Origin of the sequence: uncultured Jatrophihabitans sp. (genome assembly GCF_964244045.1) — a bacterium.
In the GTDB taxonomy this organism is placed as follows: Bacteria; Actinomycetota; Actinomycetes; order Mycobacteriales; family Jatrophihabitantaceae; genus Jatrophihabitans.
Genome location: NZ_CAXTHK010000001.1, coordinates 1 through 50,110 on the forward strand (window position 1 = coordinate 1; position 50,110 = coordinate 50,110).

The window sequence follows — 50,110 nt, forward strand, 5'->3', positions numbered from 1 at the left end:
CACCGGTCACCACGATCAGGAACCCGACTTACACCACTCGGCGGGACTCTCCCCCGGCGCGCGGTGGCAGACCTTGTACGCGTTGCCGCGCGCCGCAGCCGAGGTGTTGATGTAGCTGCAACAGTGGCAGCCGCGATAGCCCCCCGGGGGGGCCGTCGCGCATAGGTAGCACCGCCGTGCCGCCCCCGTGGTCCTCGAGATAACCGATAGGCGCTCGACGAGTTCCAGGAAGTTGGGCGGCAGGTGTCAGTAATGAGCCCGTTTTTGCGCCTACTCCTATGAGGACCATCTCCGGTCCCGCCGATCCAAGGGAGTGCCATGTCGGAGAACAAGGCAGGGAGTTCACTGCCGCCAATGCTGACCGTCGTTCAAGCTGCCGAGATCCTGGGGATCGGCCGAACGTTGGCCTACGAATTGGTGCGCACCGACAAATGGCCGACCCCAGTACTTCGCGCCGGCCGACTCATCCGCATCCCGTCTGGACCCCTTATCGCGTTGGTGTCAACCGGCTCCGCCAACGGTGGACCGCATGCGGCCTGAAATGGGCAGCCACACCTTTCCGGGCCACCATTTTCCCTGCTCGCCCTGGCGCGATGTCCGCCGTACGCGCCGAATGCTGGTGCGAAGCATGCGGATGAGCCGTTCTATGCGCCCCTGCGAGGGGGTCGAACTTCCGGTGCCCGTGGGGCATGCTCACGTGCGACGGGTCCACGGTCACCGAGCCGCGATCGAGTTGATCAGCCGAGCTTCGTCACTGTCGGTGCGGGATCGCGTGGCGCATACCGTAATTGCGCTAGCGGTTCGTCGGTCGCCCAGGCGTTGAACGCCCGTAGGTACAGCACGACGTGTTCGCGGGTGTCCCGTCGACGTTGCACCACGCCGGCCTGCTTGCGGGCCATCGCGAACATTGCTTTGCGAAACATCAGCCTCGGGTCGGTCTTGTCGAGGCCGGCCCCGTCGATCACCCCGTCGTGCCACTCCCCCATCCGGGTCTTCTTCCGGACGTTGGCCTGGTCCACCAGGTAGGCCGCAGCGCCCGCAGCTGACTTGATCATCCCTGTCTCAGACGCCACCCGGTCGGCAAATGCGACGTAGTCGCGAAGCGCGGGGTTCGCTTCAAGGGTTTTCACGATCTGGTGGTTGGTCACGCCGGCCGCTCCGCCGGACCAGGACTGGTCCGGTCGGTTTTGGTACTGCCAGACGGTGCGCACCATTGCAGCCAGCAGGGTCGTCGACTTCTCCCCTTCGATCGCCAGCACGTCAGCTGCGTTCCGTTTCTTGCCCGTGTCGAGCACGTCGAAGGTGTCAGGCTCCACCTCGGTAAAGACTGTCATCTCCACCGTCAGATCCGCCTCCACCACCGCCGCCAAGCGATGCTGACCATCGACCAGGACGCCGCGAGTGTCGAACGCGATTCCTTGGTGAGTCACCAACCACTCGCCGCGATGCATCGCGTCTGCGAAAGACCGCACCGTCGACCGCGACAGCGGCCGGTTCGAGGTGTTGGAGGCCAACAACTCAGTCGCCCTCGTCGGCGATATCTTCTGAACTCTGCTTCGCACGCTGCAACTCCGTCTCGGCCGGCGCCGCGTCCGTTCGGCCACGTCGTCGGCCGTCAGTATTCCTGGTCTCCCGGCACGAACGGCCGAGAAGGGCCGCGGCGAAGGGGATCTCGGACACCTCGGCGAAGACGGCATCGGGTCGAGCAGAGCAAGATCGGGGGGTTCGGCCAAGGCCGCCGAAGTCCAAAATCCCGTAAACGTTGACCTCCAATAAGATCAACGAACAACGACGGTTGCCCACGAACCCCATATGTCCGGTTCTATTGCAACCAAGAATGCAACCAAAACGATCTTGGTTGGCCCGAAGATCGTCTCTGGCGTGACAGCAGATCCTGGAGAGGGCCTAGAAGGTCAGCCGGGCTTCACCTCACTCGCAGACGATCACTGGCCCGGGCGTCTGAAGGAAGGCCTATGGCTAGTTCGGCCCTGCCCAGCACAGCCTGCCTGCGGTGCGAGATATCCGTCTCGCTATGCGCGGTCCGGACCTGAGGCACGACGCATGCAGATGAAGCGTTCTGGCGCTGGAGCCGTCCATGATCAAGAGACCGACTTCAGCGATTAATTCGGTTTAGGTGATCTCTAGCGAAGCTGATGGCTGGGTGTTCGTCCAAGGACTCGTGCTCGGACATGCGCACCGATCTCACGCGTTGATCCTGGAAGTTTGGCTGTACCTGCTCCGCACGCATTGCCGTCAGGTTCGTATGGCCCCAGACATCGGGCTCAGGGAAATTCACACCGACGCCGCAAACGTATTGGCAGGTCACAACGCCGTCGTTGATCGTGGCCACGGCGAATTCGGCACTCTCGTGTTGATCAGAAATGTGGGAGTTGAAGCAGCGTTTGGGTCGTAGTCGGCACGTAGACGACCTTCGCGGTCGCCGTGCGGTAGTCCATCCGACGCGATGGCTCGCTGACCCCGTGCCGCCGACCCCCTAGATCGGTGAGCGATAGCTTTACCAGGGAGGTTCGTCGTCCACCATGGGGTCGGGTTCAGGCTCGTCCTCTGGCTCGCCGATCGACCACTTGTCCACCAGTGTCATGGTGCGGTTGTTGGGCTCGAATCGGTCATCAATCCGGTCGATCGCGACAACGAGTGGAATCTGCGCCGAGATCCCCGACAACACGCACGTGCCGGTTGGCAATATCGGAAGCGACTCGAACGAGACTCGGTCGAGGTAGGACACGGCCTTCTCAATGGCCATGATGTCGAGGTTGTTCACGAGACGGTGCAGGAAGTAGTTGTGCAACTGGGAGATGATCGTCTCGGAGATGTCGTGGGGCCGCTGGCTGGCGATCGTCAAAAAGACACCGAACTTGCGGCCCTCTTTGATGATCTCCTCGAAAGTCTCTAGCCGGTAGTCCTTCCACGCCTCGCTCTCGCGGGCCGACGATGACGACAGGATGTTATGCGCCTCGTCGACGATGATGTTGAGGTAGTCCGACGTGCCGGGCCGCGCCTTCTTGGCGTCGTACATCTGTCGGCAGATGAGCAGCGGGAGCACCTTCTTCATCTCCAGGCTGACATGCCGGAGCGAGATGACGGTGAGGGGTGACGCCAGCAATTCGTTGTCTGAAACCTCGATCAGGCGCTTGATCCGCGGCATGCGGGTCTCGAGTCGCTTGATGAGCGGGCCGAGATGCTCGCGGTTGGCGAAGCCGTTGAAGATGTCGGAGTAGTACTGCAGGACGATCTTGAACCGGATCCGATCTACATCCTGGAGGCCGTCCGGGGCGATCGGCATCGCAGCGAACTTGTCGTAGGTGAGGCTCCGGAAGAAGGTGTCGTTGCCGGGCTCGTTGGCGTAGACGTTCGAGACGCCAGATTGCTTGTAGTAGTAGGTGCGGTCGCGGCTGTGGTAGCCGAGGTTGGTCTGGATGTCGGTGATGTAGTCGCGAAGCTGTCGGGGCGATTTACTCCCGAGGCAGCTCTCGATTTCCTCGAGGAACTTGACGATCAGTCCCTTGTCGAGGGTGGCGTCGTTGCTCTTGATTGCGGCGTACACGATGCCGCCCATCGCCGCTTTGAGCTCTGTCTCGTTGGTAAGGCGCCGCTCCCAGTAGTCGCTTTGGAGGGCACGTTGCAGGAACGGGGCTTGGGTCTTCTCGGTGGCATCGAGCAGGACGGTCCAGAAGATGGGGTCTTCCATCACTGCCTGTGACACCGGGAGACGATCGCCGTTGTCGTCACGCGTGGACAGGACGTACTCGGTCTTGAGCGCGTCCTCGATGATGACGGATCCGCTGGGGGCGGCCGGGCCCGTGTCGGTTTGGTTGACGTACTCGCCGTTGAAGTCGATGAGGACCAGGCGAGCGCGTCTCCTGAACGTCGCCGAGTCTCGATAGGTGGCGAGCAGCTCGTGGTAAAGCTTGGCCAGGGTGTAGGACTTGCCGCTGCCGGTGTTGCCGAAGATGCCGACGTGGCTGGCGAATAGCGCGTTGACACCGATCCGGACGGGCTGGCCCTTCTCCATCGCCAACTTGCCGATGGTCAACGGTGCATCGCCCGCACCGACGAAGCTGTGGATGCGGTTGAACTCCTCGTCGGTGAGCAGGAAGCACTCGTTGTCGACGAGCGGCAGCTCGCGAACCCCGCGTTGGAAGGAATCCGCCGTGAAGAAGCCCACCAGGCTGACGGTGAGGACGCGTTCGACGCGGTCCTGTTGACTGCGGTAAGCGGTGTCGGAGTGAGCCTCAGCGACGGTCTCGCCGTCGACCTTGGCGATGATCTCGCTGAAGCCCTTGCTGATCTTCAGATATCCGCCAACGCCCACATTGCGCAGCACGTCGCCGCGGTAGAGCAGGTGCGAGCCGTTCTTGGCCTTATCGACGGAGATGCGAACTGTCCGGCCTTGGACGCCGACGACTCGGCCAACCTTGAACACGGAGTCGTCGGTCAGACTCCGGTCGTCAGTCATGGCCAGGTACCAGTGGCTCCCGCAACGCGACGTTGACCTCGACCGTCGCATCAGGTCGCCGGGGTGGGCGCGGCACCAGCGGTTCGAAGAAGCGACGGGTGATGGTTCGGAGGTCGTAGGACTCCTGGTCCTCGCCCTCAGCGGCCTGGGCGGGGCCGACGACCCGGATGTTGCCGTTGGTCGTCTGGTACCCAGCAAAGCGCCCTTCGATCTCGGAGATCGATGCCGGCTTGTAGGCGAAGATGAATATCTGCAGCGTGGGGTTCGTGCGAGCGGCCCGGACGAGCAGCTCACGGATGTGCTCGTCACGGCAGGAGAACCCGATGAGGAAGAGGACGCTGTTCTCCTTCTCGAGGTCATTCGAGAAGATGCGCAACAGGTCGTAGTAGTTCTGGTTGAGCACGGTCTGCTGGAACTTGGCCTTCGTCGGGTTCACGATCGGTAGGTCTTCATACCGGCGAAGGAAGGCCTCGATTCGATCAGCTCCGTCGGCGGCCGGCTCGGCCTCCAACAGGCTCTGCGCGGTCGTCTCTCCGGCCACAGGGAGTAAGAGATCATCGATCTCGGCGAGCATCGAGTCGAGCTCATCGATGATGGCGAGCGACGGCTCGAACAGGATGTCGGTACGCGCCTCATCGCCGTCAGGGTCGTGATCGGCGGTGATCCAGCCGACCGAGCCATGGAGCTTGAGCAGGTTGAAGGTCGGAATCTCGGACAGGTTGTCGTACTGCAGGCTGCGGCGCGACAGCACAGCGCCAAAGTTCGTGGTGCTGAAGCGCGGGTTGAACCGTCCGGAGAAGCCGTCGTTCAGTTCGAGCTGAAGCTTCTCGGCGGAGACCTCGATCGTCAGGTCGACGTTGGTGGTGAAAACATTGACCTGCTTGTTGATGATCGAGCTACGTCGACGCAGCAGTACGCGGTTGATCGTCTGCAGGAAGAGCGTGTAGCTCTCAAGCACCCGGGCAGCGCCCGCGTCTGCACCAATAAGTTGACGATTCCTGACCAAGACCGACTGGAAGAACGATGCGTAGATCGAGGCCCGAGCGCGAGTTCTCGCTGCCTCGCCCGCGGTCGAGTTGTCGATCTCGGCGAGGAGGTTCTCCGTATCGCCGAGAACGCTGAAGTACTCGCTCGACGCCCCGGCGCCGACCAAGAAGTTCAGGTGGGCGTCCTGCACGATGTCGCGCAGTTGATCGATTGAGAGGTCGTGATCGCCGCTCATCATCGGCGCGGCTCGAGGTACCCGTACGATCGGGACCGTTCTCTATCTACTAATACGCGGGATTTGCACATTTAGTTTCCCTATTATATAGATAACGTCGTTTCTCTAAAGCTGGCTGCAATCAGGGCCAGGCGTTTGTGTAGACATGACCCACTCCCTCGATCGCGGCCTGATCGTATGGCCTGGCCGACACCCGAATCGAGAAACGGCCCGCGCACCATCCCGGGCAACTGCCCGTGTGGGTCCGGGAGTCACGATCAAGCGCGCCGCGTCCACGCATCAGGCGAATCGCGCACCGGGCGGCCCTGTAATCGCGACCGCCGGTTGACAGACTGGGCGTTGTGGCGGGCTACGAGAGCGATCCGGGACGACGAGAGTTCGGCGAGTACGTCGATCTGCAGCGGACAGTCGTACCCGTGGTCAGCTGGGAAGACGAGCGGTTCTACCCGCAGGGGTCGGCGGTCTCGATCGGGATCGGCGGCTGGTTTATCACTGCCAAGCACATCCTCGAAGACCCGCAGCGTCGCAGTTCCCGCGAGTTGCGTGACGGGCGCGCCGGCCTGTTCATCATTTGGGAGTTCGACTAGCCGCTGCCGAACGGCGATGTCCAGGCAAAGCTCATACCGGTCCTCGCCATCGACGAACACCCCACCGCGGACCTTGCGCTAGTGAGTGTCCAAACGGAGATGGACGGCGAAACGATGAGCTTTCCTGCTAACAAGTTTGCGGCCCGAATGCCGGGCGAAGAGGAGAAGCTCCGCGGCTTCGGTTACCCCCGCTCGGGCATGAGCGGGAGTGCGCCGATCGCGACGGCGGCGATCATCGACTACGAGCGGCGCTTGGTCCAGTCGAGCGGTCCCGTCATCGAACGCCATCCGGTCCGCCGCGACTCGTCTGCGATCAATTTCCCTGCCGTAATGACGAATGCGCACGACGAGCACGGTATGTCGGGCGGCCCTGTCATCGATGCCGACGGCGTGATCATCGGGGTCATCTCCCGGGGAATGCCGCCTGACGATGACGGCGGCGACTGGGTCTCCTACGTGTCGTTGATCGGACCGGCACTCCAGCTGACCGGGCTACTTGGGTCGAGCGCCGGATCAGAAGAAGAGGTGAGACTCGGCCAGCTCGCGATGGAAGACAAGATCGGCTTTGAGCTGTACGACTCGTTCGAGGTGATCGGCGGCCCGGACGGAATTGAGGTCCGTTACACGCTTGGGGACGATTCGGCCGCCTGCTGACCTTCCGCGTCGGACTTCTGACCCAAGGTGGGCATCAATCCCTCGAAGCTGCCGAAGTCGAAGTTCAACTCGAGCAGCCCGTCCAGCACCATTGGCAACGCCTCGTTGTCGAGCGTCGGATCCTTCAGCTTGAACCGATGAGCGAGCGCGAGACTCGACCCGGTGTAGCCGGTGATGCGGCCATCCTCTCGCCGCCCGGGCGCGTCGATCCGCTCGATCAGATTGAACGCCTCAAGGCGACGATGGGCCTCGTAGGTGTCCTTGAGGATGCCGTAGTTGAACTCGCGGTCTTCGGCCACCACGAAAACGCCGCCGTTGGCGTGATGCCCCGGGTGTCGAGCCGCCTTCTGGCGAATCATGAAGTAGGTGGCGATCTCGGAGTCTTCGAGGCACCAGAGCCAGCCGTTGCAGAAGAACGCCGCCGGCACGCCGAACCACTGGTGAGGACCCGGCACGGAGAACGGCCGTGGTGTCGCCAGGCCGTCATCGCCACCCAGGTCGTTGAGCCGAATCCGCAACCGGCCGGTCCTCGTCGCGCTCGGGGTTACGAGCCGGGCCTGCTCGAGCCGTCCGAGGGCCGTCTGTAGCTGCGCCGCCCGGTTCCGTTCAGCCTTGCGGACCGTCACTCGGTCTCGGCCGGCCACAGCCGGGACGGCCAGGAGATCGAGCCACCCGAGCTGATTCTCGGACCGCTCGATGTCCCGGGTGATCTTCGATGGATCGGCTCCCGTGCGCAGATAAGCGTCGGCAACGATCGTCACCAGCAGCCGCAACGTCTGACCGCGCGGCGCGATCAGTCCCGAACATGGGGGGCGTTCCGCGCGAGACGGAACGCTCGAACGCTCCCGGTAGACGAATGTGTCCGGCAGGGCCACCGGGCCAGCCAAATCCCAGGTCTCCTGGATCCCGTTGCGCACGCGACGATCGAGACCGGGCTGGTCGTTCTCGTCTTCCAATCCGACCAACCGACGCTGTCGAACTGTGATCTCGCTCACAATCTGAGGCCCCTCGCCTGGCTTGATACGCCGCGCTTGATCCGCATAGAGCTGCGCTATGCGATATGAGGAGATGACGCGGCTCCATGCGGATCAAGCCCGCACATCACGAGCGTACCGGGCGGGTGGACAGGACGCCAACGAGGTCGGTCATATGGATGGCGACAGGCCGGACGAGGGGGTGTTGAACATGTTGATGATCGTGCTGGGGGTCGCGGTGGTCATTGCTATCGCGGTCGTGTTGGTCGTCGCGATGGCAATGCCGCCGTCGCGCCAGAACCACACGCAGTCGGTGCTGGGCATCATCCCGCGGACGGTGCTCGCGTGGCGGGGCATCGGGGGTCACGAGCCCGCGTTACCGGTCCCATCGCCCGACGAGGCGCCTGCCCCGTCCCCGCCGACCGGCGCGTAGAGAGCCGGCCCAGTGGTGAGCCCCGCCTCGCGGTGCACCGGCGAGTGACCTGACCGAGGTCGTCGGTCCCCTGATCTAGTCTCCGGATCATGGCTGAACTCGTCCTGCAGGCAAGCGATGGTCACGTCGCGCGGCTGGCACACGAGGCTGATCCGGTTCGCGCCATCGTCGAGCTAATTTGGAACGCGATCGACGCCGAGGCGTGGAACGTCGTCGTCCGGATTGAACGGGACGGGGCGTGGGAGGGCATCAACTCCATTCACGTCGAGGACGACGGCCACGGGATCAGTCGCGACGAGGTCGACACCGCGTTCGGCCACATCGGTGACTCCTGGAAGGCGTTCGCCGAGAAGTCCAAGAACGACGTCCGCGGGCTGCACGGCAGCCTCGGCGAGGGCCGGATTCGTGCCTCCGCCCTCGGCGCGCGGGTCAGTTGGGAGAGCCGCAGCTGCGACACGGCCGGTCAGTGGTTCGAGATCAAGATCAACGGACGCCGCTCCAACCGGAACGTGTTCAGCTGGAACGCCGTCCCGCTGGACGACGGACCGAGCCGCACCAGGTTCGCGGCCTACAACGACGAGCAGCGTCAGTTACGTCCGTTGGAAGCGAACGCCGCGATGCCAACTCTGCGCTCCCACTTCGCCCCGATCCTGCTCACCGAGCCGGCACTCGCGATCACCTACGACGGGGGCTCGCTCGATCCGGCCGAGGAGATCGCGGCCGATACCTCCCTCACCCTCCCGATCGCGGTAGGTGGCGAGCTCGGCGAATTCCAACTACGGATCATCGAATGGCGGCAAGGAAAGCACCGCGTTATCTACTACGGCACCGACGGTCAGCATTTCGCCTTCGAGGAGCCTGGCTCGGAGGTCGAGGGACATTTCCCGTTCTCGGCCTACGTCTCGTGGGCGGGCTTGCAGGACAAGGTGTCATTGCTGCCCCTGGGTGACATGGCACCATCGCCGGTCGGCGATCTGTGGCAGGCCGCTCGGCAGGCGATCAGAGATCACTTCGCAGCCCGGCTTCGGGAGCGCCGACGAGATCGTGTACGCGAGTACAAGGAAGCTGGCGTCTACCCCTACACAGACGAGCCGACCTCCGAGCCCGAGCAAGCCGAGCGGGCAGTGTTCGACGTCGTGTCCGGAGCCCTCGGATCGCACATCGCCCGCAAGGACAAGGTCGCGGCCCGACTGACACTCACGCTGATCCGCGACGCGATCCGGCACGACCCGGTGAAGTTGGCTGTAGCGCTCGGGGAGGTCACCGCTCTCAAGCCCGACGATCTTGATGCGTTTACCGCTCTGCTCGGAGAAACCACGCTCCCGGCCATCATCAAGTCGGCCAACATCATCTCAAGCCGAAACAAGTTCCTGGTCGCACTGAATCACCTCATCTTCGACCCCGTTGACTCCGATGTCGTCGGCGAGCGGGACCACCTACATCGGATTCTGGAGGGCGAACTCTGGATCTTCGGTGAGGGCTACAACATGATGAATAGCGAGAAGGGCCTTACCGAGGTGCTTCGGACGCACCTGAGGCTCGAAGGTCTGCCCGAGAAGGACGCCGTGCCCGTCAAGCGATGGGACGGCAAGTCTGGTCGCGTCGACCTACACCTCGCCGCGCGGGCGCAGCAGTTTGATCGGGTGCGGCATCTCATCGTTGAACTGAAAGCTCCCGACGTGCCGATTGGCCGTCGAGAGCTCGATCAGGTTGAGGACTACGCGAACGCCCTCGCGACCAATCCGCAGTTCGCCGGCTCGACGGCTCAGTGGGACATCATCCTGGTGGGCGCGCGTCTTGACGATGTGGCAAAGAATCGAATTCACCCCGACGGTCAAGACGTCGGCCGGTTTTGGGCCCCCGAGCCGAAGCCGGGAGCACCCCGCGTCACCGCGTACGTTCGCCAGTGGCGTGACGTGATTGATGAGAACAAGCGGCGCCTCGACTACCTGATCGCCGCGCTTGAGCACGACCCATCCACCGACGAGTCGCTGAGCTCAATCCGTCAGCGCTACGCCGATGCCCTTCCGCTCCTGCCAAGTGCTACGAGTCTCGGAACGCCCGCCTCATAGCGGTCGTCCGGCGACGTCAGTCGGTCGGCGGGGCCGAATGTTGTCGCATGGGCTACCTACGCTTGGACCGTGCCAATGATCAACGAGGTCTTCCGGGCGGCGGCGCGTGCTGCCGGCCCAGAAGTGCTGGTTGCTGACACCGACGTCGTCCTGGGTGACGCCTGCCAAGTGTTAAGAACCGGCCGGCCGTCGGAACTGTTGCGCGCTATCGACGCGGGTACCGCGATCGCCTTCATGTCAGAGCAGACCTTCCATGAGATCGGCTGGATGTCAGCCAAGTCGGCGCGCGGCAACGACGTCGACCACGAGGCACTTCGCACCCTGATCACGACCACATACCTGCCACGCATCCCGGTGGTCTCGACGCCCACACCCGACGATGGGCAATGGATGCCCGATGCGTCCGACGTCACCGATCCCGACGATATCGCCCACGTTCAAGTAGCCCGACTCGTCGCCGCCCGGGCGGTCTACTCGCATGACCGGGACTTGCGTCGCCCGGGTCTGGCACCGCCCACGCGCGAGGCGTACGACCGGCGACTCGTGCACTTGTCGCTGACCACCGATCGAGCAGAGAACGAGCGCAGCATCGGCATGCTGGCCTGCGTCACCGGAGGCGGCACCAACGAGATCGTCAAATGGACGTCGGTGAGGCTGAAGGTCCGGCCGGCGACGCTGTGGCTCGGTCTGACCATGGTCTTTGCCGGCACGATGTACGTACTGGTGTCTCCACCTGAACGACGCCGACGCATCGCCGACGGGCTGGAGCCGATCATCGAACGGATTGGCACAGCGATCGAGCGCAGCGACCGAGCACGAGCGGAGTTGCAAACGACCCGACTGATCCCGGAGTTCGTGCCCGATCGGCTCGAAATGATCGTGGCGTCCCTGCTTGCACGCCGACCCGAATTGACGATGGGCGAGATCGGCGCAGAGCTCGGACTCACGACGGCTAGCCGCAGTCAACTGTCTGTTTTGCTGCGTGGTCACCCGGTCTTCGAACGCTCGTCACGGTACGGCTGGTCGGTGGGGCGCCGCAGAGATCAGCTCGCCACGACACCCCGAACCATCGGCACGCAGGCCAGCGAAGATGTCGGCACCCGCAGCTAGCTTGCGAAGTATGCAACGCGCCTACATCGAAGCCCACTGCGCACTCGTCGAGTCGTTCGAGCTAGCTCGATCCTGGACGAGCGTGGGGCCGACCTCGCTGATTGCGCCGTCGACCTCGGCGGTGACGGCCTCAACATGGCTTGAGCACACCGGCGTTCCGATCGGGACGACGGGTAATCGTCACTCTCGCTTCACTGCTCGGCCGCGCGGCACGGTCATCGCTTGGTGTCTTCATCTGGATGAGGTCCTGAACATCGAACGCACCCGCGACGTCGATGCGATCGTGCTCGTACGCGCCTTCGAGCAGCACGCGCCCTGGATCACGGCGCACGAGGCCGAACACCTCGGCGGCGAGTTTGTGCCCACCGTTCCGGAGGCGTCACCTGCGATCAAAGCAATGGTGAAGGGCATCAGCCTGCTGCCCATTGTCAATCAGGGGCTGGCAGACTCACGCGAACGATCGATGGCAGTCCAGGCGCTGACGTACTTCCACGATCATGGTCATCAGCTCAACCCGGCGCAGCTCGTCACCGAGGCCATCCGCAACGAGTGGCCCCGCGAGAGCCCGCTCGAGTTGGCCGATCTCGCCCGGCAAATCAACGCTGGTAAGCGTCTGCGGTTCAAACGGCGGCTCGTGCCGGAAGTCCTCACGGAGTGGTCGAACGCCGCATCGCGCCCTCCGCAATAGGAGGCCGTAGGTCTGACCTACGTAGGAATCGGCTCATCGAACATCAAATAGCTCTCAAGTGCACGCAAATCAATGTGACCAGCAGGCTGGTTACAGAGCCGCTGGAGGTCTCGTAGAGATGTTTACCACCGTGTTGACAAACGACTTGAGTCCGCGCATATTCGCACAAATTTGAAGCTGCGCTTGGCTGGCTCCGCCGGTCAGAATCGGCGATACAGAGCATCGATCCGTCCACATACGCGATGTCGAGGTCGCGGCCCGCGCGCTCTCGTCGGGGGCCCAGTGATCTCAGACTTCGGCTATCTCGACCAGGTCTTCGAGGCCCGCAAAGTCGGCGGCGTTGCGGGTCAGGACGGGCAGATCGTTCGCCAACGCGACGGCGGCGATCAGCAAGTCGGCGAACCGCCGACGCGAGTTGCGTCCCTGCGCCCGGACGGCCGCGTAAACGCGGCCGTAGGCGCGAGCAGCCTCAACGTCGAGCGGCAACGGATCGAAGGTGGCCTCAGCCCGCTGCAACCGGTCCTGCCTCCGAGCACGCTCAGTCTCATCGCCGGCCGCCGCCGGGCCGGCGGCCAACTCGGCCATGGTCACAGCCGACACCGCCATCTGTACCGGCAGCGCGTCGACCGGAATGCGATCCAAGTCGATCACGACCGACGTATCGAGCAGCGCCCGCTCAAGCCGGTCAGCCACGAGGCGAAGCGTCCTGATCGGCGTGACGGTCCAGATCCTCCCGGACCGTGTCCCAGTCCAACGACGGGGCATGCCGGAACACCTCGGCCACCGTCACCGCATCCACAAACCGGTCGCGACGCAACGGGCGCAACTCCCCCACCGGCCGGCCGTTACGAGTCACCACGAAGCTGTTGCCATCGTCGAGCGCGCGCATGATCCGACCGCTGTCGTTGCGAAGCTCCCGCTGGCTGATCTGCTCGCTCATGCATGAAGTGTAGCAACAGGTGCTACAGCGCTATAGCGGCCTAAACGCTGTGCGCCACAGTGCACAGACGACCGCCACAGTCGCCACCGCCCACACACTGCCAGGTGGGCTCCTGAGGTGACCGCAGCCAAGCGGGACGACGGAACGGTCGGGCACTGCGGTTCGACACCACCACTTGAACAAGATCCGAGCCGTTTGACGACCCTCGACCCTCAAATCCGGTCGTCCAGGGCTGTTCAACGCCGGCGTATGTCACCTCGTGACGGCCGGTCTCAGGGTCAAATGAGGGTCAATCGCCACCTCAAGCACCCGCGGAAACAACTGAAGGCCCCGAATTCCGGGGCCTTCGCGGTGGAGCTGAGGGGACTCGAACCCCTGACCCCCACACTGCCAGTGTGGTGCGCTACCAGCTGCGCCACAGCCCCTTGCACAGCTGCTCGAACCTCCGAACCAGCCGTTGTCCGACACTACACGGAGCACCACACGTGGAAACCACCGGGCAGCGCTGGCCACGACACGCCCAACGCCTAGACCCCCCGGATTACGGGGATTTTCGAGGTGCGGGCCATACTGGGGCTGCATGACACACACCGACCCAAGGGAGACCTCGTGAACCGCAAGGAACTGGTGGCAGCTGTCGCCGACGCCGCCGACCTCGAGCAGAAGACGGTCGACGCCGTTCTCCGCTCGCTCCAGTCCACGCTCGAGGGCGCCGCCGCTAAGGGCGAGAAGGTCAGCGTGCCGGGCTTCTTCGCACTCGCAGTCGGCGACCGCGCCGAGCGCGAGGGCCGCAACCCCGCCACGGGCGAGACCATCAAGATCAAGGCCGCCAAGACGGTCAAGCTCACCGCCGGCAGCGCCCTCAAGGAAGCCGCCAACAAGTAAGTCCCACTGACGTCGAAGGCCCGGCCCGCTTACCGCGGACCGGGCCCTTGTCGTCGACGAGCGTCAGCCCGACTTGGTCGATGACGCCGAAGGCGACGGAGACGGCGACGCAGCCTTGGACGTAGGCGATGGTGACGGCGTGACGGACGGACTCGGCGCCGGGCCGGTCTTCAACGCCTTGGCCACGGCCGCGTTGAACGCCGACAGCGTGTGGCCGATCGACTTGCCGTTCACCTTCACCGTCGGTGTTACGTTGACGCCGTCGCGCGAGGCGCGCTCGGTCAGGGCCTCGACGAGCGCCTTGTGGTCCTCGTTCGACACGCAACCCTGGAACGTCGTCAGGGCCGCGCCGGTGATGCCGGCCGCCTTGGCGTACGTGGAGAGCTGGGCGTTGGTTCGCCCGTTCTCACCCTCGTCGGGCTGCACCTGTTTACCGCCGACCTTGCCGTACAGGACGTTGTGGAACGCGACGAACTTCTCGACGGAGATGTCGGAGGCGCAGAGGGCGGCGTTGGCGGCGCGGCTCGAGTAGCGGTTGCCGCTCGACGAGCGGTCCAGGATCGAGATCGTGTGGAACCGCACCTGAGCCTTGTTGGCCCGCACATCCTTGTCGAGTGTTGTGACGACCGACTGCTCGAAGGCCAGGCAGATCGGGCACTGGAAGTCCTCGTAGACGTCGACGGTCGCGGCGGCCTTCTTGCCGAACACCACCCCGTTGGCGACGGTGGCGTTCTTCGCGGTCAGCGAGCCCTCGATCTTGGCCCGGCTGCTCTGCACCCCGATGCCGATCAGGACGACGAGAACGATGACGCCGGCCAACGAGCCCTCCAGCCAGCGCGTCCGCGAGGCGGCACGGGCCCTGCGGACGGCCAGCTGCGCCTCGTACTTGCGCCGTCCCTGATCGGTACGCAATCGCTTTGCCGAGGGCGGTTCGACGATGTCGTTGCGGGCAATGTAACCGTCGAGCGAGAAATACGTCAGCGCCCATACCACCAGGTATGCCGCAAGAACCAGCAACCCGAGATCGCGAAGGATGTCGAGGGTGTACTCGGTGCCGCCGCCGCCGGTGGTCCCACCGCCGCCGAAGCAACCGCACTCCAGCTTGATCCCGCGGATCGACGCCTGGATCAGCCCGATCAGGAACACCACGAACAGCACCCCGGACACCGCTGCCGCGATGCGCGTGACGAGTCCCAGGATGAGCAGCACGCCGAGCGCCAGCTCGAGGATCGGCAGGCCGTAGCCGATGCCCCTCGACAGCCACTCCGGCGTCGCGTCATAGGCGCGCACGGCCTGCGTGAAGGTCCGTGGCGAGCGGATCTTCGACCACGCGGCCCAGATCCACACCACGCCGAGGACGAGCCGAGCGACGGTGCCCAGCCACGGGCGAGCAGCGTTCCAGTTCATAAAAGGTCTCCGGTCACGAGGGACGATTGTGCCTCAGGCCGTCAGGATTACTGCTTGGCTACGATCGGCAGGTCGTGCCGAATGGCTTCTCGCTCGGTGGTGCTCTGCAGGAACGACACCCGCGCGTAGTCGTCCGGCCCGAAGAGCAGCACCTGCGCCGAGTGGGTGGCGCCGTCGTCCTCGGCCAGGGTGATGTGCGCGGCGGCCTGCGCGGCGTCGATCTGCTGCTGGGTCCCACGCAGGCCGACGTACGTCGCCTTGCTCTTGCCGGCCAGTGCCTCGAAGGTCTTCAGCCAGGTGGCAATGACCGGTCCCGTGTCGCGCTTCACGTCCGTCGACACGAAGACGACCATCGTCTTGGCACCGACCGACGCCGGCACCTTGGCCAGCGCCTGCGAGATGTCGGCCAGCGTCGTGGGGCAGACGTCGGGGCAGTTCGTGTAACCGAAGAACAACAGGGTCGGACGTCCGCGGGTGGCCGTGCCGAAGGCGAACGACGTGCCCGCGGTGTCGGTCAGCGTGAACGACGGGCGCGGCTGCGGCGGCGTCAGCCCGAAGCCGTCGTACTTGCTATTGCCGTTGTTGACCTGGTCGTTGAGCTGCGATCCGGTGGCGCTCTTTCCCGTTCCACTGCTCGAGCAGCCGCCGACCAACAGCCCGAGCACGAGCAGCAGGGCGGCGAGCGCGGTGGAACGGCGAGTCACGAGTGGTCTCCCGACATGTTCATGGTCCTCGACGATTGTCCGGCCGGCTCGGCGGCCGCTGGAACGGGGGCACCCACCGCGATGACGGGCGCCACCACGTTGATGGTTCCGGCGTTCTGGAACTGCACAGTCATGTCGACGGTCTGACCCGCGACGACCGGGCCGAAAAGCTGCCCGATCATGACGTGGCTCCTGCCGGTACTGAGTGTGAAGGTGCCGTGCGCCGGTACTTCAACGCCGTTGGCGCTCATCGCCGACATGTCGCCGTTCGCGCCCACGACGTGCAGCGTGGCGGTGGCGCCGGCGCCGGTCTGCACGTTGAGCAGCCGGTCGGGCTTGGCCGTCGTGTTGTAGACGGTGAAGTACCCGGCGGCCAGCTTCGTCGGTGGCACCGGCGCGCGGACGTACGCGTCGACGACCGACACCCGGCCCGGGCCCGTCGTGGTGGCCGAGCCGGCCGACGTCTGACCGAGGATGAGGCCGGCGGCGCCGAGCACGGCAACCACGGTCGCACTCGCGACCGCAGCCGCCGAAACCTTCACGCTGTCTTCCGACCCTTCGCCCGGGACACCACGGCCAATCCGAGGGCCGCGGCCGCGACCACCAGGGCGATGATCGAGAGCACGACCGGCCCGGTGTTGCTGTCCCCGTCCGAGTCTGCGCTCTTCGCCTGAGGGGTAGCCGTGACCGACGGTTCCGTCGACGAGCCGGCCGTGCTCGCGCTGCCCAGCTCGAGCACGGGCGCCGGGTGCTCGGGCTCCTCGGTGCTGCCCGGGGCAGGCGTCTCGATCCAGCGCACCACCGAACCGTTGCTGTACGTCTGGATGGCCTTGAAGGTCAGGGACTTCGCCTTCGGCAGCTGCCCGGCGATGATCGTGAACTCGCCGTACTCGCCGGGCTTGAGACCGCCGCCCTTCGCGGCCGTCCAGGTGATCTGCGAGACGGCCTCGGTGATGTTGCCGTCGTCAGTGACGATCGGCTTAGCCAGCTTCTCCGTCTTCTGGACGTGCGTCCATCCAGGTACCGGCGCGACGTCCACCGACGCGATCGGCGTGGCCGTCGGCAGCTGCACCGTCAGCCCGACGGTGTTCGCGTCGGCCTCCTCGACCGGGACGCGGAAGGTGATCTCCTGGTCGCCGCCGCCGCTGATCGCTCCGGGCGCGGTGACCGTGACGTGCGCGAGCGCGGGCGCGCTCAGCGCGACAAGCAGGCCGAACGCCCCCAACAGAGTGAGGGCGACGGTACGCAGGCGGTGCATAGGGCTCCAGTCAGTGCAGGGACAGGACGACATCGGTGGTGGTGGCGTCGAATTGGGACGTGGTGACGACAAGATCGATCTCCCAGCGCCCGCTGACCGGCAGGCTCGTGCTGCCGTCCCAGGTGCGCGACCCCTCCTTGGTCAACGTCACCGGGATGGGCCCGATCTCCCGCGCCTGCTGGGTAGCCGACGCGGTGATGGACGTCGGGCTGGCGCCGGTGACGTCGACGGTCAGCTGCACGGTGCCGTGCGTCCCCGGGTCGGAGGTGACGGTGACCGACGCACCGCCGCCGAGGGAGGCCGTGGCGCTGACCGGTTCGCGGTACTGCACGGCCAGCGACTCCTTGCCGCGCGGTTCGGCGACGAGCACGCCCGTCAGGCCCAGCACGACCATCGCCACAATCGCCTCGACGTACACCGAGCGCCGCAGCCGTTCCGTCTCGAGTGGGGCGGTGTCGGGCTCGGGATCGGCCGCCACGAGATCGGCCGTCATGGCGTACGCCAGCTGCGGGCGGTGGAAGCGGCGCCGCACCACGCTGCGCGAGATGTACGCCAGCGCCAGGAGGGTGATGAACAGCAGCACCTTGGCCATCACCAGCAGGCCGTATGTCGTGCCGAAGATCGCGTCGACGGTGCCGATGCCGCGCCACGCCGCGTACGTGCCCGTGCCGGCGAGGACGACGACCGAGTTGAACGCGGTGGCCGAGAAGACCGGCAGCACGATGCTCAGCTCCTCCGGGTCGCGGCGTGGCAGCAACGCCACGACAAGCACCACCAGACCGCCGACCCACGCCATCATCGCCAGCAGGTGCAGCATGTCGATGGGGATGGACAGCCAGTTCGGCGACGTCGTGTCGGCGTGCCCGCCGGCCGATACGGTGTACACCAGCCCGACAGCCAGCGCGCCGCCGACGGCCTCCCACGGCGCCCGCTCGGCCCCCGTCCGCAACGATCTGGCGAGTAACAGCGCGATCGCAGCGAGCAGGACGAGCCGGACGCTGTGCAGCTGGCCGTAGTCGGTGCGCAGCGTCGACTGCAGCAGCGACCAGTGCCGCAGGCCGGCGGGCCCCTCCCCCGCGGTGTACGGGCCCTGCAGCGTGAGCTCGAGCAGGGCGCCGGCGACCGCTGCGCCCCAGCCCGTCCACACCACCCGGCGCGCGCGGACGTCGTCGCGCCCGGCCGGCCAGACCGTGAGCAGCAGCCAGGCCCCGCCGAGCACCGCGAGCCCGCCGTAGGTGATCCACCGGCTGACGTCGAACAGCGCACCCGTGGCCCCGTTCGTCGCCGTCGTGCTGATGCTGCCACGAGCCAGTGCGCCGTTGCCGACGACGAAGCGGATCGTGCCCGCGACCGGGTGCGAGTCGGCGCTGATCACCCGGAAGCTCGCCGTGTACGTGCCGTCGCCGAGCCCATTCACGAGCTGGTCAGTGACCTTGCTGGCGTCGCCGTTCGGATGGGTGGCCGCAGCGGCGTCAACGCGTTTGCCGCTGCCGTTGGTGACGTGCAGGTAGCCGATGCCACCCAGCCCGACGCTCTCGTCGAAGGTGATCGTGACGCTCGCCGGGGCCTTGGCCAGGCGCGAGCCGTCAGCCGGCGTCGAGGTGACGACGGTGGCGTGCGCCTCGGCCGGCGCGGCGAGCAGCAACCCGGCGCCGATCAGACTGACAAGTATTAGCAGGAAACGCTTCACGGTCACGCGACCGTTCGCAGGTCGGTGGGGCCGTCGTCGACATGGGTGTGGACGGCCTGGGCCGGGCTCGGCTGGATCGCGCGTTCCGTGCGGTCGAGGAAGACGAGCAGGACGAGCCCCGCAAGCGCGGCGAGGTGCGTGGCGAGCCGGTCCGGGCCGACCGCGCCCGTGACGATGTCACGCACCGACAGCACGGACAGGATGGCCAGGAACGTCGCGAGGAGCGGCACGAGGCCGGCGGCCCGGCGCGGCAACCAGGCGGCAGCGACGAACGCGGCGGCGGTGGCGAGGTCCCACGCGGCCATCTCGTGTGCGCCGTGCATCGACATCGCCATACCAATGCTGTCGCCGACCAGCGCGGGCAGGCCGATGCCCAGCTGGACCAGCCCGGTGACGAACAGCGCGACGCGAAGCAGGGTGCGTCGACGGTGCACGCGACGGGCGGGCAAGACAACGTCGGCGACGATCTGGTCGGCGAGGTCGGGCACGGGCGTGGCGTCGAGGCGGGCCGTGCGGGTGAGGTTCGTGGCCTGCTCGACCCACTGTTTGCACACGGGGCAGCTGCTCAGGTGGGCGTCGAGCGCGGACGTCGACATGCCCAGCGGCTCGCCGTCCATGCGCGCGGACGCCGCGGTCTGATACCGGTCACACCTCACGTCTGCTCTAGTCGCTCGGAGGGCCCTCAGAGTTCCCGCGTATTTTGGCTGTGACATGGACGGTGCTGCTGGAGACTTCGACGAGATCACCCTGCTCGCGCTGCGGGCCCGGCGGGGCGACACCGCCGCGGCGTCAGCGTTCGTGCGGGCGACCCAGGCCGACGTCTGGCGGCTGTGTGTGGCGCTCGGTTCGTCACAGCTTGCCGATGACCTGACCCAGGACACCTACGCGCGGGCGTTCGCGTCGCTGCATCGCTTCCAGGGGCGCTCGGCTGCTCGGACGTGGTTGCTGTCGATAGCGCGGCGGGCCTGTGCGGACGCAGTGCGTTCGGCGGTGCGCGAGCGGCAGTTGCCGGCGTCTACGTCTCGCGCCGAGGCCGATCCGTCGGGCGGCGTGGCGATGCGAATGCTGGTGTCGTCGCTGGAGCCCGCTCGCCGCGAGGCGCTCGTCCTGACTCAGGTGTTGGGGTTGTCCTACGCCGAGGCCGCGGACGTGCTGTCGTGCCCGATCGGCACGATCCGATCGCGGGTTGCGCGGGCCCGGACCGATCTGATGGACGGGCTGGGCGGTCAGGCCGCAGCGCTGGGCTGAGCCTGCTGTGCCTGGGTGGCCGCTTTAGTCACGAGGTGCTCGGCGACGAACGACATGGTCGGGATGGTGCCTGCCAGCATGACGAGCGCGTAGCGCCCGAGCGGCCACCGCAGCTTGATGCCCAGCAGCGCGGTGACGATGACGTAGACAACGAACAGCCAGCCGTGCGCGATCCAGAGGTAACCGCTGGCCGTGTCGATGTCGACGCTGGTGCCGTACTTGAAGATCAGCGTGATGCAGCCGGCGATCAGGACGACGCCGGTGACGAAGGCCATGATGCGGTAGCGCAGCAGCGCGCCGTGGGCTTGCTGCAGCTCTGTCGCGGTGACTGGTGGCTGGGCGACGCCGAGCACGCTCGGGGCTTCGGTCATGACGTCGACGGTAGCCCGGGTGACCTGCGGCGGCTCGCGGGACACCCGTACGTCTTCCCGTAACTGTATGACGCTTGTGTATGCCGGCTCCGCACCCGGCGATGGCAGCCGTTCGACTTGTGGACAACCTGCGAGGACGAGCGGTGCGTGCGAAGATCTACGGCGTGCGCAGGTGGGGGATCGCACCAATTGCCCTGATTCTGGTCGGGGCAGTTGCGTGCACGAGCAGCGGCTCGGGCGGCAACACGACCGGGCCGACCTCTGCGCTGCCCACGACCTCGCCCGCCTCGACGTCTGCCACCCCCACGGCACCCAGCACGTCCTCCAGTCCGACCCCGACCATTGCGACCACGGGTCCGAACGTCCGCCCCGGGGAGAAGCCGCCGACGCTTGAACGATTGGGCAGGCTGAACACAGCGGCCGGTGCTGACGCTTACGCCCGATACTGGATGCGGACGCTTGATTGGGCGTACGCGACCACTAGTTCGGCTGCGATCCGAAACCTTTATACGTCGAGTTGCGCCGGGTGTGCCGCCTTTTCCAGAAACATCATTGATTCGACACGCGCCGCCAACGAACACTTCATCGGCGGCCGAATAGTTGTAACAGACAGCACTGTGCAAGCGAACGACGGTCACGCTGGCGCCACCGCCGTGATCGATCTGACCTTCAATCAGACGCCTTTAAAGGTGATCAGCGCCTCCGGGCGGCAGGACGGAGAGGCACCGTCAATACACGCTGGAACGTTCCGCAATTGGCTTCGATGGACCGGCTCGCGATGGACGATTGTGGATTGGAAAAGGGCAGTTAAGTGACTCGGCGACTGCGCTGTCTACTGGTCATGTCGACCCTCGTAGGATCAATGCTCAGCGCGAGTACGCCTGCAGTTGCTAACCCTTGCAGCTCAACCAAGAACATCTTTGGCTGCGGTGGCGCGGGGTCTGTATCCGTTTCGGGGAGTCGACCGGGCGCTGCAGGCCCCAAAACGTCTAGGGGTGGACAAGGCACGGTCCCGGTCGGAGCTACCCAACTTGTCGCCTGTGGCAGCGGCACTGCCGGCGACCTCAGCGGACTCGGTGACCCAGTTGCTCAAGACGACGCCGCGACCTGTGACTCCGTCGTTCCCGGATGCAAGCAGGCCGCACCGGGGGCCACGAGTGCCTCGATACGAGTCCAGAAACAAGCTAATGGGAGCTGGACCTACAACGGGTCGGTGTGCACACAACCAGCAAAACCCGTGGTCACGGCGGCGATGGTGCTCGACCGGGTAGTGCGCCTGGTCCCGACGGCGAAACTGGGCCTCGCGCCGCACGATTCGACGTTGGTCAACATCGAAACAATCATGTGGGTCGATGCACCCAAGAATCAGCAACTCCCGCCGCTGACAATCCTGGGGCAAGGTGTCACCGTGAGCCTCACCCTCGACCACGTCGAATGGGATTTCGGCGACAAGAACACCGCCACCACCAGCAGTCCCGGAAAGGCCTACGACAACGCGCACGACCCCTGCCGAACAGCGCAGTGCCCGAACTACTTCGGGCACACGTATCGCAGCAGCGGTCCGCTGACCATTCACGCCACGGCAACGTGGACCGCCAGCTTCGCCGTCGCCGGCGGGCAGGCGGCGACCATCCCGGGCACCGTCGCCGGACCCACGGCCGCCGGCAACGTGACCGTCAAACAGGCTCGCTCCGTCCTCATCCCCAACCCCGACGATCGCTAGCGCGATCGAACACGCGTTTGATAATATTGCTGCATGACCGCGTTCCAGGCCTCGCTGCTCGACCTCGAGGACGGCGTCCGGCTCGGTGAGCTCGCACCCGTCCGCACGCGGTTGAGCAACGGCGCCTGGATCGACGTGCACAACCACTGGGTGCACGGCGCCGACACGCTGTTCGACCGGCTGCGCGACGGCGTCGAGTGGCACGCCGAACGTCGGCCGATGTACGACAAGGTTGTCGACGTCCCGCGGCTGTTGCACTTCGTCGACGAGCAGCACGCGCTGCCCGACCCAGCGCTGGGCACCGCGAAACGCGCACTTGACCGGCACTACGCCGAGGAGCTCGGCGAGCCGTTCGCCACCGCCGGCCTGTGCTTTTACCGCGACGGGCGCGACAGCGTGGCCTGGCACGGCGACCGCATCGGCCGCGGCAACAAACACGACACCATGGTCGCGATCATCGTGCTGGGCGCACCGCGCGCGCTGCTGCTGCGACCACGTCCGGGCGTCGGCGACCCGAGCCGCACCCTGCGCCTCGACCTCGGCCACGGCGACCTCGTCGTCATGGGTGGCAGCTGCCAACGCACCTGGGAGCATGCCGTCCCCAAGACGGCGAAGCCGGTCGGGCCGCGGATCAGCGTGCAGTACCGGCCGCGCGGGGTGCGCTAGACCGAACGCCTGGGCAGGACCGCATCATCGTCGCCATCCAGCCAGGCGTGCACCAGCGCGTCGTGCTCCCCCACCCCGGGCGGACGGACAGCCGTGCCCACGGCGCTGTCCGAGTAGCGCACTGGGTGCCGGATCTGCCGCACCTCGCCGTCACCGAGATCGAGCGTCGGGGCCAGCCCGAACCCGTCGGCGCGCGCGATGGCGTTACCGACGTCGCCCACCAGTCCGGCCGGCACACCGGCCGACGACAGCAACGCTTCCCACTTCGCCGCCGGCAACGTCGCCGTCCTCAATTCAAGCGCGGGAATCAACTCATCCCGGTGGGCCACCCGATCGCTGTTACTGGTGAACCGCGGATCATTGGCCAGCTCCGGACGGCCGAGCACGCCGACCAGCCGCTCGAACTGGCCATCATTGCCGCAGGCAACAGCCAAGGGCCCGTCCGAGCAGCGCAGCGTCTGGTACGGCACCACCGACGGATGCCGGTTGCCCATCCGCCCCGGCGGAACGCCCGTGGCAAGGAAGCCGGCCGCCTGGTTCACCAGCCCACCGAGCAGGCTCGACAGCAACTCGACCTGGACGTGCTGCCCACGGCCGGTCGTCGCGCGCGCGGCCAACGCGGCCAGGATGCCGATGACCGCGTCCTTGCCGGTGAGCACGTCGACCACCGCGACGCCCACCTTCGTCGGCTCGCCGTCGACGTCGCCGGTGATGCTCATCAACCCACCGACGGCCTGGACCAGGAAGTCGTAACCCGGCCGGTCGCGTCCTGCGTCGTCACCGAACCCCGTCATCGAGCAATACACAGCCCGGGGATTGAGCGCCGACACGCTCGCGTAGTCGAGACCGAAGCGGGCCAGCGACCCGGGGCGATAGTTCTCCACGACGACGTCGGCGCGCGACGCCAGCGTGATCGCGCGCGCCCGGTCCTGTGGATCGGCGAGGTCGAGGGCGACGCTGTACTTGCTGCGGTTCGCGCACTCGTAGTACGCAGACGACCGCGCAGTCCATGGCGGGCCCCAGGCCCGGCTCTCGTCGCCCACACCCGGACGCTCGACCTTGACCACCGTCGCGCCCAGGTCGGCGAGCGTCATGGCGGCCATCGGGCCGGCGAGCACCCGACTGAAGTCGGCAACGAGGACGCCGTCCAGGGGTGCTGTCACGCGTGCGACTCCAACGTCCGCTTCAGCTGGTCCAGGGTGCGCTGGATGTTGCGGGCGTTGAACTCGGCGAACGTCGACTTCGTGGCCAGCTTGTCGAACACGGTGGCCACCCGATCGCGCCATGTACGGCGGTCGACCCACGTCTCGATCACCCGGGTGCCACCGTCGACGGGAGTCAGGTCGTAGGACCACGACGCGATCGGGGCCTTGATCAACGGGCGCCGCACGCCGATGGCCTCGACGTCGAAGGCGAAACGTCGATCCGGTTCGTAGGCGGTGACCTGGCAACGCGTCACCCAACGCATCCGGCCCCGGCGGTTGCGGCCGACGAACGTCGAACCGACCGTGAGCGTTCCGTCAACCGTCGCGCCGAGGTTCTCGGGGCTCCACCGACCGGTCTGGATCGGATCGCTGATGCTCGCGAACACGACGTCGGGGGCAACTGAGATGACGACGTTCTGCGAGACGGTCATGGGACGACCCACGGTGTCCTCCTCTTCTTCGGAACCGAGCGACGGCGGTTCGTGCAACGCTAGTGATCGCTGACGCAGCAGCGACGTCGGCGCTCCTAGACTGCAACCGTGGACATTTCCGACGAGAAGTACCTATCGCTGACGACGTACCGCAAGGACGGCAAGCCGGTGTCGCTGCCGGTCTGGGTCGTGCCTCTCGAGGGCGGTCGGCTGGGCTTCTGGACATCGTCGACGAGCGTCAAGGTCAAGAGGATGCGCAACAACTCCGCGGTAACCCTGCAGCCGTGCGATGCGCGCGGACGGGTCAAGGACGGCGCGGCTGAAGTCACCGGCACAGCTGCCCTGGTGACCAGCGGCGACGAGTTCGATGCCATCCAGCGCAAGGTGCGCGCCAAGTACGGCGTGATGGTGCGGGTCAGCCGAGTACTCAACACACTTGGGCACATCGGCAAGGGCCGCGCCCCCTACGGCGATCTCGGCGTCGTCATCACCCCGGCAGCGGCTGTCCACTGACCGCCCGGAGCAGGTCGAGCACCATCGCGCTGACCGGCGTCGGCACTCCGTGCTCGGCGCCGATCGACACCACCGCTCCCACCAGCGCCTCGTGCTCCAGTTCGCGACCGGCCACCCGGTCGTAGTACATCGAGCTGCCCATGCCCGCGGGTGAAGCCTGCATCCGGGCCAGCGTGTCGTCGACGATCGTGACCGAGGTGGTGACGCCCTCGGCGGCGGCCACGGCCGCGCACTCGGCCATGATCGCCTGGCCGATCGCGGCCACGCCGGGTTCGCGCATGACCTCGACCCGTCGGCAGGTGAGCGCGGTGAGGCTGTTGACCGCTGCGTTGCTGACCAGCTTCTCCCACGCCGTCCGGGCGAAGTCCGGCACGGGAACCACCTCGTCCTGCTCCGGGCCGAACGCCGCAGCCAGCGCCCGCCCGCACTCGTCGTCCTGGACATGAACGTAACCGCGTCCGCGGACCTCGATGACGCCGGGTGAGACCACCTCGGCCGGGCAGTAGACGACGGCCGGCATCGTCGGGCCCGACCACAGCCCGTCGACGCGAGACGGCAACCGCACCCCGTTCTGCATCATCACCAGCGACGCGCCGCGATCGAGCGCCGGCAGCCAGGGAGCGGTGTCAGGTGTCTGCTGAGCCTTCACGGCCAGGAACACCCAGTCGATGTCGGCCACCTCCGCCGGATCGGTGATGGTGGCGACGAGCGGGCGCAGCTCCTGACCGTCAGTGCGGACCACCAGCTCCGGACGAGGCCGGCGCAGGCACAGCGTCACTCCGCGCCCGCGAGCGCAGCACGGGCTGCGAAGTACGAACCGACGCCTCCGGCGCCGACGACAGCGATGCGAGGTGCGGGCATGCCCGACCCTACGAGTGCGATCCCGAACGACGTCGTTGCGGGACCTACGTCGCTAGCGCTGGACCACACTAGGTCCACTCCGACGGGTGTACACAGGCGTATGACAAAGGCGCACGTCGTATGACTGCTCCGCCGAGTAGGGCAACGGCGCGACGTACGAAGGCCCCGCACCGAAACGGTGCGGGGCCTTCGTCGATCTCAGGGGTGGAGGTGGCGGGAATCGAACCCGCGTCCTCCGCCGCTTCCACAGGGCTTCTCCGGGCGCAGTGTGCAGTGTCTCTACTCGGCCCCCGACGATCACGCACACAAGTCGTCGGTGACGGGCCCAGCCACTGTTGGTTGTCCCGATCCCATCCGTGGCCGGTGGGTACGGTGAGTCACCTAGCTGATGCCAGCGACCGGGCCGGTGACATTCCCGGGCTGACAGACTTGCTCAGGCTGTACTAGGCAGCAAGAGCGAAGTCGGCGCGACTTTCGTCGGCGCTTATTTTATTTGTATCGCTTTTTTAACGAGGTCAGCAATACGGTCCTCGGCCCGCTTCCCCTGTCTCGACGGACAGAGTCGAGACCATTCACCCCCTTCGTGGGTAACCGCTCTATCCTAGCGGCTCCCGCCAATCGGAGGTCCGCCGTGCCGCCCATCAACCTCAACCCCTACATCGCATTCCGGGACAACGCTCGGCAGGCAATGACCTTCTACCAATCGGTGTTCGGGGGCGAGCTGAACGTCATGACGTTCGCGGACGGGGGCATGCCCCACGAGCCGGCGGAGGCGGACCGGGTGATGCACGCCCAGCTCGAGGCGCCCGACGGACTTGTGCTGATGGCGGCCGATACGCCCTCCAGCATGGAACACCGGCCGGGCGGCAGCATCTCGATCTCGCTCAGTGGCGATGACGAGGCCGCGCTCACGGGTTACTGGGAGCAGCTGAGCGGCTCCGGGATGGTCCACATGCCGCTGGAGAAGGCGCCGTGGGGTGACTCGTTCGGAATGTGCGCCGACCAGTTCGGCGTGCAATGGATGGTCAACATCTCCGGCGCCGCGACGAGCTAGTCGGCCGGGGCACCGATGAGCCGGGCGCCGTTGTCCCAGCAGACGGCCCGCAGCCAGTCGTCGCCGAGCTCGAAGCGGTCGAGGGCGTCGAGCTGCTCGGCGTACTGGTAAGGGATGTTCGGGAAATCGGCGCCGAGCACGATGCGGTCCTGCAGCTGACCGAACCGCCCGATGACCGACCGCGGCACCGCCGCGATCTCGTTCATGAACGTCGTGCCGACCATCGTCGTGTCGAGGTGGACGTTCGGGTACGTCTCAGCGAGGTCGAGGTGCTCGTCGTACTCGGGCGCGCCGGCGTGGGCGATCACCGCAGTGAGGGACGGATGCCGACGCAGCACCTCGCTGATCGGCCCGGGGCCTGTGTGCACGCCAGGGATCGGACCGCTGCCGCAGTGCACGATCACCGGGACGCCGGCCTCGGCGAGCAGCCCCCACACCGGGTCGAGCAGCGGGTCGCGGGGGTCGTAACCGCCGACCTGGACGTGCGCCTTGAAGATCACCGTGGCCGCGTCTAGGGCCGCGCGGACGTAGCCGGCAGCGGACTCCTCGGGGAAGAACGTTCCGGTGGCCACGCACGCAGGGTTCGAGGCGGCGAACGAGCGTGCCCATGCCGACAGCGACTCGGCCATGTCGGGCTTGTGCGGGTACAGCAGCGCCGAATAGCGACGCACGCCCAGCTCGGCCAGTTTCGCCACCCGTTCAGCGTCGGTCCCGCGGTACTGCACCGGCCAGGCGCGGCCGTAGTTGACGTCGGCGTGGTCGAAGTAGTCCCACACCGCGGCCATGACCCGCTCGGGCATGAAGTGCACGTGGACGTCGATCAGGCCGGGCAACCCGAGACGCTGCCACCAGGCCGGGACGTCCGCGTCGTGCATCAATCGCTGCCCTTATTACGACGGCCGAGCGCGCGCGCCACCTCGCGGTCGGCGTCGCGGCGGGCGAGGTCCTGCCGCTTGTCGTAGGTGCGCTTGCCCTTGGCCAGCGCGAGCTCGACCTTCACCTTGCCCTCGGTGAAGTACAGCGCCAGCGGGACGAGCGTCAGCCCGGACTCCTTGGTCTTGCCGACCAACCGCTCGATCTCGCCGCGATGCAGCAGCAGCTTGCGCACCCGGCGCGGCTCGTGGTTCGTCCAGCTGCCCTGCTCGTACTCGGGGATGTGGACGTTGCGCAGGAACACCTCGCCGCTGTCGATGGTGGCGAACCCGTCGACGAGCGACGCACGGCCCAGGCGCAGCGACTTGACCTCGGTACCGGTGAGCACCAATCCGGCCTCGTAGGTGTCGAGCACCGTGTAGTCGTGGCGGGCCTTGCGGTTCTGCGCGATGATCGTCCGCCCGGCCTGCCGGTTGCTCGAAGGAACCGGTGGGCTCATCACCCGTTCGCTCCGCAAGCCTCGCTCATTCCTACAGTCTGACGTAAAGCCGCAACGTGGCCATCGCGACGATCGCCGACAGCACGACCCCCGAGATCAGCCCGATGCCGCTGGCTATGAGCAGGTCGTTGGTGGTCAGGTTCGGGATCACGCCGTTCTTCGTCTGCGTCGCGAACACGTCGTTCAGGGCGTAGTTCTTGCCGATCGCCACCAGGCCGAACGCGATCAGGCCACCCACCGCCGACGCGATGATCGACTCGATCATGAACGGCAGCTCGGTCATCCACCGGGACGCGCCGACCAGCCGCATGATGCTGGTCTCGTTGCGTCGCTGGTTCGCAGCGACCTGGATCGTGTTGGCGATCAGCAGGATCGAGGCGATCAGTACCACCGCGGCGATGACGATCGAGAAGATGCGCGCGGCGTCGATGATGTCTAACAGGCTGCGAATTGTGTCGATCTGGTTGTTGATCACCGAGATCCCCGGCACGACCGAGAACGTCCGCGCGAACTTGTCGTAGTCCTTGCCGATGTCCTTGAGCTTCACCGTGAACGACGCCGGCAGATCGCCGACCTTCGACTGCGCGAGCACCCGCTCGGACGCGGTCTCCTTCAACCGCTGGAACTGCTGGGCCTCCGAGACATAGGAGACGGCGGTGACGTTCGGGTAGGCCTTGAGCTTGCGTTCGATCTCCTCGGTCTGGGCCGGTGTGGTGCGGCCCGTGCACGGCGCGTCGTAGACGGCGGCACAGAGGTAGACCGACGTGTTGAGCTTGCCCTCGTAGTTCTGCCGGAAGCGCGAAATCTCGATGTTGGCAAGGATGGCGGTTCCGACGAACGCGAGCGCGATCGCCGTGCTCAGGATCAGCGCGACCGTCATCGTCACGTTGCGGCGGATACCGATACCCACGCCGGACATCACGAAATTGGCGCGCATCAGCGACCGACCCCGTAGACCCCACGGTTCTGGTCGCGGATCACCGTGCCGTTGTCCAGTTCGATGACCCGCCGCCGCATGGCGTCCACGATGTTGTTGTCGTGCGTTGCCATCACGACCGTCGTGCCTGTGCGGTTGATCCGCTCGAGCAGGCTCATGATGCCCTGACTCGTGTCAGGGTCCAGGTTTCCGGTGGGCTCGTCGGCCAGCAGCACCAGCGGCCGGTTGACGAACGCGCGGGCGATGGCGACGCGTTGCTGCTCGCCGCCGGACAGCTCGGTGGGCATGCGCTTGGCCTTGCCGGTGAGCCCGACAAGGTCGAGCACCTCGGGCACCGTCCGCTTGATGGCCTTCGGCGATTTGTTGATCACTTCGAGGGCGAACGACACGTTCTCGTAGACGTTCTTCTTCGGCAGCAGACGGAAATCCTGGAACACACAACCGATCTTGCGACGCAGTTCGGGGACCTTGCGGCCGGGCAGCTTGCCGACGTTGCGGCTGTCGACGGTAATCGTGCCCGTGGTGGGCAGCTCCTCGCGCAGCAGCAGCCGCAGCACGGTTGACTTACCCGATCCGGACTGACCGATAAGGAAGACGAACTCGCCCTTGTCGATGTCGATCGAGACCGAGTCGAGGGCAGGACGGGCACCGGCCGGGTAGACCTTGGAGACGTTCTCGAGCCGGATCACGAGAACCGAGGTTACCCAACGGAAACCTGTCGGCCGGTGAGGCTGGCCCGCGCGAACACAGGTTGCGCCGTGTTATGGACGCACCGCCAGGGCTCAGGAAACGGCGTTTTCCGTGCTGCGCCGCCAGCGAATCCCGGCCTCGATGAAGCCGTCTATGTCGCCGTCGAGAACTGCCTGTGGATTGCCCACCTCGAAGTCCGTCCGCAGGTCCTTGACCATCTGGTACGGGTGCAGGACATAGCTGCGCATCTGGTTGCCCCAGGAGTTGCTGCCGTCCTTCAGAGCGTCCATGGCGCTCTGCGCTTCCTCGCGGCGCCGCTCGAGCAGCCGGGCCTGCAACACAGCCATGGCCGAGGCGCGGTTCTGGATCTGGCTGCGCTCGTTCTGGCAGGTGACGACGATCCCAGTCGGCAGATGCGTGAGGCGCACCGCGGAGTCCGTGGTGTTGACGCCCTGTCCACCCTTGCCGGAGCTGCGGTACACGTCGACGCGCAGGTCGTCGTCGGGGATCTCGACGTGGTCCGTCGATTCGACGACCGGCAGCACCTCGACGCCGACGAAACTCGTCTGCCGGCGCCCCTGGTTGTCGAACGGGCTGATACGCACCAGCCGGTGGGTGCCCTGCTCGACGGACAGCGTGCCGTAGGCGTAGGGCGCCTTGATCTGGATGGTGGCCGACTTGATGCCGGCCTCTTCGGCGTAGGACGTGTCCAGCGCCTCGACGGTGTAGTTGTGCCGCTCGGCCCAGCGCGCGTACATGCGCAGCAGCATCTCGGCGAAGTCCGCGGCGTCGACCCCGCCGGCCTCGGAGCGGATGGTCATGAGTGCTTCGCGGGCGTCGTACTCGCCGGAGAGCAGGGTCCGGACCTCGAGCAGGTCGATGGCCTTCTGCAGGCCGGTGACCTCGTTCTCGGCCTCGACGCGGGAGTCGGCGTCGTCCATCTCCTCGGCAAGGTCCCACAGCGTCTGCGCGTCGTCGAGCCGACGGCGCAGGTCCTCGACCCGGCGGATCTCGCCCTGCACGTGCGACAGCCGGCTGTTGATCTGCTGGGCGTTCTCGATGTCGTCCCACAGGTCGGGCTTGGACGCCTCGGCCTCGAGCGACTCGAGCTCGCGGCGCATGGCGGCAACGTCCACGACGGCCTCGATGCTGGCGAGGGTCGCGGACAATTCCTTCAGATCAGCAGGGACGTCCACGACCGCTCAGCCTACGCGGAGCCGGCGTCCGGCCCGACGCGCTCGTAGAGCTGACCCGGCCCGGTGAGCGGAAGCCGGCGGAAGTTCCGGTCGAGGTAGGCCTGCGCCGGCCCGTCGGTCGGGAATTGCGGGGTGGCGCGGGGTTGCAGGTAGACGAAATCCGCGCGCCGGTAGGCCGCCAACCACAGCCGGATGACCGCGGGCCGGCGCAATTGCGCCTCGCTCGGGGCCTGACCGCCCGTCGCGGCGAGGATCTGACCGAACGGGTCGAACAGCGGCGGGCACGATCCGCGCGTCGACACGCGGTCGGCGGCGATGGTCGCGCCAGGGGTCGAGGACACCACACACGCGCCCTTCGGGATGGCCGCCTGCAGCGCACGGTGGTTGTCGTACGGGTGGGTCGAGCGCACCGACCGCGGCACCACGAGCACGGCCAGCACCAGAACCGCGACGCTCGCCACCGCGACGGCTGGACGTCGTCCCCACCGGGGAGGCAGCCGCAGAGCACCGGCCAGCACCAGGAACGGCGTGCTGAAGGTGGCGTAGTGCCAGTAGAAGGTGTCCGGCGTCAGCAGCATGGCGACGACGAGCACCGCGGCGCCGACCGCGAACCACTCCAGGGGCGAGCGTGGTGGGCGGCGCAGCCACGGCACAACCAGCAGCACGAGCACGAGCAGGGCGACGGTGACGAGCAACGCCCACTCGAGCGGATCCGGCTGCTCGCCGTTCGGCGTGGACGTCGCAAACATGTGCACCAGCCGGAACGCCGTTGGCGTGCGCGTCGGTGCGGAGCGCGTCACCTGCGCGACCACCACCTGATGCCAGAACGCGCCGGGCGACGCGAGCGCAAAGGGCAACAGCGGCACGCCGGCGCCGAGGAGCAACCCGGCCAAAGGGGCGCGGCCACGACGCGCGGCCAGGGCCACGACCACGAGGACGACGGCGGGCGCGACGGCCCAGATCTTGATCGAGCAGGCCAGACCGAGCAGGACGCCCGCGAACAGCAGGCGGCGAGAGCCGGCCAGCTCGTCCCCGGTGAACGCGAGCGCAGCCGCCCCCAGGCAGCACAGCACCAACCACGGCTCGAGCAGCGGCGTCCAGGCCGAAGCGATCGCGTCGCCTTGCAGGGCCAGCACCGCGCAACCGAGCGTCGTGGCAGCCGGCCCGCGATGCCGCAGGACGAGCGCGCCGACCGGCACCGCCGCCGCCCCGACGAGGCCGACAAGAATCTTGGCCAAACCCATGGCCTGCGCTGTCCCGGCGGCCTTGGCCAGCAGCGCGACCGGGCTCAGCAGCAAGACGATCCCGGGCGGCTGGACGAACACGTAGTCGCGGTAGGGCAGCCGGCCATCGACGAACGCGAGGGCCGACGACAGGTAGACGCCCCCGTCGTACTCGGCCACCGGGTGGGCGTAGCCGTAGTTCAGGCGGAACAGCCGCAGCGCCACAGCGAGGACGGTCAGCGCTGCGACGACCGTCACGAGCGGAAACGCGCGGCCGGGGCGGCTCGCTCCGCTTCGGCGCGTCGGCCGGGCGACGGCGACGAGGCTCACAATGTCCCTTCGTTGCCGTCATCCTGCCCGGTTTCCCGGGGTCCGCGCGGCCGGCGCACCGAGAGCTGTCCGTAGGCCAGTTTGTCCGCCGTCGGCGTCGGGTAGCGCTGTGAGGTGATCGGATTGCTGACCTGCCTCGTTCTGTTCGTCTCCGCCGGCCTGAGCGCCGAGGCCGTACGCGCCAGTTGCCGCCGCCGCCTGCTGACGCCGGTGCCCGTTCGCCGCGATCCGTCGGCGGTCTTCGTCAAGCTCGACTGAGCGAGCGTCTGCCAGGCTGAGAGCGTGCGGATCGCCACCTGGAATGTGAACTCGGTCGTCGCCCGGCTGCCGAAGCTGCTCGATTGGCTCGCCCAGGCGCAGCCCGACGTGCTCTGCCTGCAGGAACTCAAGACGAGTGTCGAGCAGTTCCCGGGCGAGGACATCGCGGCGCTCGGCTACGAGGTCGCTGTCCACGGCACCGGCCGGTGGAACGGCGTCGGCATCCTGTCGCGGGTGGGCGTCGAGGACGTACGGCGCGGCCTGCTCGACGAGCCCGGGTTCGTGCCCGAGGACGCCATGCTGGAAGCGCATGAGCCGCGGGCCATCGGGGCGACGTGCGGCGGGGTGCGCCTGTGGTCGCTGTACGTGCCGAACGGCCGCGAGGTCGGGCATCCGCATTACGACTACAAATTGCGCTGGCTGGACGCGCTGGCTGCGACGGTCCGCTCCGAGCTGCCGAACTTCGCGCGGTTCGCGGTGCTCGGCGACTTCAACATCGCCCCGACCGACAACGACGTGTGGGACCCGGCGCTGTTCACGACCTCGACGCACGTCACCCCCGCCGAGCGGGCCAAGCTCGCCGACCTGCGCGAGCAGGGCCTGGCCGACGTGGTGCCCCGGGCGATGAAGTACGACACGCCTTACACCTACTGGGACTACCGCGCCGGCAGCTTCCACAAGAACATGGGCATGCGCATCGATCTGGTGTACGCCTCGGCGGCGCTGGCCTCGGCCGTCACCGACGCCTACGTCGATCGGGAGGCGCGCAAGGGTTCGGTCAAGGGCGGCAACGCACCGTCCGACCACGCGCCGGTGGTTGTCGACTTCTCAGTCGAGTAGCAACCGGACGGCGGTGGCGGGTCATGACCACGGCGACGAACGCGTCGAGGATTCGCCAGGTGAGCGGCCGGTCGAAGCTGCGCCCGAGGCGCTGGGCGCCGAAGCCGATGGCCGAGAACCACAGCGCGCTGCCCGCCGGGGCCACGATTGCTCGACCGCTTCGCGTGCCGATGTCGGCCGACTGCGCGGTGACGTTGGTGACGCGCACCGACCGGCGAGCTGCCAACGCGGCGTAGCCGAGCAGGAACGCAGCGCCGGCGTAGCGGACGGCGTCGAGCACCCAGTCGGCACGCCGGATCACGGCGCCGGCCCCGGCGGTGCCGGCGGCGATGAGCGCGACGTCGGCGAGCGTGCAGATCGCGACCACGGTGCGCACGCCGCGGCCCTGCAGGCCGACCCGAGGTGGCGGATGCGATCCGGCAGGCCGCGGCGGCGACGCTCGTTCAGCCGGCGGCGAGACGGTCGAGCAGGCCGGCGTAGGTCGCGTCGGGGTCACCCTCGGGCGCGGCGAGCAGCTGGGCGTGCGGGCGGTTGGCCATGAGCAGCAGCAAGCGGTCGTACATGGCCTCCAGCTGCGGCGTGCCCCCGGCGGCGTCCAGCAACTGCTGGGCGTCGAGATGCACCGGATCCACGGCGGCCGCAGTGCGGGCGGCGAACCGGGCCAGGATGCGGTCCTTGGACTCGAGCAGGACGAACTCGCGGTACTCGACGCCGATGTCGTCGGCCAGCGACTCCCACTCCTGCACGTGCTCGACGCGGCCGAGGTAGTGCGGCACCACGACGTCGTGACCGGCGATGAGGTGGGTGCGCGCGGCGGTTACGCCGAATGTTCGAACGAGGGACGCCGAGCCCACCGGGTCGGCGCGCCACCGGCCGAGGAAGCGCCGTAGCCGGTCGACGTCCAGATTCAATGCGCCCGGGTGGTCGGCCAGGTAGCGCTGCGCGAGCGTCGACTTGCCGACGCCCGGCGGCCCGTTGAGCACGAGGAGGCGGGGCACGACGGGCAATTCTAGGGTCGGCGGTGTTCGCGGGCCCGGGCGACGGCGTCGGCGATGGGCCCGCGCCACGGGTCGCCGTGGCCGGGAAGCAGCAGGTCGGCGTCGAGCGTCTCGAGCGGGGTGAGGGCGGCCGCGGAATCGCCGTGATCGAACCAGGGCGCGATCAGCTGCGGGCCCTGCGTCCGGGACACCGCGTGGCCGGTGACCAGCCCGTCGCCGGTGACCACCGCGCCGGCGTCGGGCAGCAGGTAGGCGGTGTGCCCCGACGTGTGCCCGTGGGTGGCGACCGGCGTCGGGCGTCCCGGCAGGTCGAGCGCGCCGGGGCGCGGGAAGGCGGTGGCCTGTGGCACGGGCATGTCGGTGAGCGCGCCGGCCCGGATGATGCGCACCGTCCAGGGCAGCACGCCCGGGCGCCAGATGTTGCGGGCGACGTCGAGCGGGCTGGCCTGCTCGCGGTACTCGTGGCGGGCGTGCCCGACCTCGACGGCGTCGGTGAGCACGGGCGTGCCGTACCGCTTGGCGAAGTGGGCCGCCGAGCCGACGTGGTCGATGTGCGCGTGCGTGAGCAGCACGGCCCGCACGTCCTGCGGCCGCCGGCCGAGCGCGCTGATCGACGCCTCGAGCGCCGGGCGGTCGCCCGGGTAGCCGGTGTCGATGAGGGTGAGCCCGTCACCGTCGACGGCAAGGATCCAGTTGACATCGGTGCCGCGCCCGAGGAAGACACCGTCGGCGACCTGTTCGACCATGCGGCTATCCCACCACTGCGGCGCGTGCGCTCGAGGTGGTGGTGTGCTGCACCCGGGCCCGGCCGAAGTACTTCCCGAACGCGAGCGGGCGGGTCTGCCGGCAGGTGAGGGTGATCCGTTCGCGATCGGGTGACAGCGCGACGCCGACCAGCACGCCCGTTCGCGACGGGTCGCGCCGCAGGTAGGCCTCGACGCCGGCGCCGACGTTCGTGAAACGCAGTGACGAGCCGCCGGCCACCGAGCTCTCGCGGTCGAGGTCGGCCGAACTCGCCGCAGCGGCCGCGGCCGCGCCGTCGCACACGTCCTGCAGGTCGCGCTGCTGGACGAACGCCTGCCCGAGCGACACCGACGCCGCAACCATGATCAAGGCGATGAGGAAGAACCCAAGGATGAGCGGGATCGTCGACCCGTCGTCGCGTTGCTCCCTCATGACGAGAAATTCCTAAAGTCGTCGACGTACACGACGAACTCGGCGACGGTGCGGATCCCGCGGCCGGAGAGCACGGTCGGCACGCCGGGCAGTTCGGTGCGGCGGCTGACGCACACCGCGAACTCGGCACCGGCCCGAAGCACCGGGGTGATCCCCGGTCCGGCACACCCTGACCCGCTGGGCACGAAGCGGACGGTGGCATCGTTCGGCAACCCCTGATCGGTGAGGGCCAGACGCACCGCGGCCTCGACGCGCGCGCCGGCCTGCGCAGCGGTGTCACTGGTGGCGAAGGCCCGGCCGGCGTCGCGAGCCGCCTGGCTGACGGCGAGCTGCGCCCGTTGCACGGTTGCCACCGCGGCGACGAGGTACATCAGCGGGACCATGATCACGATGGCCACGAAGACGAACTCGATGATCGCGCTGCCGCCGTCGGCACGTCCGTCCCCGGCCTGCCGCAGCTGCTGGAACCGTCGTTTCACCGCCCTACCCTCGCTCCGCAAGCGTCGCTCATCGCCCCTCCCGCAGCACTGACGACCGGACGTCGACCGTCAGCGGCAGGCCGAGCGGGGTGAAGAACAACCGCACCCGGCCACGGCAGTGCACGGTGGTCACGGCCAGCCCGGACAGCTCATCGCGCGCCAGGCCGGACGCGCAGTGGATGGCCGCCGCGTCCTTGTCGTCGAGACCCTGCCCGATGAGCTGCTGTGCTCGAGCCGCTCCCGACGAGGGGTCGACGCCCTCGGCCGCGGCGTAGCGAGCGGCGTCGGCAGCCGATGCCGCAGCCACGTTGCGGGCGTAGAAGTAGACAGCTGCCTGGAGCACCGCGAACAGCAGTAGAAGCAGCAAGATCGACATCATGACGAAGTCGACGACCGCCGCACCTGCGTCGTCGCCGAACCGAGCGAGCCGCCCGCGCACGTTACTTCCCGGACCCACTTACCGAGTCGATGATCCCGGACAGCGAGCTCTTGATCTGCGGCTCGAACACACCGAGGATCGCGACGACCAGGATGGCCGTCATCACTGTCACCATCACCCAACCGGGCACGTCGCCGCGGTCGTCGTTCTTGACCCTGTCGTGCGCCATCAATAACCATACCTGCAGGTATGTCAGCAGTTTCATTGGTTCCTTCCTCGAGTCACCGGGCCAGCGACGTCAGTGTCAACAGGCCCGGGAACAATGCGAACAACACGGTGACCGGCAAGATCAAAAACACCACGGGCACCATCATGGAAATCTCTTTGCGGCCGCCGGCCTCGAGCAGTGCCCGCTTGCCGACCTCGCGGACGTCGACGGCTTGCGCGCGCAGCACGTCGGCCAACGGCGTCCCTCGCTCGACCGCGACCACGAGCCCCTGCAGGAAGCGCGAGAACGAGTCCAGCGTCGTCTGCTCGGCGAGGTCGGACAGCGCGGTCGTGATTCGCGTACCCGAGCGCGCCCGGTCGAGGGCACGACGCAGGTCGCGTGCGATCTCACCGTCGGTCAGGTTGCAGACGCGGGTGAGCGCATCGATCGGCGACTCGCCGGCGACGACGGCGAGGGCCAACAGGTCGGCCACCACCGGGAACTCCGACAGCATCGCCTGCTCCCGTCGCTCGAGCTGCTGCGACAGGAACCAGTCGCGGCCGAGCACGCCGCCGACCAGCCCGGCCAGGGCCGCCAGCACGACGAACAGCGGGCTGGCCCCGCCCCGGGCCCAGCCTCCAACCCCCACGAGCAACGCGCCGCCAACCGTTCCGCCGACACCCCACACGACCTGCTCGATGCGGAATTCCTCGAGCGTCAGGGGGCTGCCCAGGCCGCCGAGCCGACGGCGCACCGACCCGGCCCCGCCGACCGCGCGATCGACGACCCGCACGAGCTCGCCGAGCAGCGGACCGAATACCCGGCGCACGACGGTGAACGGCGCGGACGTCGCGGTCGGGCGGGCCAGCAGCCGCGACGGCGGCGGCGTGTCACCGAGGTAGGGGGCGATGCGGTCGGCGAGCCGGACCGGGCGCATCGGCGGGGTGGCCCGTACGGCCAGCACGACCCCGAGCGCAGCCAGCAATCCGAGACCGGCACCGGCCAGCCATAACCCCGTCACCGCAGCACCCGGCGTTCCTCGGGCAGCTTGCCGATGTGCAGCATGATCCGGTAGGCCACCGCGCACACGACCGCGCCGATGACCAGTAGCAGCGTGCCTCCGGCGGTGTCGTAGGCCTGCAGCGTCGTGGTTTGCGTCCCGAGCAGCAGCAGGACGACCCACGGTGCCGCCACGGCAAGCCGAGCCGCGTTGACCACCCAGCCCTGGCGGACCTCGAGCTCGGCGCGGGTGCGGGCGTCGGCGCGCAGGAGTTCGGACAGCGTGCGCAGCACCGTGCCGAGGTCGCTTCCACCGACCTCACGCGCGACCCGCATCGTCTCGCAGACGCGGTCGCCCACCGGGTCGGCGAGGTCGTCCTTCAGCGCGTCCAGGCAGGTCCCGAACCGACCGGTCGCGCGGTAGTTGGCGGCGAATCGGGCGAACGGCGCGCGCAGCTCGGCCGGCCCGCGGACGGCGAGCGCCGACAACCCCTCGGGCAGCGACATGCCGGCGCGTACGGCCGAGGCGAGGTTGTCGATGGCTTCGGGCCAGAGCTCACGCAGCGTCCCCTGACGCCGCGCACGCAGGCGGCGTACCACCAGTACCGGCACGAAGAAACCGAAGACTCCGAAACAAGCGGCAATGGCCACGGTGCGGGTGACGGCCACGACGAGGACGAACGCGATGACGGCGGCGAGCACCTGCACGGCGAACAGCTGACCGGGCCCGACGCCGCCGATGCCGGCCTGCCGCAGCAGGTCACGACGCCGGGTCGCCCAGCTGATCGTGGTCGGCTTGCGCTGCGGGGCCCGCGGGCCGCTGCGCCAGATGAGCAGCAGTCCGAGTCCGGCCAGCAGGCCGACGAACGCACCCACGTCAGGCCCCCGCCGCCGGACGAAGATCGGCGCGATGCCCCAGGGCGTGGGCGAGCTCGATGCCCGCCGCCTCGTAGCGATCGGGGTGCGGCGGGTAACCGTCGGCCCGCTCGAGCCGCCCCCGTCGGGTCGAGAAGATCTCGGACGTCTCGATGACGTCACCCTCGACCCGGCCGGTCACGCCCACGATCTCGCGGACCCGACGCTGCCCGTGGGCGTCGAGTCCGAGGTGCACGACGAGGTCGACGCTCGTGGCGACCGTAGGCACCACGAAGCCGGCCGACACGTTCTCACCCGCCAGCAGCGGCAAGGTACACATCTTGATCAATGATTCTCGGGCGGAATTGGCGTGCAAAGTGCACATTCCGGGCAGCCCGCTATTTAAAGCGATCAGCAGGTCCAGGCACTCCTCCTGACGGACCTCGCCGACCACGAGGCGCGAGGGCCGCATGCGCAGCGCCTCCTTAATCAGGCGCCGCAGCGGGATCTCGCCGGTGCCCTCGAGGTTCGGCTGGCGGGTCTGCATGGCGACGACGTCCGGCAGCCGGATCGAGAGCTCGAAGACCTCCTCGACCGTGACGACCCGCTCCCGGGCCGGGACGGCGCTGCACAACGCGTTCAGCATCGTCGTTTTCCCAGCCTGGGTGCCGCCGGCGACCAAGATGTTCAGCCCCGCAACGACGGACGCCTCCAGGAAACGCGCGGCCTGCTCGGTGAGGGATCCCGCGCCGACGAGATCGTCCAGCGAGCGCAGGCCGATCGCGAATTTCCGAATGTTGACGGCCATATGGCGCCGCGTGATGGAGGGGATGACGACGTGCAGACGTGAGCCATCGGGCAACATCGCATCGACGAACGGCGTGCTGAGGTCGATGCGCCGACCGGTCGGACGCAGCATCCGCTCGACCAGTTCGGCGACCTGCTCGGCGGTGAGGATGATCGTCGTCAGCTCGGAGCGGCCGTTGCGGGCCAGGAAGACGCGGCCCGGCTCATTGATCCAGATCTCCTCGACGGTCGGGTCATCCAGCATCGGCTGCAGCGGCCCGAATCCGGCGACCGCGTCGATCAGGCCACGCGTCGCCGCCACCGGGTCACCCATCGCTGGCAGGCTGTTGGTGACCGAGCGGTCGCGGTACTCCCCGACGACCTCCTCGACGAGGCGGGCGACAACAGCCGGCTCGGCGATCGGGTCGATGCCGCGCCGGCGCACCAGCTCGCGCACCTCGGTCTCGAGGATGGCCTGGGCAGACCGATCCGCCTCGAGCGTCACGTCCCCCACCCCCGTGTCGGTCGAAAGACAGATCCTAAGGGTTCCCGAAGAACGGATCCACACGAAACGGACAGCCTGTGGACGGGCGCGCGATCCGCCCGTCAGTCGAGTGTCGGGTTACGCGTTGAGTGTCGGCTTGTAAGTCGACACTCGACGCGTAACCCGACACTCAACCCGGGGTGGGGCGGCCTCGCGGGCCGACGCGGGTTGGAGAGGAAATCTTGTCCGAGCGAGCACGTGGAGCACACGATGGTCGGATGCGGTGGTGGGGGCCGGCCGTGGATCGGGACGACGAGTTCGCGCCGTTCCTGACCGCCCACCTGCCGGTGCCCGCAGCGCTGCTGCGGCGCATGAGCCTGGCGCTCGTGCTGGTCGGCTTCGCGGTCGCGCTCGGTGTCGTCGTGCACCACAGCGAGCAGGTGCAGCTGGCCGGCGTCGCTGCGCTCGAGGTGTTGGTGTACCTGCCGCTCATCGACCTGCCGACCCGTCGCCTGCACCGGCACGGCAGGGTCGGCGCCAACTTCGCGCTGCTGCACCTGCTCTCGACGCTCGCCCTCATCGCCTGGACCTGGCTGTTGCCGCTGGCGGACAACGGCCCGAACGCGAACGGGCGCGGCGCCCCGGTCCTAGCCGGCTTGCTGGGCGATCCGCACCCGGGCTCGACCTGCGGTTACCGCGCCGGGGCGTGGCTGTGCGGCGCCCTCGCGATTGCGGGCGGCGTCGCCCTGCACGAGTGGATCGAGCGTCTCGGCCGGGCGTCGGCCAGCACGACCGACCGCTGAGTCACCGTCCGGTGGTGACCGTGATCTCCACGAGCATCGACGGGATGGCGAGACGCGAGACGCCGACGAGCGTCGCCGGCGGCGTGGCGCCAGCCGCGTCCAGGCGCTCGGTGAGCACGCCGTATGCAACGAGCGCGGCGTCCATGTCCGTGACGTAGATCGTCAGCGACAGCACGTCGGTCAGACCCAGCGGGCCAGTCCGAGCAGCTCCGGCACGTTGCCCATGGCCTGCGCGAACTGCGCCGGCAGGTCGCCGTCGTGCACGGGCACGCCCTCGGCGGTGATCGAGCCCTGGCCGGCCAACGTGAGGAGCTGGGTCGGCATGGGGCGGAGTTGGGCCTGGTCGCAGCGGAACGCGCTGCCCCAGATGGACGGGTTGATGCGCCCCGCGCCCGGGTTGCTGCGGTGCCGGGCGGTACGGGCGACGCTCGACGGCGCCGGCCCCGACGAGTGGTCGGCTATCGCGGGCGAGGCCGCCCGACTCGGTCTGCAGGGCGTGCTTGCCGATGGCTCAGGCCGCGCTCGACGGGCGTCGCTCACAGGCACAGTAGGGCGCGCCACAGCTCGGGTAGGACGAAACCAAGCTGCAGAGGCGTTAGTAAGTTGAGCGAAGGGACCACGATGACCGACAAGTTGGCACACCGACACCATGTGGTGATCATCGGCTCGGGATTCGGTGGGCTGTTTGCGGCCAAGAAGCTGCGCCGCGCGAACGTCGATGTCACCCTGATCAGCCGCACGACGCAGCACCTGTTCCAGCCGCTGCTCTACCAGGTGGCCACCGGCATCCTGTCCGAGGGCGAGATCGCACCGGCCACCCGCGAGATCCTGCGGCGCTACAAGAACATTCAGACGCTGCTCGGCGACGTCAGCGACATCGACGTCCAGGCGCGCACCGTCACCTCGCACGCCGGCGGGACCACCACCGTCACCCCCTACGACTCGTTGATCGTCGCCGCGGGCGCCGAGACCTCGTACTTCGGCAACGACGACTACGCGCTGAACGCGCCCGGCCTCAAGTCGATCGACGACGCTCTTGAGCTGCGCGGACGCATCCTGAGCGCCTTCGAGTTCGCCGAGCTGGAGCACGACGAGGCCAAACGAGCCGAGTGGCTGACGTTCGCCGTCGTCGGCGCCGGTGCCACCGGCGTCGAGATGGCCGGCCAGATCTCCGAACTCGCGCACCGGACGCTGCGCAAGGACTACCGCTCCATCGACACCACCAAGGCGCGCATCGTGCTCGTCGACGCCATGGACTCCGTCCTCGGCGCCTTCGGTACGAAGCTCGGCGCCGGCGCGGCGCGGCAGCTTGAGAAGCTGGGCGTGGACGTGTGGCTCGACGAGAAGGTCGTCAGTGTCGACGAGCGCGGGATGACCGTCGAGGACAAGAGCGGAACGCGCACCCACATCCCCACCCGCACGATCGTCTGGGCGGCCGGGGTCAAGGGGTCATCGCTGGCCAATTCACTGGCCGAGCAGACCGGTGCGGAGATGGACCGCGGCAACCGCATCAAGGTGCAGGACGACTGCTCGCTGCCGGGCCATCCCGAGGTCTTCGTCATTGGCGACATGATGTCGCTCAAGGACTACCCGGGTGTGGCGCAGGTGGCCATGCAGCAGGGCAGCTACGCCGCGAAGGCGATCGTCCGGGGCATCGCGGGCAAGGCGGCGCAGAAGCCGTTCCACTATTTCGACAAGGGCAGCATGGCCACGATCTCCCGGTTCAAGGCCGTGGCGAGCGTCGGACCGCTGCGGTTCGGCGGCTTCATCGCCTGGGTGCTGTGGCTGGTGATCCACGTCTTCTACCTGATCGGGTTCAAGAACCGGTTCACCACGTTGCTGCACTGGGCGGTGAGCTTCATCGGTCGGGGCCGGGCGCAGCGCACGACCACCACCCAGCAGGTCGTTGCACGGGATGCCGTCCGGACACTCGACATCCCCGACGACGCCAGTCCGGCTGCCGGTGCCGAGGCCTTTATGCAGCTCGAGACGCGACCGAGGCCACAGCCGGCCAGCCGGTCCTGACGTTCGCCGCGCATCGTCCTGGGTAAGCCCGTCGGGTCATCCAGCGATCGACCTATGAACCGGAGTACCAACCCGTGCGCGCCTTCGCCTGCGACAACTGCCGCAGCCTGATCTTCTTCGAGAACGACCGCTGCTTCACCTGTGGGCATGAGCAGGGTTATGACCGGTCGGTCGGCGCGTTGGTCAGCCTGGATCACACGTCATTGGAGCGCTGTGCGAACGCCGACCTCATCGGCTGCAACTGGCTGACCAAGTCCGGCGGGCTGTGTGAATGCTGCCTGCTGACCCGCACCCGCCCGGCCGACACGGACCTTGCCGGTATGGCTGCATGGCGGCTGACCGAGGCGGCCAAGCGTCGCCTCGCCTACCAGCTCGATCATCTGAAACTGCCCACCACGCCGCGCACCGAGGACCCCGAGAAGGGGTTGGCGTTCGACCTGTTGTCCAGCGCGCAGCAGAACGTGATCACCGGGCACGCCGACGGCGTCATCACCATCGACCTCGCTGAGGGCGACGATCCGCACCGGGAGGCCATGCGGGTGAAGCTGGCCGAGCCGTACCGGACGATGCTCGGCCACCTGCGTCATGAGATCGGGCACTGGTACTGGCAGGTGCTGGTCGACGACACCCCGTTCATCGACCGGTTTCGCGACCTGTTCGGCGACGACCGCGAAAGCTATAGCGACGCGCTGCAGGAGCACTACGGAAAGCCGGACGACAACTCCTGGGCCGACACACACGTCAGCCACTACGCCGCCGCCCACCCGTGGGAGGACTGGGCCGAGACCTTCGCTCACTACCTGCACATCCGCGACACCACCGAGACGGCGTCCTGGTACGGGCTGCGCGTCGACGGGCCCAGCCTGGACCTCGCGGTCTCGTGGGATGCCGAGATCCGGGTCGACCCAGTCGAGGACGTCGAGAACTTCGACGAACTCGCCCGGTCATGGATTGCGCTGAAGCTGGTGCTCAACCAGCTCAATCGCAGCATGGGCAAGGACGACCTCTACCCGTTCACCCTGACGCCCGCGGTACTGGACAAGCTGAGATTCGTGCACGTCGTCGTGACGTCGCATCGCTGAGCCCCGGGGCTCGGCCCGCCTCGCTATGGTCGAGAACATGCTCACCCGGGTGGTCGACACGTTGCTCGACCGCACCATCGTCCCGGGTTACTCGCGTGTCGGGTACGCACTGCGCAGCCGGTGGTGGGACGAAGAGCTCGAGCCCGGCGTTCTCGACGGACACACCGTTGCGATCACCGGAGCGAACTCCGGGCTCGGCCTGGCCACGGCTCTGGGTGCGGCCCGCCTCGGTGCTTCCGTGCGGCTGCTGTGCCGCAACACCGCGCGGGGCGAGGCTGCCCGTGCTGAGCTGGTGGCGGCCTGCCCGGGCGCGTCCGTAGTCGTCGACGAGTGCGACCTGTCGAGCCTGAAGTCCGTGACGGCCAGCGCCGCCCAGCTGCGCAACGAGCTGCCCAGCCTGCGCGCGCTGGTGCACAACGCCGGCGTGCTGCCGCCCGAGCGCATCGAGACGGCGGAGGGGCATGAGCTGACCGTCGCGACCCATGTATTGGGCCCGCACCTGCTGACCAACGAGCTGCGCGCGCTGCTCCTTGCCGACACCGACGCGCGGGTTGTCTTCGTCGCCTCGGGCGGGATGTACACCCAGCCGCTACGCATCGACGACCCGGAGTTCCAGCTCGGCGACTACGACGGCACGGTCTCTTACGCCCGGACGAAGCGGATGCAGGTCGTCCTCGCGCAGCTCTGGGCCGAGCACCTGCCTGGGGTGTCGGTGCACGCCATGCATCCGGGCTGGGCCCAGACCCGCGGCATCACCGACGCGCTGCCCCGTTTCGCCCGCGTCGTCGGCCCCATCCTGCGCAGTGCCGACGAGGGCGCCGACACGGCCGTATGGCTGCTGGCGGCGCGCTGGCCCGGCACCACCACCGGGCTGTTCTGGCACGACCGCCGCCCCCGCCCGACGTCCTACCTGCCGTTCACCCGGCACACCGCCGATGAAGCGCAGCGGCTCTGGGACTACTGCGCGGTGTCGACCCGCCTCTGACCGCCGCTTGTCACCCTCCGATCGCGCTCTGCCGGCGCATGACACGCCGCGACCGCGCGCAGGCCGCGATCAGAGGGTCACGCGATCAGAGGGTCACAAGCGGCGGTCAAGCGCGAGAGGCGTGTTTGGCGGCGCCGACAAAGCCGCTGCGTTCGGCGTCGGTCGACACCCGGACCGGCGGGAGGTCACCGGCTCCCGCGCGGAACCAGGGCTCGAACAGGGCCCACGACGCAGCCATCGACCCGCCCAGGACGAGGACGTCGGGTGCGAAACCGGCGAGCGCGCCACCGACTGCATCGCCCAATGCCCCGAGGGCCTGCTGCAGGACCACGGTCGCCCGCGAGTCGCGCGTCCGGGCCAGCGACGCGATCTCGCGGACGTCGGCCGACGACGCGCCCCCGGCCTGGACGAACGCCTGCCGGATCGCACGTCGGGACATGACGTCCTCGAGCGGGACGCCGTCGACCTCGACGTGGTGAATGCGACCGTCACGCGGGTAACCAGGGTCGACCACCGCGCCGTCAACGACCCACCCGGACCCGACTCCGGTCCCGAGCGTCACGCCGCACACCCGCGAGAATCCGCGGGCTGTGCCGGCCGTCCACTCCCCCAGCGCGAAGGCGTCGGCGTCGTTGAGGAACACGACGTCAGCGCCGAGCGCGGCGCGCAACGCCGCCCCGACGTCGACGCCGTGCAACGCACCGAACTTGCCGACGGCTGCGTCGAAGAGCGCCACCCCGCCCGCGTAGTCGAACGGGTCGGGCATGGCCACGCCCCAGGTCGCGCCGGACGGGGCACCGACCGCACCGGCCGCGCTCACGAACCGGGCGAGGATCTCCTCGGCAGAGGCGTCTGCGTCCAAGGGCAGGCGTACCGCGCCGGCCGCCGTCCATCCGTCGAACGAGACGAGCGCTGCCGAGACGTGCGTGCCCCCGACCTCGAGGACAGGGACAGCATTCACTGCTGCAGCTTGTACTCCTTCAGCAGCCCGCGGCTGATGATTGTCTTCTGGATCTCGGACGTGCCCTCGCCGATGAGCAGGAACGGCGCCTCACGCATGAGGCGCTCGATCTCGTACTCCTTCGAGTACCCGTAGCCGCCATGGATGCGGAAGCTGTCCTGAGTCACCTCGGCGCAGTACTCGGAGGCGATGAGTTTGGCCATCCCGGCCTCGACGTCGTTGCGGGTGCCGGCGTCCTTGAGCCGTGCGGCGTTGACCATCATCAGGTGCGCGGCCTCGACCTTGGTGGCCATCTCGGCCAGCTTGAACGCGATGGCCTGGTGGTCGGCGATCTGCTTGCCGAACGTCTTGCGCTGCTGGGCGTAGGCGACCCCGAGCTCGAACGCACGGATGGAAATCCCACAGGCACGGGCGGCGACGTTGACGCGGCCGACCTCGACACCGTCCATCATCTGCGCGAAGCCCTTGCCGCGCGCCTCCTCGCCGCCGAGCACGCGGCTGACCGGCACCCGGACACCGTCAAGGATCATCTCCGTCGTCTCGACGCCCTTGTAGCCCATCTTCTCGATCTTGCCGGGGATGGTGAGGCCGGGCCGGGTCTCGCCGAAGCCGGGTTCCTTCTCGATGAGGAACGTGCTCATGTTCTTGTAGACCGAATCGGCGCCGAGGTCGTCCTTGACCAGCGTCGCAACCACGCGCGAGCCGCCGCCGTTGGTGAGCCACATCTTGGAGCCGTTGATGACGAACTCGTCGCCGTCCCGGACAGCCTTGGTCTTGATGGCCGAGACATCGGAGCCGAGGTCGGGCTCGGACATCGAGAACGCACCGCGTATCTCGCCCGTCGCCATCTTGGGCAGGAAGTACTGCTTCTGCTCGTCGGTGCCGTGCTGCGCGATCATGTAGGCGACGATGAAGTGGGTGTTGATCACGCCCGACACCGACATCCAACCGCGGGCAATTTGCTCGACGACAAGTGCGTAGGTCAGCAGCGACTCGCCGAGGCCGCCGTACTCCTCGGAGATCATCAGGCCGAACAGGCCCATCTCCTTCATGCCCTCAACGATCGCCTCGGGGAACTCGTCCTTGTGCTCGAGGTCCGTGGCGTACGGGATGATCTCCTTGTCCACGAAGGTCTTCACGGCCGCCAGGATCTCGGTCTGGATCTCGGTCAGTCCTGCGGTCTGGGCCAGACGAGCCATGCGAACCTCCAGCTGCGCGCCGTCAACGGCTGATGTCTCGGCGATTACCGCTGAGTATCCCCGGCTGATCCAGAGCTGCCAAAGCATGGGCCGGTGACCTCGGTCTCCGCGTTCGCCGGCGCCCAGCGCAAGATGATCGACATGGGTTCCCTGACGGCCGACGCCGACGGCACGCCGGTGCTGGCTCCGCTGCTCGCGCAGTTTGACACCTCGCTCGAGCTGCTGCTCGAGCGATTGGACGGGCTCACCGACGACGAGTACCGCTGGTCGCCGGTGCCCGGTGCCGCCGATCTCGTCCCGGTCGTCGGCGACGAACTGGTCGCCATCGAGAACGACGGTGGCGAGGCGATCCGCACCATCGCCTGGATGCTGGCCCACCTCGTCGACGGCTTCCTGACCCGCGCCGACCACGTCGACGGGACTCACTCGCTCGCCGAGGCGTACGGGCCCTTCCCGTCCTCAGCGGAGGAGGCGGTCGAGCAGTTCGCGCGTGCCGCAGCCCGCTGGCGTTCGGCGGTGGCCGGCGCGGACGGCGAGCAGGCCGGGCAGGTCGGGTACTCGCAGTACCCGGGAGGTCTCGACCGCACGTTGCCCTTCGTCGACGTCGTGTGGTGGGTGAACCGCGAGCTGATCCACCACGGTGCCGACATCGCGTTGATCCGCGATCTGTATCTCGCCCTGGGCGAATAAGCATTACCGGCTGCTAGGTTCCGCAACGCCTATCGATCAACGGGGCCAGTCGATCAGAGGGAGACGCATGCGCACCGCCAAGGACTTCTTCACGCCGTTGGCCGTCGGGGCACCGGCTCCGTTGCGCGAGATCCCGGCGCGGCCGTCGCGGGCGATCCACTTCTTCGACCCCAGCAACGCAAAGATGGCGGCCAAGGTGCCCGGCATGGTCGGCACCGTAGACGTCCTGCTGGGCAATCTCGAGGACGCGGTCAAGGCCGACAACAAGGAGGCCGCTCGGCAGGGTCTCGTCGACATCGGTAGGTCGACGGATTTCGGGCCGACGCAGCTCTGGACGCGCGTCAACGCCCTGGACTCGCCCTGGGGTCTCGACGACCTCGTCACGCTGGTCACCGAGATCGGCGACAAGCTCGATGTGATCATGGTGCCGAAGGTGCAGGGCGCCGAGGACATCCACTACGTCGACCGGTTGCTCGCCCAGCTGGAGGCGAAGGCCAAGCTCGAGCGGCCGATCCTGGTGCACGCGATCCTCGAGACGGCCCGCGGTGTGGCCAACGTCGAGGAGATCTGCGGCGCGTCACCCCGCATGCAGGGCCTGTCGCTCGGCCCGGCCGACCTCGCCGCCGACCGGCGGATGAAGACCACCCGCGTCGGCGGCGGGCACCCGGGCTACCTCGTCCGGCAGGACCCCACGGACGGGCAGATCGACGGGCCGCGCACGACCTATCAGCAGGACCTCTGGCACTACACGATCGCGCGGATGGTCGACGCCTGCGCGATGCACGGCATCTACGCCCACTACGGCCCGTTCGGCGACATCACCGACGTCGTGGCGTGCGAGGACCAGTTCCGCAATGCGTTCCTTCTCGGTTGCGTCGGCGCGTGGAGCCTGCACCCGAAACAGATCGCCATTGCCAACAAGGTGTTCAGCCCGAGCGTCGAGGACGTCGCGCACGCGCGGCGGGTTGTGGCCGCGATGGGCGACGGCACCGGCGCGGTGATGCTCGACGGCAAGATGGAGGACGACGCGTCGCTGAAGCAGTGCCTGGTGATGGTCGACCTGGCCGAGCGCCTGTCGGCTGTGGACCCCGAACTGAAGAAGCAGTACGAGGGGATAGAGGCGTGACGGACTTCCGGGCGCGGCGCTCCGTCCTCTACATGCCGAGTTCGAACGCCAAGGCGCTCGAGAAGGCCAAGGGCCTGCCGTGCGACGGCATCATCTTCGACCTCGAGGACGCCGTCGCCCCCGACGCGAAGCCCGGCGCCCGCGAGGCGGCGGCCGCCGCGGCGTCGAGCGGTGCGTACGGCAAGCGCGAGCTGGCGATCCGGGTGAACGGCATCGGCACCGAGTGGCACGACGATGATCTTGCGACCGCGGCGCAGGCCGGCCCCGACGCGATCGTGGTGCCCAAGGTGAACAGCGCCGACGAGGTCCGCTCACTCGTCGCGGCGATGGAACGCACCGGTGCGCCCGAGCACACCAAGCTCTGGGCCATGATCGAGACGCCGGTGGCCATCCTGCACGCGGAGGAGATCGCGACAGCTTCTGATCGGCTGGCGTGCTTCGTCCTGGGCACCAACGACCTGGTCAAGGAGCTCTACGCCGAGCACGTGCCCGGCCGCGCGCCGGTCCTGACTGCGCTCTCGCTGACGCTGCTGGCCGCACGCTCGGCCGGGATCGCGATCCTGGACGGCGTCTACAACGACGTCAAGGACATCGACGGGTTCACCGCCGAGTGCCGGCAGGGCCGAGAGTTCGGCTTCGACGGCAAGACGCTGATCCACCCGGGCCAAGTCGAGATCGCGAACACCGAGTTCGCGCCGTCGGAGCAGGCGATCGAGGACGCGCGCGGCATCCTCGCCGCGTGGGAGGCGGGTGCTGGCACGGGCGTCGTCACCTACAACGGACGCATGATCGAGAACCTGCACGTCGACAGCGCGAAGCGCACGCTCGCGATCGCCGATGCCATCGCCGCGCTCGA

Annotated in this window: 59 protein-coding genes, 1 tRNA gene, 1 other RNA gene and 1 pseudogene; 23 read left to right on the forward strand and 39 right to left on the reverse strand. The window is 67.7% G+C overall.

Annotated features, from left to right (window positions below):
* Positions 1-737 precede the first annotated feature (737 nt).
* From ACFFC4_RS00005 to ACFFC4_RS00015, 3 genes are all read right to left on the reverse strand, one after another.
* On the reverse strand, positions 738-1,451 hold the full coding sequence (locus ACFFC4_RS00005; RefSeq protein WP_375496533.1) for a hypothetical protein: 714 nt from the start codon (positions 1,449-1,451) through the stop codon (positions 738-740).
* 1,064 nt (positions 1,452-2,515) lie between these two features.
* Positions 2,516-4,477, reverse strand: a complete 1,962-nt coding sequence (locus ACFFC4_RS00010; protein ID WP_375496534.1) for an ATP-binding protein — start codon at positions 4,475-4,477, stop codon at positions 2,516-2,518.
* Complete coding sequence (locus ACFFC4_RS00015) at positions 4,470-5,702, reverse strand: hypothetical protein (protein ID WP_375496535.1); 1,233 nt, start codon at positions 5,700-5,702, stop codon at positions 4,470-4,472. The genes ACFFC4_RS00010 and ACFFC4_RS00015 overlap by 8 nt, the downstream gene beginning before the upstream one ends.
* A gap of 338 nt (positions 5,703-6,040) precedes the next feature.
* Between ACFFC4_RS00015 and ACFFC4_RS00020 the strand changes: the two genes are divergently transcribed.
* Together ACFFC4_RS00020 and ACFFC4_RS00025 are read left to right on the forward strand one after the other, a co-directional pair.
* Entirely contained in the window at positions 6,041-6,286 is a 246-nt protein-coding gene (locus ACFFC4_RS00020; RefSeq protein ID WP_375496536.1) for a hypothetical protein, read from the forward strand.
* A gap of 48 nt (positions 6,287-6,334) precedes the next feature.
* Positions 6,335-6,940: a serine protease gene (locus ACFFC4_RS00025; protein ID WP_375497148.1), complete on the forward strand. Its 606-nt coding sequence runs from the start codon at positions 6,335-6,337 to the stop codon at positions 6,938-6,940.
* On the opposite strand, the gene ACFFC4_RS00030 is transcribed toward ACFFC4_RS00025, so the two are convergent.
* Positions 6,907-7,458 carry a hypothetical protein gene (locus tag ACFFC4_RS00030; RefSeq protein ID WP_375496537.1) on the reverse strand — a complete coding sequence of 184 codons (552 nt, stop codon included), beginning with the start codon at positions 7,456-7,458 and terminating at the stop codon, positions 6,907-6,909. The genes ACFFC4_RS00025 and ACFFC4_RS00030 overlap by 34 nt on opposite strands.
* Positions 7,459-8,089: 631 nt before the next feature.
* On the opposite strand from ACFFC4_RS00030, the gene ACFFC4_RS00035 reads away from it, so the two are divergent.
* The 5 genes and pseudogenes from ACFFC4_RS00035 to ACFFC4_RS00055 all read left to right on the forward strand — a co-directional run bounded on the left by ACFFC4_RS00035 (position 8,090) and on the right by ACFFC4_RS00055 (position 12,217).
* Positions 8,090-8,347, forward strand: a complete 258-nt coding sequence (locus ACFFC4_RS00035; protein ID WP_375496538.1) for a hypothetical protein — start codon at positions 8,090-8,092, stop codon at positions 8,345-8,347.
* 89 nt (positions 8,348-8,436) lie between these two features.
* A pseudogene (locus tag ACFFC4_RS00040) lies at positions 8,437-8,814 on the forward strand (ATP-binding protein); the annotation flags it as partial.
* A gap of 42 nt (positions 8,815-8,856) precedes the next feature.
* Positions 8,857-10,419, forward strand: coding sequence for a histidine kinase (locus ACFFC4_RS00045; protein ID WP_375497150.1), 1,563 nt, complete (start codon positions 8,857-8,859; stop codon positions 10,417-10,419).
* 69 nt (positions 10,420-10,488) lie between these two features.
* On the forward strand, positions 10,489-11,529 hold the full coding sequence (locus tag ACFFC4_RS00050) for a hypothetical protein (RefSeq protein WP_375496539.1): 1,041 nt from the start codon (positions 10,489-10,491) through the stop codon (positions 11,527-11,529).
* Positions 11,530-11,611: 82 nt separating this feature from the next.
* Entirely contained in the window at positions 11,612-12,217 is a 606-nt protein-coding gene (locus tag ACFFC4_RS00055; protein WP_375496540.1) for a hypothetical protein, read from the forward strand.
* A gap of 288 nt (positions 12,218-12,505) precedes the next feature.
* Here ACFFC4_RS00055 and ACFFC4_RS00060 read toward each other — a convergent pair whose 3' ends face one another.
* The 3 genes from ACFFC4_RS00060 to ACFFC4_RS00070 form a co-directional block, all read right to left on the reverse strand.
* A complete protein-coding gene (locus tag ACFFC4_RS00060) occupies positions 12,506-12,910 on the reverse strand; it encodes a type II toxin-antitoxin system VapC family toxin (RefSeq protein WP_375496541.1) in 405 nt (134 codons plus the stop codon).
* Positions 12,903-13,157 (reverse strand): type II toxin-antitoxin system Phd/YefM family antitoxin, encoded by a 255-nt coding sequence (locus ACFFC4_RS00065; protein WP_375496542.1) that lies wholly within the window; start codon positions 13,155-13,157, stop codon positions 12,903-12,905. The genes ACFFC4_RS00060 and ACFFC4_RS00065 overlap by 8 nt, the downstream gene beginning before the upstream one ends.
* A 352-nt stretch (positions 13,158-13,509) precedes the next feature.
* Positions 13,510-13,582 (reverse strand) — tRNA-Ala (locus ACFFC4_RS00070).
* Between the two features lie 184 nt (positions 13,583-13,766).
* On the opposite strand from ACFFC4_RS00070, the gene ACFFC4_RS00075 reads away from it, so the two are divergent.
* Positions 13,767-14,042: an HU family DNA-binding protein gene (locus ACFFC4_RS00075; protein ID WP_375496543.1), complete on the forward strand. Its 276-nt coding sequence runs from the start codon at positions 13,767-13,769 to the stop codon at positions 14,040-14,042.
* A 63-nt stretch (positions 14,043-14,105) separates the two neighbouring features.
* On the opposite strand, the gene ACFFC4_RS00080 is transcribed toward ACFFC4_RS00075, so the two are convergent.
* From ACFFC4_RS00080 to ACFFC4_RS00105, 6 genes are read right to left on the reverse strand one after another with little or no spacing between them, the layout of a single operon-like run.
* Complete coding sequence (locus ACFFC4_RS00080) at positions 14,106-15,449, reverse strand: MauE/DoxX family redox-associated membrane protein (protein ID WP_375496544.1); 1,344 nt, start codon at positions 15,447-15,449, stop codon at positions 14,106-14,108.
* Between the two features lie 47 nt (positions 15,450-15,496).
* A complete protein-coding gene (locus ACFFC4_RS00085) occupies positions 15,497-16,153 on the reverse strand; it encodes an SCO family protein (RefSeq protein ID WP_375496545.1) in 657 nt (218 codons plus the stop codon).
* Complete coding sequence (locus ACFFC4_RS00090; protein ID WP_375496546.1) at positions 16,150-16,695, reverse strand: copper chaperone PCu(A)C; 546 nt, start codon at positions 16,693-16,695, stop codon at positions 16,150-16,152. The genes ACFFC4_RS00085 and ACFFC4_RS00090 overlap by 4 nt, the downstream gene beginning before the upstream one ends.
* Positions 16,692-17,411 carry a YcnI family protein gene (locus ACFFC4_RS00095; RefSeq protein ID WP_375496547.1) on the reverse strand — a complete coding sequence of 240 codons (720 nt, stop codon included), beginning with the start codon at positions 17,409-17,411 and terminating at the stop codon, positions 16,692-16,694. The genes ACFFC4_RS00090 and ACFFC4_RS00095 overlap by 4 nt, the downstream gene beginning before the upstream one ends.
* A 10-nt stretch (positions 17,412-17,421) precedes the next feature.
* Entirely contained in the window at positions 17,422-19,107 is a 1,686-nt protein-coding gene (locus tag ACFFC4_RS00100) for a copper resistance CopC/CopD family protein (RefSeq protein WP_375496548.1), read from the reverse strand.
* Positions 19,104-19,718 (reverse strand): hypothetical protein, encoded by a 615-nt coding sequence (locus tag ACFFC4_RS00105; RefSeq protein WP_375496549.1) that lies wholly within the window; start codon positions 19,716-19,718, stop codon positions 19,104-19,106. Before ACFFC4_RS00105 ends, ACFFC4_RS00100 begins: the two co-directional genes overlap by 4 nt.
* A 94-nt stretch (positions 19,719-19,812) precedes the next feature.
* Between ACFFC4_RS00105 and ACFFC4_RS00110 the strand changes: the two genes are divergently transcribed.
* A complete protein-coding gene (locus ACFFC4_RS00110) occupies positions 19,813-20,349 on the forward strand; it encodes a sigma-70 family RNA polymerase sigma factor (RefSeq protein ID WP_375496550.1) in 537 nt (178 codons plus the stop codon).
* Here ACFFC4_RS00110 and ACFFC4_RS00115 read toward each other — a convergent pair.
* Positions 20,328-20,720 (reverse strand): DUF3817 domain-containing protein, encoded by a 393-nt coding sequence (locus ACFFC4_RS00115; protein ID WP_375496551.1) that lies wholly within the window; start codon positions 20,718-20,720, stop codon positions 20,328-20,330. The two genes, ACFFC4_RS00110 and ACFFC4_RS00115, sit on opposite strands and share 22 nt — an antisense overlap.
* A gap of 157 nt (positions 20,721-20,877) precedes the next feature.
* Positions 20,878-21,072: a hypothetical protein gene (locus ACFFC4_RS00120; RefSeq protein WP_375497172.1), complete on the reverse strand. Its 195-nt coding sequence runs from the start codon at positions 21,070-21,072 to the stop codon at positions 20,878-20,880.
* On the opposite strand from ACFFC4_RS00120, the gene ACFFC4_RS00125 reads away from it, so the two are divergent.
* The 3 genes from ACFFC4_RS00125 (at position 21,062) to ACFFC4_RS00135 (ending at position 23,109) form a co-directional block, all read left to right on the forward strand.
* Complete coding sequence (locus ACFFC4_RS00125) at positions 21,062-21,535, forward strand: DUF6318 family protein (RefSeq protein WP_375497152.1); 474 nt, start codon at positions 21,062-21,064, stop codon at positions 21,533-21,535. The genes ACFFC4_RS00120 and ACFFC4_RS00125 overlap by 11 nt on opposite strands.
* A gap of 422 nt (positions 21,536-21,957) precedes the next feature.
* Complete coding sequence (locus ACFFC4_RS00130) at positions 21,958-22,443, forward strand: hypothetical protein (protein ID WP_375496552.1); 486 nt, start codon at positions 21,958-21,960, stop codon at positions 22,441-22,443.
* A gap of 33 nt (positions 22,444-22,476) precedes the next feature.
* Positions 22,477-23,109, forward strand: a complete 633-nt coding sequence (locus ACFFC4_RS00135; RefSeq protein WP_375496553.1) for an alpha-ketoglutarate-dependent dioxygenase AlkB — start codon at positions 22,477-22,479, stop codon at positions 23,107-23,109.
* Here the strand turns inward: ACFFC4_RS00135 and ACFFC4_RS00140 are convergent.
* On the reverse strand, positions 23,106-24,272 hold the full coding sequence (locus tag ACFFC4_RS00140) for a CaiB/BaiF CoA transferase family protein (protein WP_375496554.1): 1,167 nt from the start codon (positions 24,270-24,272) through the stop codon (positions 23,106-23,108). The genes ACFFC4_RS00135 and ACFFC4_RS00140 overlap by 4 nt on opposite strands.
* The gene (locus tag ACFFC4_RS00145) at positions 24,269-24,745 is read right to left on the reverse strand and encodes an SRPBCC family protein (protein WP_375496555.1); all 477 of its coding nucleotides are present in this window, start codon (positions 24,743-24,745) and stop codon (positions 24,269-24,271) included. Before ACFFC4_RS00145 ends, ACFFC4_RS00140 begins: the two co-directional genes overlap by 4 nt.
* A 108-nt stretch (positions 24,746-24,853) precedes the next feature.
* Between ACFFC4_RS00145 and ACFFC4_RS00150 the strand changes: the two genes are divergently transcribed.
* Positions 24,854-25,258, forward strand: a complete 405-nt coding sequence (locus ACFFC4_RS00150; protein WP_375496556.1) for a PPOX class F420-dependent oxidoreductase — start codon at positions 24,854-24,856, stop codon at positions 25,256-25,258.
* Here ACFFC4_RS00150 and ACFFC4_RS00155 read toward each other — a convergent pair.
* The gene (locus ACFFC4_RS00155) at positions 25,233-26,036 is read right to left on the reverse strand and encodes a ketopantoate reductase family protein (protein WP_375496557.1); all 804 of its coding nucleotides are present in this window, start codon (positions 26,034-26,036) and stop codon (positions 25,233-25,235) included. The two genes, ACFFC4_RS00150 and ACFFC4_RS00155, sit on opposite strands and share 26 nt — an antisense overlap.
* 285 nt (positions 26,037-26,321) lie before the next feature.
* Positions 26,322-26,699: a transfer-messenger RNA gene (gene ssrA / locus ACFFC4_RS00160) on the reverse strand.
* A 51-nt stretch (positions 26,700-26,750) separates the two neighbouring features.
* Between ssrA and ACFFC4_RS00165 the strand changes: the two genes are divergently transcribed.
* On the forward strand, positions 26,751-27,173 hold the full coding sequence (locus ACFFC4_RS00165; RefSeq protein ID WP_375496558.1) for a VOC family protein: 423 nt from the start codon (positions 26,751-26,753) through the stop codon (positions 27,171-27,173).
* On the opposite strand, the gene ACFFC4_RS00170 is transcribed toward ACFFC4_RS00165, so the two are convergent.
* From ACFFC4_RS00170 to ACFFC4_RS00195, 6 genes are all read right to left on the reverse strand, one after another.
* Entirely contained in the window at positions 27,170-28,048 is an 879-nt protein-coding gene (locus ACFFC4_RS00170; protein ID WP_375496559.1) for an amidohydrolase family protein, read from the reverse strand. The genes ACFFC4_RS00165 and ACFFC4_RS00170 overlap by 4 nt on opposite strands.
* Positions 28,048-28,545 carry an SsrA-binding protein SmpB gene (gene smpB / locus ACFFC4_RS00175; RefSeq protein ID WP_375496560.1) on the reverse strand — a complete coding sequence of 166 codons (498 nt, stop codon included), beginning with the start codon at positions 28,543-28,545 and terminating at the stop codon, positions 28,048-28,050. The genes ACFFC4_RS00170 and smpB overlap by 1 nt, the downstream gene beginning before the upstream one ends.
* Before the next feature lie 31 nt (positions 28,546-28,576).
* Complete coding sequence (gene ftsX, locus ACFFC4_RS00180) at positions 28,577-29,482, reverse strand: permease-like cell division protein FtsX (protein ID WP_375496561.1); 906 nt, start codon at positions 29,480-29,482, stop codon at positions 28,577-28,579.
* Positions 29,482-30,171, reverse strand: coding sequence for a cell division ATP-binding protein FtsE (gene ftsE, locus ACFFC4_RS00185; RefSeq protein WP_375496562.1), 690 nt, complete (start codon positions 30,169-30,171; stop codon positions 29,482-29,484). The genes ftsX and ftsE overlap by 1 nt, the downstream gene beginning before the upstream one ends.
* A 93-nt stretch (positions 30,172-30,264) precedes the next feature.
* The gene (prfB, locus tag ACFFC4_RS00190) at positions 30,265-31,368 is read right to left on the reverse strand and encodes a peptide chain release factor 2 (RefSeq protein ID WP_375496563.1); all 1,104 of its coding nucleotides are present in this window, start codon (positions 31,366-31,368) and stop codon (positions 30,265-30,267) included.
* Positions 31,369-31,379: 11 nt separating this feature from the next.
* On the reverse strand, positions 31,380-32,921 hold the full coding sequence (locus ACFFC4_RS00195) for a glycosyltransferase 87 family protein (RefSeq protein WP_375496564.1): 1,542 nt from the start codon (positions 32,919-32,921) through the stop codon (positions 31,380-31,382).
* Positions 32,922-33,035: 114 nt separating this feature from the next.
* Here ACFFC4_RS00195 and ACFFC4_RS00200 point away from each other — a divergent pair, with 114 nt between their 5' ends.
* Both ACFFC4_RS00200 and ACFFC4_RS00205 read left to right on the forward strand, forming a co-directional pair.
* Positions 33,036-33,179, forward strand: a complete 144-nt coding sequence (locus ACFFC4_RS00200; RefSeq protein ID WP_375496565.1) for a hypothetical protein — start codon at positions 33,036-33,038, stop codon at positions 33,177-33,179.
* A gap of 24 nt (positions 33,180-33,203) precedes the next feature.
* Positions 33,204-34,019 carry an exodeoxyribonuclease III gene (locus ACFFC4_RS00205; protein ID WP_375496566.1) on the forward strand — a complete coding sequence of 272 codons (816 nt, stop codon included), beginning with the start codon at positions 33,204-33,206 and terminating at the stop codon, positions 34,017-34,019.
* Here ACFFC4_RS00205 and ACFFC4_RS00210 read toward each other — a convergent pair.
* The 10 genes from ACFFC4_RS00210 to ACFFC4_RS00255 all read right to left on the reverse strand — a co-directional run bounded on the left by ACFFC4_RS00210 (position 33,958) and on the right by ACFFC4_RS00255 (position 40,404).
* Complete coding sequence (locus tag ACFFC4_RS00210) at positions 33,958-34,395, reverse strand: LysE/ArgO family amino acid transporter (RefSeq protein WP_375496567.1); 438 nt, start codon at positions 34,393-34,395, stop codon at positions 33,958-33,960. The genes ACFFC4_RS00205 and ACFFC4_RS00210 overlap by 62 nt on opposite strands.
* Positions 34,396-34,462: 67 nt before the next feature.
* On the reverse strand, positions 34,463-35,017 hold the full coding sequence (locus ACFFC4_RS00215; protein WP_375496568.1) for an AAA family ATPase: 555 nt from the start codon (positions 35,015-35,017) through the stop codon (positions 34,463-34,465).
* Positions 35,018-35,028: 11 nt separating this feature from the next.
* Positions 35,029-35,763, reverse strand: coding sequence for an MBL fold metallo-hydrolase (locus ACFFC4_RS00220; protein WP_375496569.1), 735 nt, complete (start codon positions 35,761-35,763; stop codon positions 35,029-35,031).
* A 4-nt stretch (positions 35,764-35,767) separates the two neighbouring features.
* Entirely contained in the window at positions 35,768-36,193 is a 426-nt protein-coding gene (locus ACFFC4_RS00225; RefSeq protein ID WP_375496570.1) for a pilus assembly protein TadG-related protein, read from the reverse strand.
* Positions 36,190-36,672 carry a TadE/TadG family type IV pilus assembly protein gene (locus ACFFC4_RS00230; RefSeq protein WP_375496572.1) on the reverse strand — a complete coding sequence of 161 codons (483 nt, stop codon included), beginning with the start codon at positions 36,670-36,672 and terminating at the stop codon, positions 36,190-36,192. Before ACFFC4_RS00230 ends, ACFFC4_RS00225 begins: the two co-directional genes overlap by 4 nt.
* Positions 36,673-36,700: 28 nt before the next feature.
* Positions 36,701-37,129, reverse strand: a complete 429-nt coding sequence (locus tag ACFFC4_RS00235; protein WP_375496574.1) for a TadE/TadG family type IV pilus assembly protein — start codon at positions 37,127-37,129, stop codon at positions 36,701-36,703.
* Positions 37,113-37,316, reverse strand: a complete 204-nt coding sequence (locus ACFFC4_RS00240; RefSeq protein WP_375496576.1) for a hypothetical protein — start codon at positions 37,314-37,316, stop codon at positions 37,113-37,115. Before ACFFC4_RS00240 ends, ACFFC4_RS00235 begins: the two co-directional genes overlap by 17 nt.
* 16 nt (positions 37,317-37,332) lie before the next feature.
* Entirely contained in the window at positions 37,333-38,280 is a 948-nt protein-coding gene (locus ACFFC4_RS00245) for a type II secretion system F family protein (RefSeq protein ID WP_375496578.1), read from the reverse strand.
* Positions 38,277-39,134, reverse strand: coding sequence for a type II secretion system F family protein (locus ACFFC4_RS00250; RefSeq protein ID WP_375496580.1), 858 nt, complete (start codon positions 39,132-39,134; stop codon positions 38,277-38,279). Before ACFFC4_RS00250 ends, ACFFC4_RS00245 begins: the two co-directional genes overlap by 4 nt.
* Position 39,135: 1 nt before the next feature.
* Positions 39,136-40,404 (reverse strand): CpaF family protein, encoded by a 1,269-nt coding sequence (locus ACFFC4_RS00255; RefSeq protein ID WP_375496582.1) that lies wholly within the window; start codon positions 40,402-40,404, stop codon positions 39,136-39,138.
* Between the two features lie 257 nt (positions 40,405-40,661).
* On the opposite strand from ACFFC4_RS00255, the gene ACFFC4_RS00260 reads away from it, so the two are divergent.
* Positions 40,662-41,186, forward strand: coding sequence for a hypothetical protein (locus ACFFC4_RS00260; RefSeq protein WP_375496584.1), 525 nt, complete (start codon positions 40,662-40,664; stop codon positions 41,184-41,186).
* A 1-nt stretch (position 41,187) separates the two neighbouring features.
* On the opposite strand, the gene ACFFC4_RS00265 is transcribed toward ACFFC4_RS00260, so the two are convergent.
* Both ACFFC4_RS00265 and ACFFC4_RS00270 read right to left on the reverse strand, forming a co-directional pair.
* Positions 41,188-41,361: a RidA family protein gene (locus ACFFC4_RS00265; RefSeq protein ID WP_375496586.1), complete on the reverse strand. Its 174-nt coding sequence runs from the start codon at positions 41,359-41,361 to the stop codon at positions 41,188-41,190.
* Positions 41,362-41,366: 5 nt separating this feature from the next.
* Complete coding sequence (locus ACFFC4_RS00270; protein WP_375496588.1) at positions 41,367-41,510, reverse strand: hypothetical protein; 144 nt, start codon at positions 41,508-41,510, stop codon at positions 41,367-41,369.
* A 297-nt stretch (positions 41,511-41,807) separates the two neighbouring features.
* On the opposite strand from ACFFC4_RS00270, the gene ACFFC4_RS00275 reads away from it, so the two are divergent.
* The 3 genes from ACFFC4_RS00275 (at position 41,808) to ACFFC4_RS00285 (ending at position 45,278) form a co-directional block, all read left to right on the forward strand.
* Entirely contained in the window at positions 41,808-43,211 is a 1,404-nt protein-coding gene (locus ACFFC4_RS00275; RefSeq protein ID WP_375496590.1) for an NAD(P)/FAD-dependent oxidoreductase, read from the forward strand.
* A 74-nt stretch (positions 43,212-43,285) separates the two neighbouring features.
* Positions 43,286-44,293 (forward strand): putative zinc-binding metallopeptidase, encoded by a 1,008-nt coding sequence (locus ACFFC4_RS00280; protein WP_375496592.1) that lies wholly within the window; start codon positions 43,286-43,288, stop codon positions 44,291-44,293.
* 37 nt (positions 44,294-44,330) lie between these two features.
* Positions 44,331-45,278, forward strand: a complete 948-nt coding sequence (locus ACFFC4_RS00285) for an SDR family NAD(P)-dependent oxidoreductase (RefSeq protein WP_375496594.1) — start codon at positions 44,331-44,333, stop codon at positions 45,276-45,278.
* A 106-nt stretch (positions 45,279-45,384) separates the two neighbouring features.
* Here ACFFC4_RS00285 and ACFFC4_RS00290 read toward each other — a convergent pair whose 3' ends face one another.
* A complete protein-coding gene (locus tag ACFFC4_RS00290; RefSeq protein WP_375496596.1) occupies positions 45,385-46,239 on the reverse strand; it encodes an ROK family protein in 855 nt (284 codons plus the stop codon).
* Complete coding sequence (locus ACFFC4_RS00295; protein WP_375496598.1) at positions 46,236-47,438, reverse strand: acyl-CoA dehydrogenase family protein; 1,203 nt, start codon at positions 47,436-47,438, stop codon at positions 46,236-46,238. The genes ACFFC4_RS00290 and ACFFC4_RS00295 overlap by 4 nt, the downstream gene beginning before the upstream one ends.
* Positions 47,439-47,531: 93 nt before the next feature.
* Between ACFFC4_RS00295 and ACFFC4_RS00300 the strand changes: the two genes are divergently transcribed.
* From ACFFC4_RS00300 to ACFFC4_RS00310, 3 genes are all read left to right on the forward strand, one after another.
* Positions 47,532-48,128 carry a DinB family protein gene (locus ACFFC4_RS00300; RefSeq protein ID WP_375496600.1) on the forward strand — a complete coding sequence of 199 codons (597 nt, stop codon included), beginning with the start codon at positions 47,532-47,534 and terminating at the stop codon, positions 48,126-48,128.
* 67 nt (positions 48,129-48,195) lie between these two features.
* On the forward strand, positions 48,196-49,254 hold the full coding sequence (locus tag ACFFC4_RS00305) for an HpcH/HpaI aldolase/citrate lyase family protein (protein WP_375496602.1): 1,059 nt from the start codon (positions 48,196-48,198) through the stop codon (positions 49,252-49,254).
* A 32-nt stretch (positions 49,255-49,286) separates the two neighbouring features.
* A partial coding sequence (locus ACFFC4_RS00310) for an HpcH/HpaI aldolase/citrate lyase family protein (protein WP_375497154.1) occupies positions 49,287-50,110 on the forward strand: 824 nt, incomplete at its 3' end.

Coding starts and splice junctions, on each gene's coding strand:
- ACFFC4_RS00115 (WP_375496551.1), bottom strand. CDS start 20,720: ATGACCGAAGCCCCGAGCGTGCTCGGCGTCGCCCAGCCACCAGTCACC.
- smpB (WP_375496560.1), bottom strand. CDS start 28,545: ATGAGCCCACCGGTTCCTTCGAGCAACCGGCAGGCCGGGCGGACGATC.
- ACFFC4_RS00135 (WP_375496553.1), top strand. CDS start 22,477: ATGACCGCGTTCCAGGCCTCGCTGCTCGACCTCGAGGACGGCGTCCGG.
- ftsX (WP_375496561.1), bottom strand. CDS start 29,482: ATGCGCGCCAATTTCGTGATGTCCGGCGTGGGTATCGGTATCCGCCGC.
- ACFFC4_RS00270 (WP_375496588.1), bottom strand. CDS start 41,510: ATGCCGACCCAGCTCCTCACGTTGGCCGGCCAGGGCTCGATCACCGCC.
- ACFFC4_RS00225 (WP_375496570.1), bottom strand. CDS start 36,193: ATGAGGGAGCAACGCGACGACGGGTCGACGATCCCGCTCATCCTTGGG.
- ACFFC4_RS00065 (WP_375496542.1), bottom strand. CDS start 13,157: ATGAGCGAGCAGATCAGCCAGCGGGAGCTTCGCAACGACAGCGGTCGG.
- ACFFC4_RS00105 (WP_375496549.1), bottom strand. CDS start 19,718: ATGGACGGCGAGCCGCTGGGCATGTCGACGTCCGCGCTCGACGCCCAC.
- ACFFC4_RS00110 (WP_375496550.1), top strand. CDS start 19,813: ATGGACGGTGCTGCTGGAGACTTCGACGAGATCACCCTGCTCGCGCTG.
- ACFFC4_RS00305 (WP_375496602.1), top strand. CDS start 48,196: ATGCGCACCGCCAAGGACTTCTTCACGCCGTTGGCCGTCGGGGCACCG.
- ACFFC4_RS00095 (WP_375496547.1), bottom strand. CDS start 17,411: ATGCACCGCCTGCGTACCGTCGCCCTCACTCTGTTGGGGGCGTTCGGC.
- ACFFC4_RS00035 (WP_375496538.1), top strand. CDS start 8,090: ATGGATGGCGACAGGCCGGACGAGGGGGTGTTGAACATGTTGATGATC.
- ACFFC4_RS00080 (WP_375496544.1), bottom strand. CDS start 15,449: ATGAACTGGAACGCTGCTCGCCCGTGGCTGGGCACCGTCGCTCGGCTC.
- ACFFC4_RS00005 (WP_375496533.1), bottom strand. CDS start 1,451: ATGCATCGCGGCGAGTGGTTGGTGACTCACCAAGGAATCGCGTTCGAC.
- ACFFC4_RS00145 (WP_375496555.1), bottom strand. CDS start 24,745: ATGACCGTCTCGCAGAACGTCGTCATCTCAGTTGCCCCCGACGTCGTG.
- ACFFC4_RS00285 (WP_375496594.1), top strand. CDS start 44,331: ATGCTCACCCGGGTGGTCGACACGTTGCTCGACCGCACCATCGTCCCG.
- ACFFC4_RS00170 (WP_375496559.1), bottom strand. CDS start 28,048: ATGCACGACGCGGACGTCCCGGCCTGGTGGCAGCGTCTCGGGTTGCCC.
- ACFFC4_RS00275 (WP_375496590.1), top strand. CDS start 41,808: ATGACCGACAAGTTGGCACACCGACACCATGTGGTGATCATCGGCTCG.
- ACFFC4_RS00015 (WP_375496535.1), bottom strand. CDS start 5,702: ATGATGAGCGGCGATCACGACCTCTCAATCGATCAACTGCGCGACATC.
- ACFFC4_RS00240 (WP_375496576.1), bottom strand. CDS start 37,316: ATGAAACTGCTGACATACCTGCAGGTATGGTTATTGATGGCGCACGAC.
- ACFFC4_RS00010 (WP_375496534.1), bottom strand. CDS start 4,477: ATGACTGACGACCGGAGTCTGACCGACGACTCCGTGTTCAAGGTTGGC.
- ACFFC4_RS00260 (WP_375496584.1), top strand. CDS start 40,662: ATGCGGTGGTGGGGGCCGGCCGTGGATCGGGACGACGAGTTCGCGCCG.
- ACFFC4_RS00295 (WP_375496598.1), bottom strand. CDS start 47,438: ATGGCTCGTCTGGCCCAGACCGCAGGACTGACCGAGATCCAGACCGAG.
- ACFFC4_RS00220 (WP_375496569.1), bottom strand. CDS start 35,763: ATGGTCGAACAGGTCGCCGACGGTGTCTTCCTCGGGCGCGGCACCGAT.